Genomic DNA, 57,671 nt, shown 5'->3' on the forward strand with positions numbered 1-57,671 from the left:
GCCCGACTGCGATGGCAAGGGCGTGGGCGTGCCGGACGTGGACGTCTACATCTGGCACACGGACGGCCAGGGGTTCTACAGCGGCTTCGGGGCCAGGGGCTCTGCCAACGAGCAGAAACCCGACTCGCCGTACGCGGGCAGGCCGAATCAGAACAACCTCGACACCACGGAACGCTTCTGTCGCGGCGTGCAGACGACGGACGCAAACGGTGTCGTCTCGTTCCGAAGCATCTTCCCCGGCTGGTACAACGGCCGCGATGTCCACATCCACTTCGTCTGCTTCAAGAAGGGCTCGATGTCGAGGGGCCGCGTCAATTACCAGGGTGGAGATCACATTTTCACGACGCAGTTCTACTTCGATCCCGCCTTCACCGACTCCGTTCATACCCAGTACGAGCCGTACAAGGCGCGCACCACGGGCAATCTGGCGACGGCGTACGCAGGCGCCATCAAGGCCGACGAGGCGGGCAACAGCGGCCTTCGCGCCAAGGCGTGGATGGAAGGGGACATCGTGGTCGCCCAGATGCAGATCGCCGTGACTCCGACGTAGAGCGCGGCACGGCTGTTCTCGACGAGAACAGGACCGATGACCCCGCGCCTGGGCGCCCTCGCCCGATGTGGCGCGTGCGCTGCAAGCCTTCCATAAAATCTCTCCAGACGAGCAACGTGTCTTCGTGGGACCGAGAGAGAGCCCCTCGTCGGGGAACAACGGCGGGAGGCGCCCCCGCGCCCTCTGAATCGGCCACGCGAGCGGCAAGCGCCGACATCCCCCTCGCCTCCGCACCACCCGCGGAGGCGCCGGCCCGATTCCCACCAGCGCTCCCAAGCAGGTCACCGACTTACCCAAGGAGACTAACTTATGCGTCACAAAAAGAATGCCGTGACTCGTGATCGGCCTGGCGAGGTCGTCGACCGGTGGCAGGTCCTCATGAAGCTCGGGGCGCTCGCCGGCACCTCGCCCGTGATCGTGTCGTGGGGCGACGAGGGGTCCAACGACGCGGGCTTCGGCCGCGGAGGCGCCGGCCGCGGAGGCGCCGGCACGGGCCGCGCGAGCACGAGCAGCACGAGCACGAGCAGCGCGGGCACCGGAGGCGCGAGCACGAGCAGCGCGGGCACCGGAGGCGGCGGCGCGGGCAGCGGCGGCGTGGGCGCGGGGGGCGCCGACGCGATCGATCCTTCGATCTTCGCGAACGGCGCGAGATGCGACCTGACCGCCACCGACATCGAGGCGCCGTTCTTCATCGACGACAGCGAGATCCCGAACGACATCAACCTGTTCCGCAGCGATCTCCGCGACGGTCACCGCGGCTGCGAGTTCCGGCTCTATCTCCGCCTGCTCGACGGCCGGAATGACAGCGAGCCGATCCCCGACGCCGAGGTGTACATCTGGCACTGCGACGCGGACGGCCGTTACAGCGGCCCCAACAGCCAGGATCCTTCCACGCCGTACACGGGAGCCTTCGAGCGCGCGCCGGAGCACCTGGACCGCTTCTGCCGCGGCGTCCAGCTCACCGACCGCAACGGGATCGTGGGCTTCACGTCGATCTGGCCCGGGTGGGATGGGGCGCGCCCCATCCACGTTCACCTGGTCGCTCGCATCAACGGCCAGACGACCCGGCTGATCACCACGCAGCTCTACTTCGACGCCGAGCTCAGCCGGCAGGTGGCTCAGGCCGAGCCGGCGTACGCGGGGCGGTCGACGAACATCCCGGCGTCCAGCCTCGACCCGCCGGGAGACAGCCCGGTCATGCCGAGGATGCGGTACACCCCCGGCCTGGTCACCGGCATTCTCAACATCGTCGTCGACCGCGCCTGAGCGCACGGGGCTCCCGGCGGTGCCCGGGGCGGTGCGCCGCCGCCCCCAAGGCCGACTCGGGCTCTCCCTGGGTCTCCCCCGGAAGGCGCTGGTGGTGGCCGGATTTGAACATGAAGGCGGGAAGGCGGGAAGAAAAGAGCAATGATCTTCCTGCCTTCCCGCCTTCATGGGAATCACTCCGCGGCAAATTGGGCCACCACCGAGGCGCCCGGGCCCTGTGTGCCGAGCGTCTCGTGACATCCTGGAAATAAGGCAACCCTCCTGTCCTCCGCACGCGCGGGGCGGACAATCGCTCTCCCGGCTGGCAGACTGCGGTAGAGAGGTGCCATGAGCGACACGGATCGGCTGGAGCCAGCGAGCATGGCGCGCGCGTTCCGCGAGGCGCGGCGCCGCGGGATGGAGGTGGAGCCTGCGGTCCTGTTCCACGACCTCGGGCGCATGCGGGCGCGGATCGGGCGGATCGGCGCGGCGTTCCCGCCGGGCGCCCTCCACGCGGTGGCGATCAAGGCGAACCCGCTCGTGGAGGTCCTGCGCGCGGCGGTCGACTGCGGCGCGGGGCTCGAGGCGGCCTCGCTCGAGGAGGTGAGGCTCTCGCTGGCCGCCGGCTGCCCGCCCGGGCGCATCGTCTACGACTCCCCCGCCAAGACGCGCGCCGAGATCGCGGAGGCCCTCCGCCTGGGCGTGCGGCTCAACGCCGACAACCTCGACGAGCTGGAGCGCATCGACGCGCTCGTCCGGCCCGAGGCGGCGGCCGGCCGCATCGGGCTGCGCATCAACCCGCAGGTCGGGGCGTCCAGCATCGCCATCACCAGCGTGGCGGACCGGCGCTCGAGGTTCGGGGTCCCCCTGGAGCAGGCCGACGCCGTGCGCGCCGCCTTCGCGCGGTACCCGTGGCTCGCCGGGCTGCACGTGCACGTCGGCTCGCAGGGGTGCGCGCAGGCGCAGCTGATCGACGGGATCCGCCGCGTCGAGGCGCTGCGCCAGGAGATCCGGCGCGCGCGGGGGTCGGGCGCCGCCTCCGTCATGGATATCGGCGGCGGGCTGCCGGTCGCCTACCGGAGCACGGACCGCCCGCCGGCGCTGGAGGACTACGCGGCCGCGCTGCGCCGCGAGGTGCCGACGCTCTTCGAGGGCGGGACCACGCTGATCACCGAGTTCGGGCGCTGGGTCCAGGCAGGCTGCGGCTTCGCCGTCTCGCGCGTGGAGTACGTGAAGACGGACTCGGCCGGGCGCACCGCGATCCTGCACCTCGGGGCCGATTTCTTGCTGCGCCGCGCCTATCACCCGGACGACTGGCACCACGACTTCGTGGCGCTCGACCCCGACGCCGCGGCGAAGGAGGGGCCGCTTTCGGCGTGCACCCTCGGCGGCCCGCTGTGCTTCGGCGGCGACGTGCTGGCCCGCGACCTCCCGCTGCCGGACCTGTCGCCCGGGGATCTCGTGCTCATCGGCGACACGGGCGCGTACACGCTGAGCATGTGGTCTCGCCACTGCAGCCGCGGCATTCCGGCGGTGCTCGGCGTCGACGGCGACGAGATCCGGGTCCTGCGCGAGCGCGAGCGGCCGGAGGACGTCGTCGCGTTCTGGAGCCGCGGCCGCGGCCAGCCATGAGCACGCTGCGGTGCGTTCACACGGCTGTTTCCACGCGAACCCAGCATGTGAGAGCCTGGTGCGGCGAGCGCGGCGGAGTGGAGGAGCGGAGATGAGAGCGAGCGGTGCTTCCGGAGTCCTGGGGAGATGCGCGCGGGCGTGGCGGGTCACGCTGCTTGGCGCCCTGCTGTGCGTGCCCCCGCTCGCCGGCGCGGGGTGCGGCGACGACGAGCCGAACGGCCCCGGCGATGCGTCCGGCAGCACCGGCAGCACCGGCAGCGCCACGGGTACCGGCTCGGGCGGCGGTGGTTCAGGGACCGGGGGCGCCACCGGCACCGGCGGGCAGGGCGGCGGCACCGGCGGACAGGGCGGCGCTGGCGGCGGCACCGGCGGACAGGGCGGCGGCACCGGCGGACAGGGCGGCGGCACCGGCGGACAGGGCGGCGGCACCGGCGGGCAGGGCGGCGGCACCGGCGGACAGGGCGGCGGCACCGGCGGCGCAGGCGGCACCAGCGACGGCGACACCGTGAGCGTGCAGATCCTCGCCTTCAACGACTTCCACGGCAACCTGGAGCACCCCCCGGGCAGCAGCGGCAGGATCACCTTGCCCGATACAACGCAGGTGAACGCGGGCGGCGCCGCCTACTTCGCCTCGCGCATCGCCGCGCTCCGCGCCACCAACCCGAACACCGTGGTGGTCTCGGCCGGCGATCTCATCGGCGCGAGCCCGCTCGTGTCGGCGCTGTTCCACGACGAGCCCACCATCGAGGCCATGAACCTCCTCGGACTCGACATCAACGGCGTCGGCAACCACGAGTTCGACAAAGGCACCGCGGAGCTCCTCCGGATGCAGTACGGCGGGTGCAGCCCGGTCGACGGCTGCACCGACGGCACGTTCTTCGCCGGCGCGAGCTTCAAGTTCCTCGCCGCCAACGTCGTCGTGGACACGACGACGGGCAGGACGCTCTTCCCGCGCTACGACGTCCGCGAGTTCGACGGCGTGAAGATCGCCTTCATCGGCATGACGCTCGAGGGCACCCCGTCGATCGTGACGCCGGTCGGCGTCGCGGGGCTCTCGTTCATGGACGAGGTCGACACGGTGAACGACATCGTCCCTGAGCTCCAGGCGCAGGGCATCGAGGCGATCGTGGTGGTGCTCCACGAGGGAGGGCTCCCGACAGGCCACTTCAACGAGTGCCCCGACATCTCCGGCCCCATCATCGAGATCGCCACGAACGTCGACCCCGCCGTGGATGTGCTCGTCACCGGGCACACGCACCAGGCGTACAACTGCCTCCTCGGCGACAAGATCGTGACGAGCGCGGCGTCGTTCGGGCGGCTGGTGACGGACATCGATCTGGAGATCAGCAGGACCACGGGCGAGGTGACCGCCAAGACGGCGAACAACGTCGTCGTGACGCACGACACGCCCGACGCGGCCGTGGCGGACCTGGTGACGCGCTACAAGGATCTCTCGGCGCCGCTCGCCAACGTGCAGGTCGGCACGATCACGGCGACGCTCGACCGCGCGGTCCCGGCCGCGGGCGCGGGGCTGTTCGCGATGGGCGCGGTCATCGCCGACGCCCAGCTGGCTGCCACGCGCGAGGCGAGCAAAGGCGGGGCCGAGGTCGCGCTGATGAACCCGGGCGGCGTCCGCGCCGACGTGACCTACGCCGCCTCGCCGACCGAGCCCACGGACGGGGTGGTCACGTTCGGTGAAATCTTCACCGTGCAGCCCTTCGGCAACAGCCTGGTCGTGATGACCCTCACGGGCGAGCAGATCGACCAGCTGCTGGAACAGCAGTTCCGGGTGGACTCGGCCGGCACGCCGCGGAACCTGATCCTGCAGGTGTCGGACGGCTTCACGTACACGTACAGCCAGAGCGCGCCCATCGGCGCGAAGGTCGACATCGCCTCGATCCGGATCGGCGGCGTCCCGATCGAGGCGGCGCGGACCTACCGCGTGACGGTGAACAGCTTCCTGGCCACCGGCGGCGACGGATTCACCGTGCTCAACGACGGCGCCGATCGCCTCGGCGGCGCCCTCGATCTGGACGCCCTGCGAGACTACTTCGCGGCGCGCTCGCCCGTCGCGCCGCCCGCGCTCGACCGGATCACGATCGTGCCCTGAGCGGGAGCCTCGCCGCCGAAGAACGGGTCGTTCGCCAGCGGCGAGACACGGGAAGAAAAGAGAGGATCGAGCCACAGACGAGCAAGAGGGCACAGAGGAAGAGAGGATTAGACATTTCCTCTCTCCTCTGTGCCCTCTGCGCCTCTGTGGTTGTTCTTCTCGTCTAGCGGCTCACCGCTTCACCGCGCCGGGGCGCGGAGGCCACGCCATCCGCTGCTCGCCCGCGAGCCCGGGCGAACGGTGGATGGCAGGGGGCGCCGCGAACGACGCGTCCGCCTGACCGCCGTCGCCCGCGGCCCGCCTCGGCCACCAGTCCATGCTGAGGTGGATGTGATGATGGTGATACGGCCACCCCTCGCCGTACGCCATCCGGTCCGAGAAGCTCGCGAGCTCGCCGTTCGTGATCTTCCTCGGATCGCTGTTCGGGAGGGCGTTCAGCTTCTCGGCGGTCTTCGAGAGGAACGGCGCGATGATCTTGTCCACCCCGACGACGCGCGTGCGCGCCGAGCGGAACAGCCTGGCCATGAAGAACGCCTGCCGCTCGAGATCGACGATGTGCTTCCGCTTCGCCGCCGACGAGCAGTACCCGTCCTCGTGCTTCGACCCGTCCCCGCAGATGATCTCGCCGTCGTTCGACCCGTCCGTCTGGAAATACGCGATGTCGATGTTGCCCCCCTGATCGTGCGTCGACTCGGGGTGGCGCGGGTCGTCGACGTCGTATCCGGGCGTGACGCCGTTCATCTGGCAGACGTCGATCAGCGAGAGCGGCGCCGTGCCAGGGAACGCCCGCAGCGTCTCGGCCAGCGCGTCGCGGACGAGCATGATGAGCTCGCGCCGCGCGAAGCGGTAGTTGCTGAAGGTCTCCCAGACGTAACCGCCGCCGACGACCGAGTCGTCGGGATCCGGGAACGGGAACGGCAAGAGCCCGCCGCCGCCGTCGCCGAAGCCGGCGCACTCGTCGAACGAGAAGCCGGCGCCCACGCAGCTCGGGCCGTCGACATAAGGATACGAGGTCACGTCGAGATCATAGGCGTTCTGCCCGCCGTCGTAGCCGACGACGCGGACGAGGTACTCGGCGCCGCCTCGCTCGGAGTAGAACCCGTAGAACTCGGTGTTCGTCTCCTGATCGCGGTACGAGTACGGGTACTGCTCGCCGTAGCGCGAGCCGAGCAGGCGGCCCGCGCCGTCATACGCCACGAGATCGATGTCCCCCGCGGCGTGGCGGAACCGGATGCCCACGCGGACGATGGTCCGCGCCGGCACCACGATCCTGAACCAGTCCTCGTCCCCCTCGCACAGGGTGAGCGCCTTCGTGACGCCCACGGGCGCGCTCACCGCCGCTCCCGCGTCGTCGTTGGGCTCCAGCGCGTCGCCCTCCGACTCGCAGGCGAAGGCGTCCTTGCGGCACGCGCCGTCGTCGCAGTGGGTGCCTTCCGGGCACCAGCCGGACGGGACGTCCGGCGAGCACGCGACCTCGTCCGACACACAGAGCTCTCCGAGGCAGGTCGCGCCGTCCGGGCAGGTCGCGGCGGCGTCGCAGCCGGCGAAGCACGCCGACCCGTGCGCCTCGTCGAGGACGTGGCACACGTAACCAGGCCGGCAGTCGAGATCGCTGCCGCAGGTGTTCATGCACACCGGCGCGCCGCCCTCGGCCGCAGGGAAGCAGCCCGCCTCCGGCCCGCACTGGTCGTCGCTCTCGCAGTCGAACGCGAGGCAGTATCCCTCGACCCAGCCGTTCGGCTCCGCCGGGTCCGCGTCGCGGTAGCAGGTCGCGCCGGGCAGCGAGCACGCCTCGTCCGCGTCGCAGGCCGCGCCCACGCGCCCGGGGCCCACCGTGTCCTCCGCGCACGCCGCGCCGCAGGCCGCGTTGCACCCGTCGCCGCGCCGAGGCGAGCAGAGGCCGTGACGGTTCTCCACGCCCTCGCAGGTCTCGGGATCGTAGACGGGATAACACACCCCCGTGTCCGCCAGGATGTCGGTGTTGAAGCAGCGCGAGCCGGGCGCGCAGCCCTCCTCGCCGTTCGGCGCCGCGCACCGCCCCTCCGCGCGCTGCATGCAGATGCCCAGCATGCAGACGGCCGCGTCGCCGTCGCAATCCGCATCACAGCCGCAGCGCGCGCCGGCGGGGTTCCGCTTCGGCTCCATCCCGCCGCGCAGGTCGCCGTCGCCGTCGCCGTCGCCGTCGCCCGGCGGCGCCAGCCTCCATGGGCCCATGTCACACGCTTCCAGAGAACCCATGAGCGCCGGCACAACCACGAAGAGCCATTGCCAACGTAGATTCATGTCACCTCGCCTGTCGATGAACGCAAGATCGCTCGCGGCGAGCGTTCTAGTCCCAGGCGAGGCGCAACTGGCTATCGAAAAGAGCAGAGGAGTCACGCAGGCCACCCTGCGCGAGGATATTTCCAGCTTCAGAGCGGCGTTGTTCCGCCCGTCGGTGGGGGCGCCTACTCGGCTATTCGTACTTCTGGCTGACGCGGAACGAGCCGAGCGAGCGCACGCCCGCCGCGTGCTGCTCGAGCTGCGCGAGGGCGTCCCTGAACGCGGGCTCCTCCGTGCTGCCCTCGCACTCGACGAGGAAGAGGTACTCCTCGGGGCTGTCCGGCAGCGCGCGCGAGACGATGCGCGTGAGGTTGATATGGTGTCTCCCGAGCGCGGACAGCGCCGCCACCAGCGCGCCGGGGCGGTGGTCGAGCCCGAAGAGGAGCAGCGTCCGCCCGCCCGAGGGCGGCGGCTCGGCGGCCCTGCCGACGATGAAGAAGCGCGTGATGTTCTCGCCCTTCACGCCGAGCTTCGGCACGAGGATCTCGAGCCCGTAGATCGCCGCCGCGCCCTTGTTGCCGATCGCCCAGGCCTCGCCGTCCTGCGCCGCGCGCTCGACCGCCTCGGCGGTGCTCTCCGCCTCGAGGATCTGCGCGTCGGGGTAGTTCGCGCGCAGCCAGTCGCCGCAGTGCTTGAGCGGGACGAAGTGCGAATAGATGCGCTTCGGCGCCGCGCCCGGCCTGCCGAGGAGCGACAGCGTGACGTGCAGCGAGAGCTCCTCGCACACGACGAGCGCCGCGCCTGTGCCCTCGCGGCGGATCAGCTGATCTACGGTGTCGTAGATCGGGCCGCCCACCGCGTTCTCGATCGGCACGATGCCGTACGCCGCCGCGCCGCCGGCCACGGCGTCGAACACCTCCGAGATGGTGCGCCGGGGCGTGAGGTCCGCGCTCGCGCCGAAGCGCCGCGACGCCACCTCGTGGCTGAACGTCCCCGGCCGCCCGAAGTAGGCGACCCGCGGGCGCGGCGCCGGGGCCTCCCCCGCGTCGCCTGCCGCAGCCGCCTCGCCGCGGCGCGCCGCCCCCTCCGCGTCAGCCGACATGGGGGATGGGCGCCTCGCCAGAGCCCGCGCGCGCGATCGCGACATGCCCCCGGCGGGGCGCGACCGCCCGCCACGGGGCCGGCATCCTTCGGTGGAGCGTGTGCATCGAGCCCGCCTGTTACCGGCGCGATGCCGTGGCGTCCAGCGAGGAAAGCGGGCCTCGGCCGGCTCCGAAGGCGCACGCCCGGCCGCGTCCGCCCTGGGCCCACCGGGAGCGCGCGGCGCCGGCCCGCTGAACGAGCGCGGCGGCCGGCGCGACGGGCGCGACGCACGGTTCCCGCCGCCGGAGCCGGACGATGAACGATCGTTACATCCAGGGAACCATCGTCGAGCGACGCTTTTCCGAACGATTCTGCCTGTATCTGCGCAATATGCAGGAGAGCGATCCCTCGACACAGCGCCCACCTGCACCCACATCACCCCACCCCAAAGCACCCGAAAGAGCGAAAATCTGCCTGGGATCGCTTCGGTCGCGTTTTGCAAGTTTGGTTTCTTGTGATAACGATCGTTACGCAATGCCGGGCACAGGGCATGGGAGCGACGGTGGAATGCCGCCGAACGACAGGGAAGGGGCTTACTGGCGGCTCTTCAACAAGAAAACGATCGTGCTCGTACGGCGCTGGCTGCGTCTCCTGGGGGTGCCGCGCCGAGATCGCCGGGACGTCGCCCAGAACGTGATGCTCGCGGCGCACGAGAGCTTCGCGAACTACGACCCCGCGCGCGGCCCGCCCGACCGCTGGCTCAACCGGATCGCGGTCCACACCGCGTCCCACTACGCGGAGCGCGCGCGGCGCCGCGTGGAGGAGCCGTTGCCGGACGACTTCGACGCGGAGCTCGAGGAGCCGTCAGCCGAGGAGCAGATCATCTCGGAGTGCGATCGTCTGTTTGCGCTCTCGATCCTCCGGGAGCTCGACGCCGAGCTCGGCGCGGTCCTCGTGGCCCACGACATCGAGGGTGTCCCGATGGCGGATTTCGCGAGCCAGTCGGGAATCCCCCTCTCGACGGCGTACAAGCGGCGCACGCGCGCGCTCGCGGCGTTTCAGCTCCTGGCCGCGCAGCGGCTCGCGGCGATGGACGGGATAGACCTTCAGAGCAGCGGCCTGCTGGTGCCCCGCTCGCCGCCGATGCTCGTCCTCATCTCGTCCGCGCGGCCGTGACCGCGCAGGGGCTCATCGCCCGGGCTTCCGGCTCGACGACGGGGGGGAGGAGCCGCGCGAGCCGCGCTCCTCGGGCCGCGGCCGGGAGCGCGGACGGCCGCGCTCCGGATCATCGTTGATGAGGGCGAGGATGGCCTGCTTCTTCGGCGAGTCGTCCGGCTCGATCAGCAGAAAAAGGAGCGCCTCCTGGAGCGCCTCGGGCGCGCGGTCGAAGCGATCGGCGACGACGGCGGAGACCGGGCTCCGCCCGTCGCCGGGCAGGAGGAGACGAGCATCGCAGTTGAGCCCCTGTGCGATGAGCGCCAGCGCGCCGAGCCCGAGATCGCGCTCTCCGCGCTCCACCTGCCGCAGGTACGTCGCAGAGAGGCGCGCCTTCTCGGCGAATTCGGCGTAGCTGAGGCCGTGCAGCAGCCGGAGCACGCGAATGGCCCGACCGACCTCTTTGGGAAGCGCATCGCCCATGGCCGGCGCAGCCTATCAACTCCCGCCGCGGCCAGAAAAGGACGATCGCATCTTTCTCTCACCCTCCGCCTCTCGCCCTTCGCGTCTCGCCCTCCGCGACCGCGCGTCGATGCCCCGTTACTTACTATAACTGATTCAGCTCCTCCACGAGCGCCCGGGAGTGCGCGTTCTCGCTCTTTTCGAACACCATGTTGACGTCGACGAGCGCGCGGCGCGCGTGAGCTTGGCGCCGGGCTCGCGCTCGGCTCGAGCGCATTCGCGCCGGGCCGCCGCGGGTCCGCGCCGGGCCGCCGCGCGGGTCCGCGCCGGGCCGCCGCGCGGGTCCGGCGCCAAGCTCACGTGCGCCGCGCCGGATCTCCGCTCGGCCAGCGCCCGTTGCGACCGCGGGGCGCTTCTGTCATTCCTGGCGAGCCGTGGTCCCCGAGGTGCGCTATCCCGAGCGCCCGTCTCGGCCCCTCGGGGGACGGCGAGGGCATCGATGATCCGTCTGGAGCTTTCAGGAGAGCACACCCGGCTGCACTCGACGCTGTGCGGCCAGTGCCCGCAAGGCCCCGCGGGGTGCTGCGTCAGCCCGCCCGAGCTCGACTGGACGGACATCGGGCGCATCGTCTCCCTCTCCGGCCGCGGCTGGCTGCTCGAGCAGATCGCCGCCGGCAACCTGCTCCCCGCGAGCCGCGGGCTCGCGCTCCGGCGCGTGCGCAAGCGGGAGGGCCCCGCGGCCCCGCGGCGCTCAAAGTGCGTCTATCACGGCGCGCGCGGCTGCACGATCCCCGCCGATCGGCGGGCGGCGACCTGCAACTACTTCCTCTGCGAGGACGCCTTCGCCGAGCGCGTCGACGGCCAGGCCGACCCGGCCTCGGCCGCGAGCCGCCGGGCGCACGCGCTCCTCCGCGAGGTGTACGGCCGCTGGGATCGCGAGCTCGCCGAGGCGATCGCCTCCCGGCCGGAAGGGCCGTCGTGGGACGCGGCGTTCCTCGACTGGCTGGGCGCGGAGTTCGAGCGGCTCTCGAGCGCGTCCCGCGGCGAGCTCGCCGCGCTCGCCGCGCCGGGGTAGCGCGCGGCGGGCGCGGCGATGGCGGTCGCCTGGCGGCGCCGCGCCGCGCGGGGCCGCGCGCGGCGCGCCGGTCACAGCATCGCGACCGGATCCACGTCGATGATCACCCGCGCGTTCCGGTCGATCCCGTCGCGCATCAGCCCGGTGAGCGCCGCGAGCGTCCCCCGGAGCGGCCCGCGCTCGCGCGCCCGGAGGAGCACCCGGAACCGGTACCGCCCGCGCAGCCGCGCGATCGGCGCCGCCGACGGCCCGAGCACCTCGACGCGCCGCGCGAGCCCGTCCGGACACGTGCGCGCGTGGGCCGCGAGCTTCGCCGCGGCGCCGCGGCCCACGCCCTCGTCGACCGCGTCGATCCGGATCAGCGCGAGGCGCGTGGCCGGCGGGTAGCCCACCTCCTCGCGGTCGCGGATCTCCCGCTCGAGGAAGCCCGGCACGTCGTGCGCCGCGGCGAACGCGATCGCCGGGTGCTCGGGGTTGCGCGTCTGGATGAGCACCCGGCCCGGGCGGTCGCGCCGCCCCGCGCGCCCGGCCACCTGCACGAGCAGCTGGAAGCCGCGCTCGGCCGCCCGGAAATCCGGCAGCCCCAGCGCGGCGTCGGCGTTCACCACGCCGACCAGGGTCACGTTGGGCAGATCGTGGCCCTTCGTGACCATCTGCGTGCCGACCAGGATGTCGATCTTGCCCTCGCGCATCCTCGCGAGGATCGCCTGCGAGCGGTCCTTGCCCGCCACGTCGCGGTCGAGGCGGGCCACGCGCGCCTCCGGGAACGAGGCGGCGATCGTGGCCTCGAGCCGCTCGGTGCCGAGGCCCTCGAGCAGCAGGGTCCGCGAGCCGCACGACGCGCAGCGCTCCGGCAGCGGCCCCGCGTAGTCGCAGTAATGGCAGCGCAGGAGCCCGCCCTGCGGCCGCTCGTCGAGCGGCGCCGCCGGCCCCGGCGCGGGCGCGCCCGGCGCAGGCGCGCCCATGGGCGCCTGCGGGCGCGCGTCGCGGCGCCGCCCGCGGTGGTAGGTCAGCGCGACCGAGCACGCCGAGCACGTCGTCAGGTTCCCGCACGAGCCGCAGACGACGCTCGGCGCGAAGCCGCGGCGGTTCAGGAACAGGATCGCCTGCTCCTTCGCCGCGAGCGTCCGCTCGAGCGCGCGGTGCAGCGGCAGCGAGATCAGCGGGTCGCCCGAGGGGCCGGCGCCGAAGCGGCGGAGATCGACCAGGGTGACCTCCGGGAGGCTGGCCTCGCGGTGCGCGCGGTCCGGCAGGCGCAGCTCGGCGAGCTTGCCGCGGCGCACCAGCGCGACCGACTCGATGGAGGGCGTCGCGGAGCCGAGCACGCACACCGCCCCGGCGCGGTGGGCGCGGAGCAGCGCCATGTCGCGCGCGTGGTAGCGCACGCCCTCCTCCTGCTTGAACGAGCCGTCGTGCTCCTCGTCGACGAGGATGAGCCCGAGATCCGGCACGGGCGCGAACAGGGCGGAGCGCGCCCCGATGGCGACGCGCACCTTGCCGCCGTGGAGGCTCGCCCACATCGCGTGGCGGTCGGCGTCGCTCAGCCCGCTGTGCAGCACGGCGAGCTCGTCGCCGAAGCGGGCGCGGAAGCGGGCGACGAGCTGCGGGGTGAGGGCGATCTCCGGCACCATCACGAGCGCGCCGCGGCCGCGGTCGAGGCAGCTCTTGATGGCGCGCAGGTACACCTCGGTCTTGCCGGAGCCGGTCACGCCGAAGAGGAGGAACGCGCTCGGCCCGGCGGGCCGCGCCTCGCGCGGGGCGGCCCCGCGCGCCTCCGCGTCTCCGGGCGCGGACGGCGCCGCGCTTCCGGGCGCGGACGGCGCCGCGCTTCCGGGCGCGGACGGCGCCGCGCTTCCGGGCGCGGACGGCGCCGCGCTTCCGGGCGCGGACAGCGCCGCGAGCGCCGCGTCGATCCGCGCCGCGGCCTCGGCCTGCGCCGGGTTCAGCTCGGGGGGCACGTCGCGCTCCTCGGGGAGGCGGAAGAACGGGTCGCGCGGCGGCTCGCGCTCGTCGAGGGCGACGAGGCCCCGCTCGGCGAGCTTCTTCAGGGCGCTGCGCGCGTTGCCGTAGCGCTCCTCGAGCCGCGCGACCGGCTGCTCGCCGTTCGCCCGGAGCAGCGCGAGCACCGCGGCCGCCTGCCCGCGGAGCGTGCCCGGCTCCTCGACCACGTCGGTCGCGCTGGCGTACGCCACCTTGCGGCCGCCCACCTGCTTGGCCCGGCCGAGATCGAGCATGCCGTCGAGCTCGCCCTGCGCCTTGAGCGCCCGCACCTGCTCGCGCTCGATCGCCGGCAGCGCGAGGCGGAGCACCTCCCCGATCGGCGCGAAGTAGTACGCGGCGAGCTCCTGCAGGAACGAGAGCAGCTCCGCCGGCAGCGCCGGGCGCGCGTCGACGAGGGCCGCGAGCGGCTTGATCTTGGACGGGTCGATGGCCGCGCTGCGCTCGCTGACGGCGAGCACGACGCCGAGCAGCTTGCGCCGGTGGAACTCGCAGAGCACGCGCGCCCCCGGCCGCACCTCGCCGGCGAGCGCGGCCGGCACCTCGTAGGTGAAGGCCTGCGAGAGCGGGACGGGCACCGCGACGTCGGCGAGGAGGGGCATCGCTCCGGGAGGCCGCGCTCGGCGCGGCACGGGCGAGATACCAGAGAACGCCGCTCAGGACGAGGAATGCACGAGACGGGCGCGCACGGTGCGCCCGTCCAGTCCCGCGGTCCCGAAAAGCGGGCAAAAAAAAGCGCCGCCGGGGCCTCGGGGGGGGGAAGGCCGCGCCGGCAGCGCTGGCCGGACAGAGAGCACCGTCCGTGCCATCTCTGCTGTTCGCGATCCGAACGTATTTCGTTCCAGATGAGGCGTTCCTGGATTTCGAATCTGAAATTTCAGCAATTCACCATTGCAGAAGCGAATTCCGCCGGCGTGTCCGCGCGTCGCACCGGCACGCACCGCGTGAGGGGGTGGGAACGCCCGAGCCGCTCCCGTGGGGTCCGCCGATTGCTCGGGAGCCGGGTCAGGGGCTCACCGCTGGACGGCCGGCGGGCGGGCGCCATGCGCTGGAAATGTGCGCGATGAGGCGCCTGCGAGGAGGGAACATGATCGGAACCGCGGTCTTGGGGGGAATCGAGGGGCAGGACTGGATCGACCGGATCGCCGACCCGCTTCAGCAGGGCATCCGGTCCGTGCTGAGGCGAGCGCCCGTGGTCGCGAAGGTGCTCCACGGCAAGTTCCTCGGGCACCCGCTGCATCCGGTGCTGGTGACCATCCCCATCGGCGCGTGGTCCTGCGGGCTCGTGCTCGACTTCGCGGGCATCGGCCGCCGCGGGCGGCGGCTCCACCGGGGAGCGGACGCGAGCACGGCCATCGGCCTCGGCGGGGCGCTCGTGGCCGCCCTGGCGGGGCTCGCCGACTGGAGCACCACGCTCGGCTCGGCGAAGCGGATCGGGTTCGTCCACGGCGCCATGAACCTGGCGATCGCGGGCGTGTACGGCGCCTCGCTCGCCTCGCGCGCGATCGGGCTGCGGCCGCTCGGGATCGCGCTGTCGACCGCGGGGTTCGGCCTCGCGGGCGCGAGCGGCTGGCTGGGAGGCGAGCTGATCTACCGCTACGGCGTCGGCGTCAGCCACGACGCGTGCGAGCGGAAGCCGGAGGCGCAGGTGCCCGTGCCCGAGGCGCCGATCGCCGACGTCGGTTGACGGAGCGGCGACGGGCGCCGGCGGTGCGCCGAGCGGGGATCCGGGAGAGATTCAACGCAAACGCGCAAAGGCGCAAAGGCGCAAAAAAGAGCAGATTTCATGCATTTTTGCGTCTTTGCGCCTTGGCGTTGAGCTCTCTCTCCTCTCGCGCCTCTCGCAAGTCAGATTCCTGGCAGGATGTCTAACCCACGGAGCTATCGCGCCGCGAGGTAGCAGGCCGCGATGCAGAGCGCGGCGAGGGCGAACAGCAGCGCGCCGTGCAGGAGCAGCGGCGCGAGCCCCTGCCGCTCCGGGGGAGCGAGCGGGCGCCGCGGCTTGACCCAGGGCGACGGCGGCTCGACCGCGGCCCGCGCGGCGAGCGCCGCGCCCTGCGCGCCCGCCGCCCTGGCGAGCTGCGCGGCGGCTTCGCTCGCCGCGGGCGCTACCGCCTCCTTCGCCGCCGCCTCGTGCCTCGCCGCGGGCGCCGCCGCCTCCCGCGCGAGCGCCGCGCCGGCGTCCATCGCGCGCGGCGTGGCGGCCGCCGTCGCGACCGGCTCGAGCACCGCGGGCGGACCGAGCTCCAGCGCGCGCACCGCGCGCTCGCGCGCCCGGCGGGCCGCGACCATCTCCATGCCGAAGTTGTCGCGCAGCCACGCCCCGAAGCGCAGCGGGCTCGCCGTCAGCTCGGCCGCCGCCGCGTAAGCGGCGATGTCCCGCAGCATCGCCGCCGCGCTCGGGTAGCGATCCTCGGGCGACTCGGCGAGCGCCCGCGCCACGATCGCGTGGAGCGCCGCCTCGTCGGGGAGCCCGCGCTCCGCGAGCGGCGGGATCTCCGCGCGCCGCGCGAGCTCGAGCAGCTCGACGCGCGCCTCGTCCTTGGAGAGGGCCGCCCCGGGGCCCGCGCTGTACATCCGCCGGCCGGCGAGCAGCTCCCACAGCAGGATGCCCGCCGCGAAGAGGTCGGAGCGCGCGTCGAGCGCCTCGCCGCGGGCCTGCTCCGGGCTCATGTAGCCGGCCTTGCCCTGCAGCGCCTCGTCCAGAGTCCCGCCGCAGCGCTCGTGCGCGCGGGCGATGCCGAAGTCGCAGAGCTTGATCTCGCCCTCGAAGCTCAGGAGCACGTTCGACGGCGAGACGTCGCGGTGCACGACGCCCTTCCGGTGCGCGTAGGCGAGCGCCTGCAGCGCCTCGGCGACGATCAGGAGCGAGAACGCCACCGGGAGCTTCACCTTCTGGCGCGCGCAGCGGCGGAGCAGCTCGCGCAGGTCGAACCCCTCGACGTACTCCATCGCGATGTACAGCGCGCCGTCCTCGCGGCCGAGGTCCTCGACCTGCACGATGGACGCGTGGCGCAGCCCCGCGGCGAGCCTGGCCTCGCTCGCGAGCATCTCCACGAAGCGCGGATCGTGCGCGAACTTCGGGGCAACCTCCTTGATGGCGACGAGGCGCGCGGCGCCGAGATCGGTGCGCACCCGCGCCAGGTAGAGATCGGCCATCCCTCCCTGGCCGATGTGGTCGAACAGGGTGTAGCGGCCGATCCGGCACGGCAACGGCCGCCCGCTGCGGGGCGCCGCCCGGCGCAGCGGGCGCTCCTCGCGGCCGGCGCCGCCGGCGAGCGGGGGCAGGCCGGAAGGCGGGTACGGGAGCGTGCCTCCGCGACGCACATCGAGGCGATCGATCTGCACGGCCCCTCCTCGCAGACATCGCGCGGACGGGCCAACTAAGCGGGCGCCCCCGGACACCGGGGACGGCCGCGCAGGCCCGGAGGGAGCCCACGCAAGGAACCAACCATTGGAATCTCATAGGTTTTTTGCCCAGCTCCCCCGGAGCTCCCCTGCCCTGATTGCGCTCGCCCGTGCCCCGGCGCAGCCTGCCTCGCCGATCGCGTGCAGCGCGCGCGGCGGCGGGCTACATCCGGCGCATGACGTTCAGCGCAGGCTGGGGACAGCCCTTTGCCGGATCGTTCATCCGCATCGTCGACGACCGGGGGCGCCGGCACGAGTGGCGCACGCCCCCGCGGCGCATCGTCTCGCTCGTGCCGAGCGACACCTACTCGCTCGTCCGGCTCGGCGCCCAGGGCCGCCTCGTCGGCCGCACCCGCTACTGCGTCGCGCCCGCGGGGGACGTCGAGGGCATCGAGCTCGTCGGCGGCACCAAGGACGCCGACGTCGATCGCATCGTCGCGCTCGAGCCCGAGGTCGTCGTCGCGAACCAGGAGGAGAACAACCAGCGCGACATCGAGCGCCTCGACGCGGCGGGCCAGCGCGTGCTCGTCTCGTTCCCGAGGCGGGTCGCCGACGGCGTGGCGCACCTCGCCCGGCTGGCGCGCCTGCTCGGGCACGGCGCGAAGGCCGCGCCGGCGGCGCCGGAGGGCGTCGCCCCGGACGCACTGCAGCCGCCGCCCGCCGCGCGCGAGCAGGTCGCGGCCGCCTACCGCGCCCACGCCGCGGCCGAGGCGCTGCGCCGCGATCGCCCGCCGCTCCGCGCCTTCGTCCCGATCTGGATGGACCCGCTGATGACCGTGCACGGCGACACCTTCATCTCCGACATGCTCGACCTCGCCGGCGCCCAGAACGTCTTCGCGGATCGGCCCCGGCGCTACCCGCTCGCGGCCGACCTGGGCAAGGCGCCGCCGCTCCCGCCCGAGCGCGTCCAGGGCCGCGACGTCCGCTACCCCCGCGTCACCCTCGACGAGGTCGTCGCCCGCGCCCCGGAGATCGTGCTGCTGCCCGACGAGCCGCACGCCTTCACCGACGCCGACGCAGAAATATTTCGTTCCCTCGACATCCCCGCCGCTCGCCGCGGCCGCGTGATCCGATGCGATGGCAAGGACCTCATGTGGTATGGCGCGCGGGCGCTCGAGGGGCTCAATCGGCTGCGAGAGATCATCGACGCCGCCCGTCCATGATGCACGGAGCGATCGTCCGTTCAGGGGCGCGCGAGCGCCTGCGGCCGAGTAACGTCGCGGTCGTGCGACCCCGCGGTCGTGCGACGCCGCGGCCGGGCAGCGCCGCGGCCGAGCAAGCCCCTCCTCGCCACGCCGCAGTTGGGGTAGGACCGTATGATGACGTGGACACGGGAGACATTGCGGGCAGAGATCATCCAGCTCCTGGAGGGACACACGGCCGGCGAGGTGAAGATCGAGGAGTCGAGCCATCTCGTCGCCGATCTCAGCCTCGACTCGCTCGGGGTGATGGAGATCGTCGCGGATATGGAGGATAAGTTCGACCTCTCGATCCCCGACGACATGTTGCGCGAGGTCGACACGGTCGCCGACGTCGTCAAGGCCATCGAGCTCCGGCTCAAGAACGAAGGAAGGCTCTCGGGATGACGGCTGTTTGGAAAGCGCGGACGGTCGCACAGGCGATCGAGGACGCAGCGGCGAGCACGAAGACGGGCTATCGCTTCATCGAGGAGTCGAGCGAGAACGAGCCGTTCTTCACGCACGGCGGCATCGAGCGGGCGAGCGCGCGCATCGGCGGCGCGCTCCAGGCGCTCGGGCTGGAGAAGGGCGATCGCGTCGCGTTGATCCTGCCGGACAACGCCGACTTCATCTTCGCCTTCCTGGGCGCGATCCGCGCGGGCGTCGTCCCGGTGCCCATCTACCCGCCGACGGGCCTCGGCAAGCTGACCGGCTACCTCGAGAACACGCTGCACATCGTCGCGAAGAGCGGGGCCAAGGTCCTGCTCACGAGCGGCGAGATCAAGCGCATGCTCGGCACGATCCAGGCGCAGGCGCCGGAGCTCCAGCAGATCGTGGCGGTGGAGGGCATCCGGGGCTCGCGCGAGGAGCTCAAGCCGGTGAAGGTCGAGCTCGACGACGTGTGCTTCCTGCAGTTCACGAGCGGCTCGACGTCGCGGCCGAAGGGCGTGGTGCTCACGCACGCGAACCTGGCCGCGAACGTGCGGGCGATCGTGGAGCTCGGCCTGGCGGTGCGCGAGTCGGTGGACACCGGCGTGTCGTGGCTGCCGCTCTACCACGACATGGGGCTCATCGGCTTCGTGATCGCGCCGCTCTACCACGTGAACACGGTGACGTTCCTGCCCCCGCTCCTGTTCCTGAAGCGGCCGGTGCGCTGGCTGGAGACGATCACGCGCCACCGGGGCAACGTGTCGTTCGGGCCGAACTTCGCCTACGCGCTCTGCGTGAAGCGGATACGGGAGCAGGAGATGGCGGGGCTCGACCTGTCGACGTGGCGGGTCGCCGGCTGCGGCGCCGAGCCGATCCGCGCGGACAACCTGCGCGCCTTCGCCGAGAAGTTCGCGCCGGTCGGGTTCGACGAGAAGGCGTTCGTCTGCTCGTACGGCATGGCCGAGAGCACGCTGGCGGTGTCGTTCAGCGCGCTCGGGACCGGGCTGCAGACCGACGCGGTGGACGGCGAGACGCTCTGGAAGGAGGGCAAGGCGGTGCCCGTGCCGGCCGAGAGCGACGGGGCGTCGTCGCTCGTGCAGTGCGGGTCGGCGTTCGAGGGGCACGAGATCGCGGTGTTCGCGTCGGACGACGCGGAGAGCGCGCGCCCGCTCGGCGACCGCGAGGTCGGGGAGCTGCGGCTGCGGGGGCCGAGCGTGATGCCCGGGTACTTCAACGAGCCGGACCTGACGAAGGAGGCGTTCGCGGGCGGCTGGCTGCGGACGGGCGATCTCGGGTACCTCGCGGAGGGCAAGGTCTATATCTGCGGGCGCTCGAAGGAGGTCATCATCGTCAACGGGCGCAACTACTACCCGCAGGATCTCGAGTGGGAGGCGAGCCGCGTCGCCGGGGTCCGGAAGGGGAACGTGATCGCGTTCGGGACGATGAAGCCGCACAACGACCGCGAGCGGGTGGTCATCGTGTTCGAGACGACGGCGTCGGACGAGCAGGAGAAGCAATCGCTGAGGGGCGAGGTGCGCCGCGTGGTGCAGCAGGCCATGGGGCTCACGGTCGACGACGTGGTGGCGGTCGGGGCAGGCGTGCTGCCGAAGACGTCGAGCGGGAAGCTCCAGCGGAGCAAGACGCGGGAGCTCTACGAGAACGGGGAGCTCCTGATCCGGAGCTCGTCGCGCGACGGGGACCGGCTGGACGCGGCCAAGGAGTTCGCCAAGAGCCAGATCAACTACTTCCGGCACGCGATTTTCCGCGGGCGCGGGGGGTGATCCGGGGGGCAGCGGGGATCTGAACCGCAGGGGCCGCCGGAGGGGGCAGGGAGCGCGTGCGGCGCGCGTGGGGCCCCGCCGGACTCGCACGCGCCCTGAACCTTACCCTGCGGGTAAGGCTCAGGGCGCGTGCTCAGACATCGGCCCGTCCCCACGCGCGCCGCACGCGCTCCCTGCCCCCTCCGGCGGCTCGAGGGCGCCAGGGAGGCGCTGCGCGGCGGCTTGCTGGAGAGTGGTGGTTTGCTAGATAGCGACGGCTGTTCGTGCGGCGGCTCTCGGTGAAGCGGGCGGGCGCGAAGGCGTAGCCGCTGGTGCGGGGGGCCGTTATCGTCGGCGGCCGGAGGGCGATCCATGCCTGCTTGGCTCAATCAGCTGCTGCCGATCCTTCTGCTGCTCGCGGCCATCGCGGTCGTCATGCGGCGGCTGCCGAAGATCGACCTCGGACACTCGGAGGAGTTCAAGCGCCGGCGGCTCTTCAACTGGTTTCCGCTCGGGCTCACCTACGCCTTCCTCTACATGGGGCGGTACAACTTCTCCGCCAACGCGTCCGCGCTCGACGCGATGCAGCTCGTCAGCAAGCAGGAGTTCGGGAACATCGACGGCTGGGGCTCGACCGTCTACGGGGTCGCCTTCCTGCTGAACGGGCCGCTCACCGACCGGTGGGGCGGGCGCGCCACCATCCTCCTCGCCGCAGGCGGCTCCGCGCTCATGAACCTGCTCATGGGGGGCGCCGTCCGCCTCGCCCAGGATGGACAGCTCGGCCACGACGCGGCCGTCACCGCCATGACCGCGCTCTTCGCCGGCAACATGTACTTCCAGAGCTTCGGCGCCGTATCCATCGTCAAGGTGAACGCGCCCTGGTTCCACGTCCGCGAGCGCGGGATGCTCGGCGGTGTCTTCGGTATCCTCATCTCGCTGGGGCTCTATTTCGCCTACGACTGGAGTCGATTCATCGCCAGACACCTGCCGATGCCGTGGGTCTTCTACGTCCCCGCCCTGCTGCTGCTCGGCTTCCTCGTGCTCGACTTCTTCGTCATCCGCGACACGCCTGGCCAGGCGGGCTTCCAGGACTTCGATACGGCCGACGCTTCCTCGGGCGACACCGGCGAGCGCCTCGGCGCGATCGAGGTCGCGCGGCGCATGTTCTCGCAAAGGGTCATCTGGATCATCGTCGCCATCGAGTTCTGCAGCGGCTTCCTCCGCAACGCCGTCATGAAGTGGTACCTCATCTTCGCCGACAAGACCGGCCTCAAGGGCTTCGTGTCGACGCACTGGGGCGTGCTCCTCTGCATCGCCGGCATCCTGGGCGGCGTCTTCGCCGGCTTCATCTCGGACCACGTGTTCGAGTCGCGCCGCGGCCCCGTGGCCTCCGTGCTGTACGCAGGGCTCGTGATCGGCGCGGTGATCGTCATCTTCACGCTGAGCCTGCCCATCGCGGGGTGGACCGTCGTGTTCATGTCCCTGTGCGTGATCGGCGTCCACGGCATGCTCTCCGGGACCGCGAGCATGGACTTCGGCGGAAGGAAGAACGCCGGCGTCGCGACAGGCATCATCGACGGCTTCGTCTACCTGGGCACGGCGGCGCAGTCGTTCCTCTACGCCAGCATCCTGCCCTCGGGCGACGCGGCGAAGGACCCGGGGAACTGGATGCCATGGCCGGTCGCCATGCTCCCGGTCGCCCTCGTCGGCTTCGCGCTGGCGACGCGCGTGTGGAACGCGAGGCCCCAGAGGCAGGCGGCGGCGCACTGACGCGCGGCTCTCGCTCCGGCGCACGGAGGCGCGCCCTCATCCGACCCCACCGGTGCGATCGAGGGCGGCCCTGCCGCTACAGGATGATCGGCTCGCAGTTCGTGTACTTGAGCGTCGAGATCATGAACGTCGATCCGCCGCTGCGGCGCTCCGCGAAGAAGATGTCGAGCGGGTAGTCCTTCCCGAGATCGAGGCCGAGATCCTCGGCCATCGCGTCGAGATCGAGGGTGTCGAACATGGCGCCGTGGACCCCGCCCAGATCCATCACCAGCTGATTGTTGATGAACACCCAGATGTCGTCGTCACCGCCGAAGATGAAGTCGTCCCCGCCCCTGTACCTGAAATTCATGTGGAGCTCGAACGTGAAGCCGTAATTGTGGTCCCTGTCCTGGTTGCCCCAGCCTTTGCCGTCGATGGGGAAGAACTCCCTGCTGGAGAAGAGACGAAACTCGCCATCGCTCACGTCGAGGGGGACGACGAACCGGATCGAACGGTTGACCCTCGGGACGTCCCGGAACCATTGCTCGAAGTACTCGGGCCCGGTCGTGTACTCCGTGGCCCCCGCGTGGGCGTACACCGGCTTCTGGTCAGGGCCGAGCACGGGCTCGACGAGCCCCGGCAAACCCGTGCCCTCGAAGTGCTCGAAGTCCGGGTGCCCGCCGGGCGTGTCGTAGGCCTTGAAGTCGCGCACCACCCCTTCGAGCCGCGGCGCGCAGCCGGCTTGCCCGCCGCTCGAGGAGGACGCGCCCGGGAAGGAGCCGCCGGCGGCCGGCGAGAAGTCGCCGCCCAGGCCGGTCCCGGAGGAGCCGCCCCCCGTCCCGGAGAGGTCGATGGTTTTCCCGATGATCTCGGGGGTCGCGGTGCACGCGGCGAGCGCGAACGCCGAGAGAAGGAAGGCTAGCGATAGAGGAAGACCTGACACGGCACGGCTCATCTTCAGCGGCGCCTATAGCATATCGGGTCGACTCGCGCCCGCGCGCGTCAGCGGTTCTCGGCTGCGACTGAGACACCGTCCCCCGTCTCTCCTCCCCGTCTCTCCTCCCCGTCCTCCGTCTCCGTGCGCGTCCTTCGTGCGCGTGCGCGTGCGCGATTCGCCGGAATCAGCGCGCACGCGCACGGAAGAGCAAAGACGATAGACGGAGACGGAGACGGAGACGGAGACGGAAGACGGGGACGAGAGACGGAGAACGGTGTCTCAGCTAAAAACCGCTCCAGCCCGCCGAGGCGCGACGTCCTCGGCTCCGTTCAGCCCGCCTCGTCCTCCGGCCCATCGAAAACGCCCCGGTACACCTCGTCGAGCGGGAGCCTGCACCCGATCGACGCGAGCTCCGCGACGCCGCTCTCCCGCACGTCGTGGAGCGTCCAGGTGCCATCGTCGTTGCGACGCAGGACCTCCACCCGCCGCCGCTGGTACGAGACGAGCACGTACTCGCGAAGCGACGGGATCATCTGGTAGTGGGCGAATTTCTCACCGCGGTCGTATGCCTCGCTGTTCGGCGAGAGCACCTCGACGACCATGACCGGGTTCAGGAGGCTGTTCTCGTCCTCCGGATCGCGCTCCAGCCGACCGCACACCACGCTGACGTCCGGGTACGTCGAGAGCCCTGTCGCCTGGACGCGCACGCGAACATCGGAGTTGTAGACACGGCAGCGTCGATCGACGAGCTGGCCGCGGAGCACGCTGGCCACGTTGACCGCCATGAGCCCGTGCTCCGGCGTGCCCCCGGCCATCGCGAAGATCTCGCCGTTCACATGCTCGTGCTTCGCCTCGCTCGCCTGCTCGTGGGCGAGGTACTCGGCGAACGTGAACGTCCGCTTCCGCGCGGGCTCGGCCATGATCAACCTCTTCCCTCATAGCGTACTGCGATGCCGCGCGCCGGGCGAGCCGCAGGAGCCGCCATCACCACCGGTCCTCGATCGCCTCCACCCGCACCTCGCACGCGTCGTCCCCCCGCAGCGGCGACTTCGTCTCCTGCACCCGGAACCGCGTCCCGATCTTGAACAACCCCCCGTACGTCTCCGCGTCGATCGGCCGCTCCGTCCCGAAATCCACGCGGTGCAGCAGCTGCATGATCGCGAGCGCCGTCCCCTGCTGGAACAGGAGCCGCGGCCGCGCCGTGGACCCGTGCTTCATCGCGTAATACGCGCTCTCGTGCGTGATCGGCGCCCGCAGCACCAGCACCCGGCCCGGCTGGAACTCGGGCGCGGAGAGCGCCCCCCACCCGAGCGCGCGGGCGAGCCCGAGCAGCTGCTCCAGGCGCCCGTGCTGATCCCGGCCCACCGGACCGCACATCGCCTCGAACGACGCCGACGCGAGCATCCCCCCGAGCAGATGGAACGCGCCCGTCTGCGCCGCCTCCCGCACCAGCGCCTCGAACACCGGGACCAGCTCCGGAGACCGCCGCTCGATGAGGTGCACCGTGTCGAACGTCTTCTGATCGATGTACCCCACCGGCAAGAGCGCCAGGTTCACGCCGTACGCCGAGATGAGCCCGCGCTCGTCCGACCGCTGCGCCCCGAGCTCCTCCAGCATCGCGTCCCCCGTGCGCTGCGCCCGCGCCTCGGGGCCGCTCTCGGGCTCCCAGCTCACCCGCGCCGACTCGACCACCTTGCGCGTCAGCGCCTCGCCGAAGCGCGGCCGCTCCGAGCGCCGCGCCAGCAGGAAGGTGCAGGCCGCATCGCCCCGCGCGACGCACGTCACCTCGTCGGCGTCGAGCCGACCCCAGTCCGACGGGAACGCGAGGCTCGCCGCCGCCGAGCAGTAGCCGGACGCGAACGCGTCCACGGCCAGCCGGTTCTGGATCCGACCGCCGTACTTCGCGTGGAAGCTCGTGCCGTGGAAGAGCGCCTCCGCCTGCACCGCGCCGCCCTCGGCGCTCAGCTCGAAGCGCAGGCGCCCCTGCCCCATCGCCGCGAACAGCTCGGCCGCGAGCTCGAGCTTCTCCTCCGGCGAGGCGCCGTGGCGCGCCGCGTACAGCGGGCCGAGCAGCGCGTGCGCCGCCTCGAACGCCGCCTGCCGGCGCACGCCGCGGCTCTCGCCGCCGAGCGCGTCGAAGATCGTCTGCTCCAGGAAGAGCGCGAAGTGGTGCGAGTGCGCGATCACCAGCTGGTCCGCCACGTGGAGCAGGCAGTGCGGCGCGATCGGCCCGAGCAGATCGCCGAGCGGCCCGTCGATGCGGCCCCGCAGGCCGCGCCGGAGCGCCGTCACAGGAGCCTCCGCAGCGCGGCGCGCTCCAGGCCCAGGATGTCCGCCACCGCCGTCTCGATGAGCACCGTCGCCTCCGCCCCCAGCTCGCCAGGATGATCGAGCGCGAGCGGCGTCAGCCCGGCGCGCAGGGCGAGCCGCAGCCGCGCGACGTGCGGCTCCGGCGCGCGAGCCTCGAGCAGCGCGAGGAGCCGCTCGATCCGCGCGGCCTCGGCCGACGGCGGGTCCGCCGGCGGCGGCGTCCCCCCGGTCCGGCGCGCCGGGATGCTCGACGAGCCCCGCGGCGGCGCGGAGCGCGCGACGCCCCGCACGAGATCGTCCACCGTGTCCGCGCTGAGCGCCTCCTCGAACAGCCCCGGCGGGTCGCTCAGCATCTCCTCGGGCGGCTCCTCGAGCGGCAGCTCGGGCGCGAGCGCCGCGGCCAGCCGCTGCGCCACGAGCCGCGCCATGCCGAGCGGCATCGTGGCGTCGAACAGGCTCGCGACCACGCACGCGCGGACGCGGCGCAAGAGGACGGTCCGGCCGCTCAGCTCCAGGGTGACCACCGGGTCCGGCAGCTCCTCCCCGCGGCCGTGCGAGCCCGGCGGCTTGCTCGACGACCGCGCGCCGCGGCCGCGGCTCGAGCGGGCCGACGCCTCGCGCTCCGGGACGAGCCGCTGCGCGGCGAGCTGGCTCCCGAGGTACGCGTCGCGGAGCCCCGCGGCGACGTCGCCCGGCGAGAGGGCCGCGCCCTCGCGGACGAACAGGGCGTGGACGCGCGCGTCGCTGAGGTGGAACACGACGATCGCGTCGAGGCCGTCGACGCCGTAGCCGATGCTGTCGAGCGCGATCGGCGCGAGCGGATCGTCGTCGTCCAGCGCGCCCGCGACGGCAGCGATCTCACGGTCGAGCGAGGCCTCGCCGTACTCCTCGCTCACCCGACGACCCCGACCGCGGCGTCGAGCGCGTGCCGGCACGCGATGCGGACGGCGTGCGCCTCGCGCGGCATGAGCGGGACCGCGCGCATCAGGCCGACGATGTACGCGGCCGAGCGCGCCTGGAACCCGATGAGCTGGAAGAACGGCCCGTCGCCGACGCACAGCTCGAACCGCTGCGACGGCGCGCCCGGCAGCGCCGCCACGAGCGAGCCGATCGCCGACGCGATGAGGCCCGAGGCGGCGAGGCGCGCCTCGGTGTCGCGGATCGCGCCGGCGAACGGGAGGCCGGCCGCGTCCGCGAGGAAGACGTCGGTGGCGCCGGTCGCCTCGGCGATCCACTCGACCACCTTCTCGCAGCGCGCGAGCGGCCCGCCCGCCGCGGCGAGGTCCGGGAAGCGCGGCGCCGCGCGCCCCGCCGCGAGCGCCTCGACGGCGAGGTCGAGCCGATCCGCGAGCGGCTCGCGCGCCGCCACGAACGACGCCGACGAGGCGGGCGACGGCAGGTCGAGCGCCTGCCGCGCGTCGCCGTCGTCGGCCGACGGGGGCAGCGCGCTGCGCAGGCCGAGCGCGCCGCCGGCGCCCACGCTCGACATCGGCGAGAGGTCGCTCGACGGCGCGAGCTCCTCGAACGACGGCGACAGCGGCGCCGCGGACACCGGCTCCACGTCCGCCCGCGCGGTCGGCGGCGGCCGCGAGTCGAACGACACGAGCGGCGCGCCCGCGGGGGCGATCGACGGCGCCTGCCGCTTCCGCGGCTTCGGCTGCTTGACGAGCGCCGCCGCGGTGAGGACGGCGCCGTCGAGGTCAAAGGAGGAGCGAGATCGGGCCATCGTCATCGTCCGGCGAGGTGGGCTCCAGGCGAACCAGCACGTCGTTCGCGAGCTGGTCGAAGACGCGCGCGAGCGGCGGAGGCCGCTTCTGCATGAGCAGGAGCGGCGCCCCGCGCAGGGACGCCTCGAGGAACGCCTCGTCGCGCGGGATGACGGTATCGAGGATGATCCCGTCGGGGAACCGGGTCCAGAGCGCCTCGGCGACGTCGAGCGACGCGGGCGCCTGCCGATCGAACATCGACAGCACCATGCCGAGCAGCGAGAGCCGCGGGTTCTTCTCGGCGCGGACGCGATCGATCACCGCGAGCAGCTGGCCGACCGACCGGAGCGCGAGCGGCTCGGCCTGGAGCGGCAGGAGCGCGTGCGTCGCGACCTCGAGCGCGCGCGTCGTGACCTTGCCGAGCCCCGCGGGGCAGTCCACGACCACGAGGTCGAAGTCCGGCGCGATCCTCGCGAGCACGCTCGGGAGCACGGGCCCGCGGGCGAGCGCGTCCTCGAAGCCCGGGACCGTCGTGGGGTCGACCCGGCCGACCGTGAGCACCTGGAGCTGCGGATCGCGCGTCCGGAGCAGCACCGACTCGAGGCGCTCGGCGCCCGTGAGCAGCTCCGCCACGCCAGGCCGCGCGCGGTCGGCGAGCCCCAGCGACAGCCCGAGGCTCCCCTGGGCGTCGAGCTCGAGGATCAGCGCGCGGTGACCCGCGCGCGCAAGGGCGAGCCCCAGGTTGAGGGATATCGTGGTCTTCCCCACGCCGCCCTTCTGGCTCGCGACCGCAATGACGTACATGGACTCCCCGACGGCGCGCAGTGCCGGCGCCCAGGGGGCATCCTAACAGGACGGACGCCGCCAGGGGCTAGAGCAGCGAGATCCGCTTCATCAGCGTGCCGCAAAGATCGCTCTGCGGGTTGCGCTCGCGCTCGATCGCGAGGCCGGCGCGGAAGATCTTGTCGGCGCTCTCGAGGTTGCCGAGCACCACGTGGCAGAGCCCGAGGAGCTCGTGATCGCCGGGATCGCCGTGGATCGAGACGAGCTCGGTCAACGCGGGCACCGCGGCGCGGTGGGCCTCGATCATCGCCTCGGTCGGCGTCGACGGGACGCCCTTGGCGAGGATCATGAGCCGCAGGACCTGCCGCTGGTCCTCGGGTCGGTGCTTGAGAAACTCCGGCTTCTGGAAGAGATCGCGGTAACCCCGGTAGGCAGCGTCGAGATTGCCCCCACGCGCGTGGGTGACGATGGACTTGACCGCCTGAACGAGCGCCTCATTCGCCATGACGAGACGATACACGGGCCGGCGCCCCGCGGGGAGGCCGCCGCTGCACCGCCGGCGCGCCGCGCGCGTCCGCCGCGCGTCCGTCGCGCGTCCGTCGCCACCGCTCGCACACGCGCGCCCATGCGCGATTCGTCCGCCGTTTCGCCGCCGTCGTGTCGCCGTCGTTCGCGGCCTCTTCCGTGCGCATCCGTCGCCGTCGCTCGCGCCCGCTCCGAAGTGCCGGGCGCGGCGGGGCGTCGCTTGCGGCGCCGCTGTGCGCCGTGGTAGTCGCCTGGGGCTCAAGTGCCCATGCGCGCGTCCCGCTGGCTCTTCGCCTGCTGCCTGTCGACCCACGCGCTCGCCGCGCTGGCCGCGCCGGCGGCGCTCGCGCAGCCCGAGCCGCCGCCCGACGCGGCCGTGGCGCCGCAGATCCTCGAGCACGTGGACCCGGTGTACCCGCCCGAGCGGCTCGCCGAGGGCGTCGACACGACGGTCACGCTGTTCGTCACGGTCGAGAAGGACGGCACCGTCAGCGACGCGGCCGTGGCCGAGTCCGGCGGCGCCGGCTTCGACGAGGCGGCCATGAGCGCCGTGCGGCGGTGGCGCTTCTCGCCGGCCATGCGCGGCGGCGCGCCGGTGCGGGCGCGGATCCGGGTGCCGTTCCACTTCGCGCCCGGCCCCCACGAGGCGCCGCCCGAGCCGGCGCCCGCGACGCTCGACGCTCCGGCGGCGCCCCCGCCGCCCGCGCCGCCGGCGCCGAAGCCGGTGGAGTTCGCCGGGGGCGTCGCGGGCCCGCACGCCGTGGCCGAGCCCGGCAAGCCGATCGAGATCCACGTGCAGGGCCGCCCGAACCCGCCGCGGCGCGCGACGAGCGACTTCCGGATCGGCCGCGCGGCGCTCACCGCCGCGCCGCACGCGAGCGCCGCCGACCTGCTCCGCACGGCGCCCGGCGTCCACGTCGCGCACCCCGAGGGCGAGGCGGTCGCGCAGCGCATCTTCCTCCGCGGCTTCGACGCCGATCACGGCCAGGACATCGAGCTCCGGGTCGGGCCGATCCCGCTGAACCAGCGCTCGCACGTCCACGGGCAGGGGTACGCGGACCTCAACGTGGTCATCCCGGAGGTGGTGCGGTCGCTGCGCGTCGTCGAGGGCGTCTACGACCCGCAGCAGGGCGACTTCGCGGTCGCGGGCAGCGCGTACTTCGACCTCGGCGTCGAGGAGCGCGGGCTCCTGCTCAAGGGCACGCTCGGCTCGTTCGGCGCGCGGCGGCTGCTCGCGATCTGGGCGCCGGAGGCGCAGTCGGAGGACACGTTCGGGGCCGCGGCGGTGCGCGCCACGGACGGCTTCGGCGACGGCACGCGCGGGGCGCTCTCGGGCGCCGCCGTGGGCCAGTACCGGATGGTCCTGCCGGACGAGTTCTCGCTGCTGCTCCACGTGGCGGCCCACGGCAGCCGCGCGAACCTCGCGGGCGTGCTCCGGCGGGACGACATCGCGGCGGGGCGCGTCGGCTTCTACGACACGTACCGCGACCCGTCGGCTCGCTCGCAGTCGGCCGCGTCGACGCGGCTCCAGGTCGGGCTCCTCGCCGAGCGGGCGGACGACGACGGCTCGCAGAAGAGCGCCTGGCTCTGGGCGATGACGTCCGGGTACCGGAGCCGGATGAACTTCACCGGCTACACGCAGCGCTCGCGCGTGCGGCCCGCGTGGGCCGGCCGCGGCGATCTCATCGAGCAGTCGAACGAGGACGCCGCGCTCGGCGGGGGCCTCGCCTACCGCACGCCGCGGATCCCGCTCGCCTCGTGGCTCACCGGCCAGATCGCCGTCGGGGCCGAGGCGCAGACCGACGGCATCGACCAGGCGCAGAACCTCCTCCAGCCGCCGCAGAACGAGACGTGGGACCGGCGCGTCGACGCGTCGATCCGGCTGACCGGGATCGGCGTCCATGCCGACGCGCTGCTCGAGCTGTCGCGGTGGGCGCGCCTGCGCGGCGGCGCGCGCGCGGACGTGCTCGTCTTCGACGTGGACGACCGCCTCGGCAACTTCATCCCGGCGTTCCAGAAGGAGACGCACATCGAGGGGTTCCGGCGCACGGCGGCGGGCGTCGCGCTCGGCCCGCGGGCCACGCTGGAGGTCGACCCGCTGCCCGAGCTGCGGCTCTCCGCCGCGTACGGCCACGGCTACCGCTCCCCGCAGGCGCGGCAGCTCGAGGAGGGCGAGAACGCGCCGTTCGCGACCGTGAGGAGCTACGAGGTCGGCGCGACCCTGCGCCCCGTCAGCGGCCTGAGCGCGACCGCGGCCGCCTACGAGACGCGCCTCTCCTACGATCTCGCGTTCGACGCGGCGGAGGGCGGCCTCGCGCGCATCGGCCCGACGACCCGCCGCGGGCTCGTCGTCTACCTGCAGGCGGCGCCGAGCCCGGCGCTGACCGCGGGCGTGAGCGCGACCTTCGCCCACGCCACGCTGGACGCGCCGCCGCCGCCGACGCCCGAGAACCCGACGCCGCCGTACGTCGAGGGGCAGCAGCTGCCGTTCGTGCCGCCCGTGGTGGTGCGCGCCGACCTCTCGGTGAAGCGGCCGCTCGTCACGATCGCCGGCCGGCCGATCGTGGGGCGGCTCGGCTACGGCGCGACGTACCTCTCGCCGCGGCCGCTGCCGTACGCGCAGGCCGCCGCGCCGCTCCTCGTGATGGACGCGTCGCTCTCGCTCCGCCGTAGCCTGCGCGCGGGCGGCGACCCGGCGCAGGAGGGCCCCTGGATCGAGGTCGGCCTGGAGGCGCAGAACCTCCTCGACGCCGAGCACGCGGACACGGAGTACTCGTTCGTGTCGAACTGGCAGACCACGCCGTTGCCGTCGGCGCTGCCGGCGCGCCACATCAGCGCGGGGCCGCCGCTCACCCTCCTCGGCAACGTGACGCTCTCGCTATGAACGCCCGCAACGACCGCCTGGCCGCCCGCTGCATGCTCGCCCTCGCGCTCTCCGCGGCGCCGGCGCTCGGCTGCGCGGGCACCGGCCAGCCGGAGGTCTCGTACCTCGCGGTCGCCGAGCCCGCGCCGCCCGGCGAGATCGCCGCGGGCGCCTGGACGGTGGTGCTCGACGAGGCGTCGGTCGCCTTCGGACCGGTGCAGTTCTGCGCGGCCGAGTCGGGCTCGGCGACGCTCTGCGGCACCGCCATCGCCGAGCTGCTCTCGATCGTGCGCGTCGACCTGCTCGATCCCGGGCCGCAGCGGCTCGGTCGGGTCCGCGGCTTCGAGGGGGAGATCCGGAGCGCGTCGTTCGACTACGGGATCCACTGGTTCTTGACCGAGGCCGCGCCGGTGCGGTCGCCCGAGGCGCCCGGCGGCCACTCGGCGCACCTGCGCGGGCGCGCGACGCGGGGCGCTGACGTGCTCGAGTTCGTGGCCGACGTCGACGCGGTGCCGCAGTTCCAGGGGCAGCGCGCGGTCCCGAGCGTCGCGGCCGCGGCGACGGTCGGCGCCGAGGCGGTGCGCCTCGCGGTCCGCTTCGACGTGGGCGCGTGGGTCGCCCGGGTCGACTTCGACGCGCTGGCCGAGGAGGCTGCCGGTAACGGCGCCGGCGGCGAGGGCGCCGGCGGCGAGGGCGCCGGCGGCGAGGGCGCCGGCGGCGAGGGCGCCGGCGGCGAGGGCCCTGGCGACGGCGGAACGCTCCGGGCGGTGATCGCGCCGGGATCGCGCGCGCACAACGCGCTGGTGATCGCCATGACGGCGCAGAGCCCGCCCGAGCTCGTCTGGTCGAGGTCGCCGTGAGGGGTCGCCGCGGCGCCGGCGCGAGGGCGCGCGCGCCGCGGCCGCGGCGGCCGCTCCCACGGCGGGCGCGCCCTCGCGCGGGCTCCAGCGCGCGCGGCCTGGTGCTGCTCGCGCTCCTCGCGCAGCTCTGCAGCCTGACGCACGCGCTCTTCGTCCGGCACGCCCGCTGCGAGCACGGCGAGCTGGTCCACGTGGGCGCGCTGGTCCACACCGGCCACGCCGTGGGTGCCGCCCGCGCCGCGCCGCGCGCCGAGGCCGCAGCGCCGCAGCAGGCAGAAGGGCCGGCGCCCGGCCCCGGCGATGAGGCCGCCGAGCAAGGCGCGCTCCGCCACCTCGACGACGATCACTGCGACGCGTTCGCGCTGCGCGGCCAGCTCGGCGCGCCGGTTCACCGGGTGGCGGAGGCCACCCTGCTCGAGGTGCTCTGCCTCGACGCGCTCCGGCCCTCGCCGGAGGTCCGCCCGATCCCCTTGCTGATCCTGGCGCCGAAGAGCTCTCCGCCCGCGGCCTGATCGGCGAGGCGACAGGGTGATGCGAGCGCGGCGCGCGAGAGCGCGGGATTGCGCTCGCCGGGCGCGCTCGTGCGCGCTCGTCCGGATTTCCAACGATTCGAGGAGCATTGATCATGCAGAGAACGGGACAGGCAAGCATCGTGGCCGCGGCGGCCGCGCTCACGCTGATCGCGGGTTGCGGCGACGACGGCGCGGGGTCCGGGACCGGCACCGTACAGATCTTCGTGGAGCCGGAGGACACCATCCCCGAGGGCCTCGAGCCCGGCACGGGGGAGGAGAACATCGCGGACGGCTGGAAGGTCACCTACGATCGATTCCTCGTGACCATCGGCAACGTGCGCGCGGCGCGCTCGGACGCGCAGGAGACGCTGAGCGATCCCTCGGTGTTCGTGCTCGACCTCAAGAACGCTCCGGCCACGCGGTACGTGATCGCGGAGTTCGAGGGCGTGAGCGCCGTGCGCTGGGACCGCTTCGGGTTCGACCTCCCGAACGCGCGGGCGGGCGCGAAGACGCTCGCGCCGACCACCGAGGCCGACGTCGCTTTCATGGTCGAGAACGGCTACTCGGTGTTCTTCGAGGGCTCCATCGAGAAGGAGGACGGCGAGTCGTGCCCGCCTTCCGGGGAGTGCGTCCCCGCGAAGGAGGTGCGCTTCAGCTGGGGTCTCTCGGCCGGCACGTCGTTCGACGACTGCGCGACCGAGGACGAGCTGCCCGGGTTCAGCGTTCCTACGGGCGGGACGATCGCGGTGAAGCCGACCATCCACGGAGATCACTGGTTCTTCGACAATATCACCGCGGGCGTGGAGCTCACGAAGCGCTACGCGCAGTACATCGCCGACTGCGACATCGACGGCGACGGCGAGACGACGATCGAGGAGCTCAAGAAGGTGAAGGTCGCCGACGTCTTCGGCCAGGAGTACAACCTCGCCGGCGCCCTCGGGGAGATCGAGACCGCGTACGATTACGTGGTCGCGCAAGCGCGCACGCTCGGCGACTTCCAGGGTGATGGCGAGTGCCCGAGGCGCGCGCTGCTCCCGTGATCGGCTGACGGTGCCCCGGCCGCGCCGGTCACGGCCGGCGCGGCGCGCCTGGGCCTCGTGTCAGCGGGTCATCGAAGGAACGTCCGTACGCATCGGTAAGTGGAAGTGACGCCGCCGCCGTGGCTCACGAAAATCGAGTCTCGTGAGAGGAGACTCGACGCCTCAATAACTCAGCTTGAGCCCGGCGCAGGAGAGCAGCGCGGGGCGGCCGGTGCGCCCCACCTCCGTGCCCGCGACCGCCAGGACGGCTCCGTCGCGAGCAGGACGACGTCGAGCTGCGCCAGCGCGGTGAGCTCGGGCGTGATGCGGACCCCGAGGCCGCCTCCCAGGGCGACCCCCGCCGTGACGAAGTCCTCGTGCCTCCCCTCCGCCGGGAGGCTCGCCTGGCCGTCGATCGAGGCGTGATAAGCCCCCACCCCGAGCGCGATCACGGGATAGAGCCGCGCCGCTTCCGCGTCGAAGGCGTAGGCGAGCCCCAACGTCGCCAGCGTCTGCCGCAGCGTCACGCTGCCCTCCGGCGCGTCGAGGCGATGTTCGAGGATCCCTGGAACGAAGGTCGCTCGCAGCGAGAGGCGCGCCGCCAAGGCATGCTCGACCCGGAGATACATCGAGGAGACGCCCCCGAGCTCGCCGATGAGGTGCGCGGAGCCTGCTTCGAGGCTGTCCCGGCGTCGCTCGGCCCCGCGGGGCGCCGCGTTGGCCTCGTGAGGAGCGCGCCGCTCGGGCAAGGCAGAGCCGCCCCCGGCCGGCTCGTTCGCCGACCCGGCGGCCTCCCGCGCCGTCCGGGCATCCGCCTGCGCCGCCCCGGCGGTCTCCTTCGCCATCCCGGCGGTCTCGGTCCCCTTCGCCGGCCCGGCGGCCTCCTTCGCCGGCTCGGCGACCGCTCGCTCGGCCGGCGGCGACGCCTGCGCGATCCACCGCGCGATCTCGGGCGGCAGCTCCCGCCTGCGCGCGCCGATCACCTCGACCAGGCTCGCGCGAAGCAGCTCGGCCGAACGCACGGCGAGATCGCTCACGGCGTTGGTCACTTCCGGGTCGCCGAGCTCCACGCGCCGGACGACGGTCTTCTTCATCACGTGGTCGGCGACCCAGATGTCGGCCGCCGCGCCGCGATCGGACTCGAGGATCGCGATGGCCGCGAGCGTCCCGTCCGCCGCCTCGACCTGCGCGCGCCCGTCGGTGCCCGACGTGCCCTCGGCGGAGCGGACCGAGAAGCCCACCGCCCGCAGCTCACCGGTCAGGCGGACGGTGGCCTCCTCGACGACCTTTCCGGCGCGCGGCGGGCGCACCACGACCAGATGGAAGCCCTCCTCGGCGCTCGCCTCGCAGGGCATGAGGAGCGCCGCGCACAGGGCGAACGCGAGCCCCCACCCCCTCATGGAGGGCCGAGGATCTCCGCCGCGGCGCCCGCGAACGCCCCGTGCGGGTGCCGCGCGAGGTATTCCTCGGCGACCGGCCGGGCCGCGTCTTTGCCACGAGAGGTGCGCGTCACGAGCATCTTCCGCCCGAGCGCCTCGGCCGCGAGCGGTCCACCGGGCGACTCGGACAGGTACCGCTCATACCAGGAGATCGCCTCCGCGGGCGAGCTCGCCTCGACCATGCGGCCGAGGAGGAACGCGGCCGAGCGCGCCTCGGGCGAGCCGGCGAAGCGCGAGCGCTCGGCGAGCAGCGCGCGCCGGGCCAGGTCGTTCCGCCCCGTGTAGCGCGCAGCGTCGGCCAGCGCGGCGATCTCGGGCAGCGGGCTGGCGTCGATGGTCGCGTCGAGGCCCCGGGCCTCCGCGTCCGCGATGGCCCCGGCGAAATCGCCCCGGGCCACGCGCTCGCGGTAGCTCTGCGGGACCGTCGCGGCCGCCGCCGGCGCATCGCCCCTCGCCGGCGCATCGCCCCTCGCCGGCGCAGCGGGCTCCGGCGCCTCGGCCACGGCGGGCGCATCGACCCTGGCCGCTGCGTCGGGCTCGGCTGGAGCGTCGGCCGGAGCGCCGTCCTCGGGCGCAGACGCATCGATGTCGGCCCTCGGACCTACGATCGTGAGCTCGCGGCGGCCGGTGTCGGCGACCAGGCGCTGGCCGCCGTGGAGCGTGACGCCGCCCCACACGAGCGGACCGCGGACCGCGACCGAGCCGCTCTCCATCGTCAGCTGCGCGCCGCCGGGCGGAGCCAGACGAGCCCGAGGATCGCGAGCAGCGGCGCGAGCGCGGCGGGGATGAGCCAGCCCCGCCGCGGCGCGAGCGGCAGCACGGGCCGCTCGACCTCCTCGATGCGCCGCGCGCGCCCGCGCGCGAGCGCGGCGTCCGTCCGCGCGACCGCCCCTGCCTCCCGCGCCAGCGCCGTGAGCCGCTGAAGGGCGACCTCCGGCGGAACCTCGGGCTTCGGCTCAGCCATCGCTCGCCTCCTCCGCGGGCGCGACGTAGGCGGCGAGGAGCGGATCTCGCTCGGCCATCGCGTGGACGCGCGCGGTCACCTTGGCCAGGTGGCGCTTGGCCGTGGCCAGCGACATCCCGCTCGCCTGCGTGGTCTCGGCGAGCTCCAGCCCCTCGATGTGGCGCAGCACGAAGAGCAGCCGCGCCCGGTCGTCCAGCGTGTCGAGCATCGCGTAGAGCCGCGCGACCGCCTCGCGCGCGCCCTCGTCGACGCCCGCGACGGGCTCGTCGGGCAGCACGCCGCTGTCGGTGAGCGAGAGCCATCGCCGGAACCGCCGGCGCCGCAGCGCCGATCGCGCCACGCGCACGGCGATGCCGAGGAGGAACGGGCGCAAGGCCGCGGGATCGCGCAGGTTCTTCACCTCGCGGAAGAACTGCAGGAACGTCTCCTGGGCGTGGTCCTCGACGTCCCCGCCCGGGCCGAGCACGCGGCGGAGCAGGCCGTGCACCAGCGCCCCGTAGCGGTCCCACACGGCGCCGGCGGCGCCCGGCTGCCCCTCGGCGGCCGCGCGGGCGAGGCCGGCGTCATCCAGGTCGGCCAGGGGGCTCGCGCGGACGAGCGTGAGCCGGGGGGCGAGGGCTGGGCTGGACAGGAGCACGGGAGCTGAAATAGGTGGTCGCAGGGCGGCCCGGGTGGCTCACAAAAGCGACGAGGGGCGATCGCCCGCCGCTGCCGCGCGGGGGGGCTCCGGTGGCTGTTCCTCGATCGGGCTTTCGCCGGCCGCCATGGCACACTCAGGGCACGATGCAGGCAGCGACCAAGATCCAGATCACGATCCCGGTGGATCGTCGCGTCGAGCTGAAGCTCCCGGAGGACCTGCCCGTGGGTCCGGCCGAGGTGATCGTCCTCGTCTCGCTGCCGAACGCACCGGCGGACCCGCTGGCTGGCGAGGAAGGCCTGCTCGACGCCGAGGCCGAGATGGCGCTCGATCAGGATGGCCGTTTCCGCACGGACGGCGGGCTCGTCGTCTTCGAGGCGAAGCTCGCTCCCGAGCTCCAAGGCGAGCTGGACCCTCAGAAGCGATAAGCGCCTTCAACGGCCACGCCGGCAAAGGCATCGCGCCGAGCATGCGGCACACCGAGATCGATCGCGCACCGTACCGCACGCGGCGACGGTATCTCCGGCGAGCGCTCCGCGTCAATCTGCGCTGCGGCTCGCGGCCTGCGAGCGCGCGGGACGCCGCTCTCGACCGCGAGGGGTCGTGTCCTCCGTGGCGGCCGTGTGCTGCGCTGTACTGGTCGATCTGTCCGATGTGGAGTGAAGGCCAGTCGGATCGTGGCGGAGCTGCCTCCGGACTACAGTGGAAGCGCTCCCGACCGCAGCCCGGACCTCTCCAGATTGCAGCCCGGACCCCTCCAGATTGCAGTCCGGACCCCTCCAGATTGCAGTCCGGACCCCTCCAGATTGCAGTCCGGACCCCTCCAGATTGCAGCCCGGACCCCTCCAGATTGCAGTCCGGACCCCTCCAGATTGCAGTGGAGACGTGATCTAGCAGCCATCATGGCGCCCGGAATGCGGTCGACGGCGCCGGGGCGAAGAGAGGGGTTCGCCGGCGCGTTCGTGCGCCGGTGGCATGGTGGTCTCGACCGGCAGCGCGGCTAGAAGTCGCCCGCGTCGCCGTCCTCCTCCTCGCCTTCCGGCGCGGCCTCCTCCGGCGCGGCGTCCTTCTTCTTTCGCTTGAGCGACGTGAGCCCGAGCGTGACCTGCGCGCGCGTGCCGAACACGCCGCGGAACGTCGTGGCCCAATCGTTGTACCAGAGCCGGAGCGACTCGAGCGCGGCGAGCTGAGCCTCCTTGGCCTTCGCGATCTCCTCCCGGCGCAGGGCGGGCGTGGCCCTGTCCGGCGTCCTGTGCTCCTCCGCGGCGGCGATCAGCCGGCGCATCGCCTCGATCTTCTTCGGCGTGAGGCCGCGCTCGCCGAGCGTCTCGTACAGCTTCCGCGCGCCGGGCTCGGCGCTCGACGCGAGCTCGTCGACGCGGTTCAGGAACGTCTTCACCGAGTCCACCACGGCGGGGCTGAGCGGCTGCTGCGCGAGGTCCTTGAAGAACGCGGCGGCGAACCGATCCGCGCTGTCGCGCGGCAGCACCCGCGGGATGAGCGCCCGCATCCGCGGGAACCAGAGGTTCTCGAACGCGTCGATCTCCTGGAGAAGGCGCATCCGCTCCGCGGAGACGCCGGCCGCGACGTCGCGTTGATCGCTCTCCGCCAGCCAGTGCTCGAAGCGGCGGTTCTTGCCGGAAGCCGTGGTGTACAGCTCCCATCCGAGATCGTGCTCCTTCTGCGTGTACCCGTGGCGCCGCGCCCGATCGAGGTATCTCGGGATGTTGAAGAGCAAGGTGTGGACACGTCCGAGGAACGCCGTGGTCACGGCGTCGAGCTCCGTCGGCGTGGCTTCGTCGAGCGCCTCGTCGAGCGGCGCGGCCTCGGTGCGCTCAGCTTTGGATGCCTTTGGGGACTTTGATGTCTTGGGGTTGCCCATGAGATCCTCCAGCGAGGCAAGCTATACGGACGGACAAACCCATGTCACCCGCGGCGTGCGTCGGGAACGTGCCGTACACGGGGCTGCGGCGCCGGGGGTGAACCGGCCGCTCGCGCGGCGACTCTGCACCTGACGGAAAGATAAACATAAGGCGCGGCGGAGCCGACAGGGAAAGAGCGCTTCGCCTCGGGCCCGGATGGAGGTAGCGAAGAGGACGCGCCCCACGAACGGGGCGAGCCTCCCCTGAGCCCCCGATTGAGACCATGCGAAGCTCGCTCTACACGCTGATCCCCGTGCTCGCGCTGCTGATGGAGAGCTCGGCGATGGCCGCGCCGCCGCCCGCCGAGCCACAGGAGCCGGCCGCACAGCGGCAGATGCGCGCGCAGGCCGGGCGCCTCGTCGGCGGAGGTCACCTCGCGGAGGCGCGGGACGTTCACCTGTCCTTGTGGCGGGTGGGCCGGCGCCCGCTGGACGCGTTCAACGTCGGGACGCTATCGCAGCGGATCCGGGACTACCCGACGGCGGCCGAGTACCTGACGCTCTGGCTGGGCCTGGTCGGGTCGCCGGAAGCGCCGAGAGGCCCGGCGCCGTGGACCGAGCAGGACCGGCAGAAGCACGCCCAGGCGCGCGTGGATCTCCAGGCGGCGCGCGAGCACGTGGGCGCGCTGGAGATCAACGTGAGCGATCCGGGCGCCGAGGTCCTCGTCGACGGCCGGCGGGTCGGCCTGTCGCCGCTCAGGGCCCCGGTGTTCGTGTGGCCCGGACAGCATCGGGTGAGCGCGCGGCTCGGCGGCGCTCGGAAGGAGGAGCTCGTCACCGCGACGGCGGGCGGCGAGCACACGGTGCGGCTGGTGTTGCCGGCATCGCCCGCCGAGGCGCAGATCGACGGGGCCCGCGGCCCTCGCAGCGCCGCCGGGGCGCCCTCTTTGGCCCCACCATCGCCGGGGCCGGGCCCCGCGCGTCGATGGCTGACCGTGGGCGGGCTGGCCGCCACCTCGGCCGCGCTGGTCGTCTTCGGGGGGATCGCGGCCGGCGTGGCCGGCGGCGCGGCCGAGGAACGCGACGCGGCCCTCGCGCGGGTGCAGGCCGACAGCGTGAGCGGCTGCCCCGGCGGCGCCGCCTGCGGCCAGTTCACGGACGCCGACGGGCGCGCGAAGACCTGGACGGCGCTCTCGGCCGGCGCGTTCGTGGGGGCCGGCCTGAGCGCCGCGGGCGCGGCGGCCGCCTACCTGCTCCTGCCTGCCGGTCCGGTTCGCGTCACGACCGGGGGCGCCGGCGTGCAGCTCGCCACGTCCTGGTAGTAGCGCCGGAGCCGCGAACTTTTGGAGAGCGGACGTCGGAATGAGAATCTAGGGGCGCTGCCAACAATGCGCACTGCGACGCCGTATCGGTCGGAGCTGAGCGGTTCCGGGAGATCGCTTCTCCGGTTGTCTGGTAATCTGCCGGCCCATGTCGAGGAGGCTCGGTGCGGGAGGGGTGCTCGTCGTGAGCGCGGCCCTGTGGATCGCGTGCGCCGGTGAGACGTCCGTGAGCGTGGACGACCTCGAGGGGCGCCGCTGCGACGCGCGGGACGACTGCGCGACGCACCTCGGCCTCGATTGCATCCGTGGAGCCTGCCTGTGCCCGACCCCGGGGGACAGGGTGTGCTGCCTCCAGGATGAGGAGCCGTGCGGGCGGGAGTGCCGCCCCGCGAGCGAGTGCGCCGTCGCGCAGGACGCCGGGGCCACGCCTGGGGCCCCGACGACGTGCGACACGCCTGAGGACTGCCCCAAACCCAGCAACCGGCAGTGTGGCATCGCAACGTGCGACGACGGTGTCTGCGGCCTTGATATCGTCCCCGAGGCTCGAAGCCAGCGCGAAGGCGACTGCGCCGTTCGCAAGTGCAGTGAGACAGGCAGGGGATACGACGTACCAGATCCCGACGATGTGTTCAACGACGGTAACGAGTGCACGATCGATCATTGCGATCCGATCTTCATGACGAGGATACACGCGCCTGTCGCCAGAGGTCCGTCGCCAGAGAGCTCTGGTTTCTGCGACGGGAATGGGCAGTGGACCGAGTGCTTGCATGACGACGACTGCGGACACCCGGAATTTGTATGTTCCGACGCGGGCTCGTGCGTCCTGCGCCACTGTGAAGACGGCTTGTTCGATTCGTTGCTCGGCGAAACTGCTCTTGACTGCGGCGGCCCCTGCGATCCGTGCCCGTCGGGGCAGCCATGCGACACCGGCACGGACTGTGAGGAGCGTGTATGCAACACTGGCCATTGCGCTCGCGCGGTGTGCGATGATGGCCAGCAAAACGGCGCCGAGACCGGCATCGACTGTGGAGGCCCCTCGTGTGATCCGTGCCCAGCCGGGCAAGGGTGCGCATCACACGTCGACTGCACGAGCGGAGTTTGCCGTCGCGGCAAGTGCGCCGCCCCATCGTGCGATGATGGCGTGGAGAACGGCAGCGAAAGCTCGATCGACTGCGGCGGCCCCTGCCACTGCGAAACCGACACAGGACAAGACCCGTAGTGAGCGAGGTTCCGCCGTGAGAAAAATCTACGCCGCGATCCTGGCCGTTGCCGCTGTCGGCAGCGCGTTCACGTGCTCTTCGGGCCCCCCCTACTCCCCGACGCCGCCGGAGGAGTGCCGCGAGCAAGGAGAGGCGTGCAGCACCACCGAGGAGTGCTGCGTCGCATACCCTTACGATTTCTGCAAGAAGACAGCGTGCGAGAGCGGCGCCTGTGGGTTCGTCATCGCCAACAAGCTCACAGGCGATCTGCGCGGCGACTGCATCAGACACACCTGCCTCGCCGACGGATCGAACGGCGAGACGCCAGCCCCGGCGGACCTGCCCGACGACGGCAATCCCTGCACCGTGGACTCGTGCCGCAGTGATGTACCGTTCTTCCCTGGCACACCGAGAGGCCCTGCCCCCGACGGGATCGGGTTCTGCGACGGTTTTCACAAGATCGAGTGCATCACGACAGCCGACTGCGAGGACACGACGCTGTTGTGCTCGCCCGGAGGCAAGTGTGTCCCGCCGTGGTGCGTCAACGGCGCCGTGGACATGGATCGCGGGGAGGCCGCTATCGACTGTGGTGGCGATTGCGATCTGTGCCCCGTCGGAAGCCGGTGCAGCTCTGGGACGGATTGCGCTGAAGGCGTCTGTGGCCCTGGAAAGACATGTTCCGAGGCGCGCTGCGACGACGGCGTCAAGAACGGGAAGGAGACCGACGTCGACTGCGGCGTGGTCGCCTGCGAAGCGCTGTGTGGCGATGGGGCCGGCTGTCAATCCGGCGCCGACTGCTGGAGCTCCGTCTGCCTGGCCGGCGTGTGCCAGGCGCCGAGGTGCGGCGACGGCATCTGGAACGGGCCCGAGAAAGGCTGGGACTGCGGGGGGCCCGGCTGCCATCCTTGCGAGTAGCCGGGGCGCAGGCCGGCGCGACATATCGTCGGTATGACCGCCATCATGGCCGCGCTACGTCAACGAGCGATCCGACGACAAGAGCGCCGCTCACCGCTCCCCCCGGCTGCGCGGCGGTGCGCGCTCGCCACGCGCCGCCGCCTGCCCCTCCTGGGCACCGGGGCGGGCGGAGCCAGCGTGCAGCGCGGACAGACGAAGGCGTTTTCGATGCAGCGCAAGGCCTGTTGCCGCATGGACGCCAACCGAGCGCAGACCCCCTGACGAATGCCTGGAGCTCAGCATCGGGAACGGGTGACGACTCAGGATCGGCGCTTGACCCGGGCCGCGGCGCCATGGCCTCCTCGATGCGACGGAGGCTGCAATGGCGCGCGTTCTGCGGCATGTGCTACGGGCCCTCACCCCGCTCTTGATGTTTCTCGCTTGCGTGCTCGCGCAGGGGGGGTGCGAGTGCATCTCCGGCGACCCGCCCCTGGATCCGCGTCAGGGCGTCGTCGCCTGCCGGACCCAGAGCGCACACGGCCCTGTCGCGGCTCGCCCCGCGCCGGAAGTCGAGACCGTCGCCGCCGGCATCATCCCGGGGGCGTTCTCCATCACGAGCACCGGGGAGGCCGTGTACACCATGGCGCTGGCCTCCCCGCCCTCGCGCGCGGGCATGGGACCTCGGATCGAGCTCGTCTATCGCAGCGACGGCGGCGACGGCGTGCTCGGCGCCGGCTTCTCGATCGCCGGGCTGTCCGCGATCGCGCGATGTCCGAAGAGCCTCGCGCAGGACGGGGAGATCCGCGGCGTGCGGTACGACGGCGACGACGCGCTCTGCCTCGACGGCCAGCGCCTCGTCCCCGTGGGAGAGGGGACTGGAACCATCGAGTATCGGACATTCCCGGAGTCCTTCGTCAAGGTGGTCGGTCACTACGGTCCGGAAGGCGATGCGCCCGCCGAGGCGCTCTTCTTCGAGGCAACCCTGCCCACCGGCCGCGTCGTCGAGTACGGGCGCACCGAGGGCAGCAAGCCGCTCGCGCGGGGCGGCGTCCCGCGCGCGTGGCTCGCGAACAAGGCCCGCGACGGCCGCGGCAACGCCATGACGTACGCGTATTGCCTCGCCGAGGCGGAGGACGGCCATGCCGCCGAGTACGCGGTGGACGAGATCCGCTACACGGCATTCGAGGGAACGCCGTCGCGCGAGCCTTCCCGGGCGGTGCGCTTCGTGTATGGGACCATGGATCCGGCCGCCATTCGCACCGGCTACTCGGGCGGCATGGCGCTCCAGCGTTCGCTTCGCCTTGAAGAGATCCAGATGCTCGGTCCGGGCGACGCGCTGGTCCGGAGCTACGGGTTCCGCTATGAGCTCAGCCCGACGACGAGCCGTACGCTCCTGACCGAGGTCGAGGAGTGCGCGAGCGACAAGGTCTGCAGGCCTCCCACACGCTTTCAGTACAGCCACGCGAAGCCCGGATTCAAGCGGGTGACGACGGAGATCGACGAGCCGGTCTCCGAGAGGGCGAGCCCGATGGTGTTCGACCTCGATGCCGACGGGCGCGACGACCTCGTGATCCCGGACATGGTCGCGGGGCTCAGCACATCGAGGAATCCGATCACCGCGTGGCGGGTGGCGAGAAACGTCGGGCCGCGCGCCTCGCCGTCCTATCTCGTACCGCCGGAGCTCGCCTTCCTCGAAGAGTGGCCCACGGTCGCCGATCCGGTGGGGCCCTCCGATCCGACCCTTCTTCAGCCCGAGCTCGGGACGGTCCTGGACTACGACGACGATGGGCGGGCGGACGTGCTGCTCCATGACGTTTACGGCACGGAGATCACGTGGCATGTGCTCCTGTCCCGACCGGACTGGACCTTCGCGCTCCATGACACGGGCATCCGCAGGCCGTTCCCGCTCGGGGTCACGCCCGCGCCGCCGAGCTTGAGCAGCCCCGGCGCGTCGATGCACCTCGCCGATCTGGACGGCGATGGCGTGCCGGATCTGATCCAGTGCGAGGACCACGCCCGCGAGGCACAGGCACCGCTCCCGCTCGCTGCCGTGTGGGCCGTCCACCCCTGGCGACCTGCGCGCGGCGCGATGCCCGCGGGCTTCGATCCCGCGGGCGAATCGATCGAGCTGCTCACCGGCTATCCCTGCGATACGGAACTCCATACGCTCGACATCGACGCCGACGGCAAGGTCGATCTCGTCGTGCCGTCCCTGCGACGTTTCGGTGACGGGACGGTCCTCCTCGGATCGAGCTACGACGCGATCATGCGCCGGAGCCAGGGGCGCTGGGAGGTGATCGACACCGAGCTCCCCGTCGTGTGGCCCGGGGGCCGCGTCTTATTTCTCGACGCGAACGGCGACGGCCTTCCCGATGCCGTCGAATCCGGCCCGGGTGATCACCAGCTGTATACCTACTTCAACACGGGGCCGATCTTCGTGGCCTCGCCGTTCCGGACCGTCGATGCGTTCAGCTTCGGGGATTTGTTCGGTCTTCCCGATCAGGACGCGTTCCTCCGGTTCGCCGTGCCGCTCGACATCAACGGCGATGGGCGGCAGGATCTCCTCACGCCGGTTCCACCAGGCATGCTGCTGGGCGGCTCCGATGTGCTCCCGTCATGGGCCGTCCTGCTCGCGACCGGCGACCGTGCTGGGCCGCCCTTCAGGCTGGTCGACCCGGGGCTGCCGTTCGAGGCCAGCCTCGGCGACGCGGTCACCCTGGCCGATCCGCGCGGGGCGCGCACCGGCGACGTCGACGGCGACGGCGCGCAGGACGTGATCCTGTCGCTCGGCGGCGTGTTCAACGTGTTCCGGAACCTCTCGGCCGACCAGGATCTCCTGGTCGCGGTCTCCGATGGGATGAACGCGCACGACCCGACCGATCCTGGCTTCGTGCCCAATGTGAGCATCTCGTACGGGCATCTGACTGACGCGCCGGTGGCGACGGGCGACAGGGCGGAGGATCCGGCGCGGGGGAGTCCGCTGTACCTCGCGCGTTCCGGCGCGGCGGACGACTGCGGCTATCCGCGCCGTTGCGTGGTCGGGCCTCGGCGGGTGGTCAGCGCGTACGCCCTCAACAACGGGGCGGACCGACCGCGGCGCTTCGAGGTCAGCTACCGCGACGGACGCTACCACCGGCTGGGCCGGGGATTTCTCGGGTTCGGGGAGCGGATCGTCACCGACCTGGATACGGGCGCCGCGACGCTCGAAGCGTACGATCACGTCACCTTCGACGACGAGCTCCAGGTCTTTCCTTTCGCGGGGAGCGTCCAGCGGACATGGCGCTGGGCGCCGGGGCTGGCGAGCCAGCCCAGACCGGAGCAGATCGAGCTCTCGTTCGTCGACGTGAAGCGGACGCTCGTACCGACGAACGAAGGCGCGACGTACTTCACGCTGCCGACCGAGCGCCGCGTGAGGCGAGCGCAAGGGATCTATCGACCCCCGAACGGCGCAGCGCCCTCCCACGAGGCGTACGTGCGGGAATTCGAGGCCGGAGGCGACGGCGCGACGCTGCTGCGCGACTCGGTGTCGACCGTGACGGACTTCGACACCTTCGGCAATGTGCGCGCCGAAGAGGTCTCGACGAGCGGCGTCGACCTGACGTTCAAGGTCACGCGGACGTTCAAGAACGACACGGAGCGCTGGGTCCTCGGCCAGCTCCAGACGCAGAAGCAGTGCAGCGCGGCGGCGGGGATATCGCAGTGCCGGAACGTCACGCGGACCACGACGATCTACGGCGAGGTGGAGACCGAGTCCACCGAGAGCGACGACGGCCTGCCGGACACGAACCTGACGATCGCCTACGAGCGCGACGACTTCGGGAACATCACCGGCGTCACGGCGGAGGACGCCTTCGGGCACAAGCGGACCTCCAGCACGGATTTCGACGAGGAGGGCATGTTCCCCGAGAAGTACGTGAACGCGGCCGGGCACACCACGCTCGTGGAGCTCGACGACGCGCTCGGCGTGCTCCTCAAGCAGGTCGATCCGAATCAGCTCGTGACGACGTGGGCGTACGACGGCTTCGGGCGCCTCGGCGTCGAGAGGCGCCCGGATGGCACGACGACGACGGTCGTGCTCTCCCGCACCAAGGACGGCGGCCCAGAGCAGGACGCCTGGCGGGTGAGGCAGCGGCACACGACGACGGGCGGGGCCGACGATACGGTCCAGTTCGATGGCCTCGGCCGCCCGATCCGGTGGTGGTGGTACGGACCCGAGCCGGAGCCGGCGCAGGGCTCGGGCGATGCGAAGCGCATCCTGCAAGAGATTGGCTACGACGCGCTGGGAGAGCACATCGCGCGGCGCTCGGTGCCGGTCCGCGAAGATGCCGCCGAAAGCGAGAGGCTGTACGATCGCTTCGAGTACGACGCGGTAGGCCGCGAGGTGCGGCATACCGCGCCGTGGAATGCGGTCACGACGACCGAGTACGACGGCTGGCGCGTGCGCGTCGTCGACCCGCTCGATCACGTGACGGTGACCGAGCAGGATCCGCTGGGGCGAACCGAGTCGATCACCGACGCAGCCGGCGGGATCACCCGCTACAGTTACGGCCCGTTCGGCATGCTCCACACGGTCACCGATCCAGGCGATGCGGTGACGCGCACGACGCGCGATGCGTTCGGCCGCGTCCGGCAGCTCGACGACCCCGATCGGGGCACGACGGTCTCGATCCATGACGGCTTCGGCGAGCTGGTTTCGGCGACCGATGCGCTCGGGCGAGAGACCTCGTGGGCGTACGACGCGCTCGGGCGACCCCGCTCCCGCGTCGACCAGGAGGGCGCCGAGCGCCTGACGACCACGTGGACCTGGGACACCGCGGCGCACGGGATCGGAAAGCTCCACGCGCTCGCGAGCCCCGACGGGGAGAAGACGTATGGGTACACCGAGCGCGGCCAGCTCGACGCGCTCTCGCTCCGCATCGACGGCGAGCGCGCTCCCCTGGAGGCGAGGCTGCGCTACGACGAGCTCGGTCGCGTCGAAGCGGTCACGTATCCGTCGCCGGCCGGCGCGGCGCCGTTCGTCGTGGACCACGACCACGACGCGCACGGCCACGTGATCGCCGTGCGCGACCGCGGAACGGGCTCCGCCTACTGGCGCTTGACGGACGTGGACGACGCGGGGCGCTTCCAGGAGGAGGTGTTCGGCAACGGCGTCATCACGGAGCGGAGCTATTTCGCCGACAAGCAGCGCCTGAGGCACGTGGCGACGCGGAGCGGCGCGGGTGAGGTGCAGGACCTCGACTATGGGTTCGACGATCTCCTGAATCTCACGCGCCGCACCGATGCGCTCCAGCCCGAGAACACGACGGAGCGCTTCCGCTTCGATCCGCTCCAGCGGCTGACCTGCGCGTACTTCGGCGACGTCGAGAGCGCGTCGGCGCCCTGCGCGCTCCGCTACGACTACCACCCGAACGGCAACCTCACCTTCAAGTCGGACATCGGAACGCTCTCGTACGATGACCCGCTGCACCCGCACGCGGTCACCGGCGCGGGCACCGACAGCTTCTCTTACGACGCCGTTGGCAATCAGATCGCGCGGCCCGGCGGCACGACGATGCGCTATACGCCGTTCGACCTGCCGGAGCGCATCACGCAGGGCGCGAGCACCATCACGTTCGGCTACGACGGCGACCAGCAGCGGATCCGCAAGACCACGCCGGAGCAGGAGACGCTCTACTTCGGCGATCTGTACGAGCGGGTCACCAAGGCGCCATCGGGCACCGTGGAGCATCGGTACCACGTCCACTCGCCGGAGCGCGTGGTGGCGATCGTGACCCGCGGAGGCTCGGGCGGCGACACGCGGTACGTGCATGTCGATCACCTCGGCTCAATCGATGCGCTCACCGACGAGGACGGCGACGTGATCGAGCGGCGGAGCTACGACCCGTTCGGACAGCGCAGGAACCCCGTGTGGGGAGAGACCGCGCCGGCGTCGTTCGCCAGCGAGACGACGCACGGGTTCACCGGGCACGAGAGCGACGATGAGCTCGGGCTCGTGAACATGAAGGGCCGGCTCTACGATGCCAGGATCGGGCGGTTCTTGACCACGGACCCGATCGTTTCGATCCCGTCCTTCGGGCAGAGCTGGAATCCGTACAGCTACGTGCTGAACAACCCGCTCGCGTACGTCGACCCGGGCGGCTTTCAAGAAGCGCTCCCGGAGGCCGGGGCTCGCTCACCGCTATCGGCCGGCGCGGAGTTCCGTTGGGAAGTGCTCGACCTGCCGCCGATCGGACTCAAGCTGATCGGCCGCCCGGTTCCGAAGGTCGAGGCGCGCTCCGACGCCGACACCAACACCGTGGCTGCCGGGACGGGCGGCGCCATGCCGCCGATCGACGTCAGCACGACCGGGAGCGCTTCCGGGCATGTGCCGCAGCCAGTGACCACGGCGCCGATCGACTGGTCGCAGAACCCCTACGTGCAGGTGGAGGGAGGGTTCGTCGCCGGGTTGCTGCTGGGGGCGGTTCCTTTCGCCGGCGTGGGTCATGAGTTGCTGGACGCCGCAGGCGTGCTGGCCCATGGGACGCCGGAAGCCAGGATGGGCCTGGCTATTGGGCAGATCGTGGGTGGGCTCGCCCTCACGATCGGAGGCTCGGCGGGGGAGGTCTTCGGGGGCATCACGAGCTCCACCGGGATCGGCGCGGTGTTCGGTGTACCTGCGATCGCGGTGTCGACCGGGCTCGTGGTCGGCGGGGTCGGCAACATCGCGGCGGGGATCCAGGGGCTGTCGCAAGCGCTGATGTCGAGCGGACCTGCCAGCACTGGTCCGCAGGGCACGGCGCCCGTTTCACAGAGCACGCCGAATTCTGGAGAAACAGCGGCGACAGCGGCAGGACGAGCAGCACACAAGGAATGGCAACCCCCTCCAGGATTTCAGAAAGAATTCCGATTGCCGAGTGGTCGCCGCCCAGATGCGATCAATCCGAAAACTCGTGAGGTAATCGAACTCAAGCCAAACAATCCGCGCGCGATCCGCGAAGGGCAAAAACAAGTTGAGGACTACGTGAAGGAGCTGGAAGATATCACTGGACAGACATGGACAGGACGCGTGGAGACTTATCCATGAAGACAGAAAATCCAATCAAGCTTGCCACCGACGCCGCACTAATGGACGCGCATTTTTCGCGAAAGCATGGAACCTGGTACCGCAACACAGAGGAGACAGTGCTGGTAGTCGATGTACAGCCCTCGAACTTCGGGCAGCAGTACTACATCAACCTTGGCATCTTCGTAAAGTGGATTTCTCAGAAGCCGACACGTTTGCCGCCCAAGGAAAACGAATGCCATGTTCGATTGAGGCTCGAATCGCTGGTGCCCGAAGCAGAGGGGCAAGTCAGGCAAGTTCTTCTTAATCTAGAAAACAAATCCATTGGATCCATCGAGCGACAACAGAGAATTCGTGAGCTTATCACGGACACCGCGATTCCGTTCCTGTCTCAATGCAGTACCCGCACGGGAATCCGCGAGGCCAATCGCAACGGAAGACTGGATTTAGCCATAGTTCATAAAAATGTTCGGGAATTGTTATTTTAGAGAAGCGCGGCGCACACTACCAGATTCTGCCACCCTCCGGTCAACTTTGGTGGAAGCTCCACAGATCTGTCAAACAAGATCGCAGTCACACAGACTGAACACGCGCCGCCTACAACGTTCTGGAACCGTATGCGAATCCATGTGGAAGTGGTGATCAGCAAATGATCGACATCGATCTGCTCACCGCGCAACTCATTCGAAATTCGCCTGCGCCGGCCGAAGACATTCGCGATTTTGTGACACGAGCCAAGGTTGGATTCCCACCGGGATACATCGAATTCATGCAGCGATCCGATGGCACTGAGGGGCCAATCGGAAGAAACGGTCGGCATCTCGTTCTGTGGCCTGTGGCGAGCATTATCGGCTTGAACGAACAGCACCATATCGACGAATTTGCGCCACACTTGCTTGCGTTCGGATCGGATGGCGGCGGAGAGGCATTCGCGTTCGATCGTCGGACTGAGCCGGCGAGGATTGTTCGTGTTCCATTTGTCGGCCTAGACGATGAGATTAATTATGGAACTCGGTTTGATGAATTCTTGGCTCGGTTAAGTGAGGAGTAGCTCACCTCCCGACGCTCGATCAGAGCTGGAGTCCGCGAGGATCCGTGCTCAGCGTCAGGAGGATGCCGGTCATCCCGTATAGACGGCGCTATGTGACTCTTCAAGTTGACACGCCCCGTGTGGGGAGAGACCGCGCCGGCGTCGTTCGCCAGCGAGACGACGCAGGGGTTCACCGGGCACGAGAGCGACGAGCTCGGGCTCGTGAACATGAAGGGCAGGATCTACGATCCCAGGATCGGGCGGTTCTTGACCACGGCCCCCATCGTTTCGATGCCATCCTTCCGGCAGAGCTGGAATCCATACAGCTATGTGCTGAACACCCCGCTCGCGTACGTCGATCCGGGCGGCTTTCAAGAAGCGCTTGCGGAGGCCGGGGCTCGCTCTCGCTCACCGCTGCCGGCGCGCAGGCGCTCGCCTACCGCGCGTCGTGCTCGCGCCAGAAGGCGAACGCCTCGTCCAGGTAGACCTCCTTGGCGCCGTGCCCGACCGGGTGCTCGGCGACGCGCACGGGCCAGCCCGCCCCGCGCAGGACGTCGGCGAGGGCGCGGGCCGAGCGGCCCACCGAATCGTGAGCGCCGAAGCCGATGTAGAACGGCCTTGGCGCGAGCGTCGCGAGCTCGGCCGTCGCCTGGCCGCCGCCGCCGGACATCGCGCCGAAGCCGTCGGCGTCGATGCCGCCGCGCAGCGCGAGCGCCGCGGCGAAGAACGCGCCCGACGACGAGCCGGCGACGTACACCCGCGAGAACGCGACGCCGGCGATCTCCTCGAGCTTGCGCCGCTTCTCCGCGAACGTCGCCACGAACGCGGCGGCGTGCTCCTCGTACGCCCGCCCGCCCGTCGGCCAGCCCCACCAGCGCGCGTACCCCTTCGGCGCGAGGCCGACCTTGCCGCGCGGCATCAGGGCCGCGACGCCCGCGCGCCGGGCGGCGCGCGACACGACCGTCTCGAAGTTGGTCTTCTGCTGGCTCTCGTTCCCCGGCGGGACGATCCCGTGGAGGTAGATGAGCAGCGCGCGCGTCGGCGCGTCGGGCAGCGCGTAGCAGGTCTCCTCGTCGAGCGCGTCGACGCCGTCGATGCACCAGTCCGTCTCGACCCGCGGCGGTCGCGCTCGAGGCCACGGCGCCTGCTCGGGCGGCGCGCTCGCCGGCGCCGCGGCCGTCGGGATCGCCGGCGCCGCGGCGGTCACGCTCGGCGGCGGCGCCGGGCCTCGCTCCGCGGAAGCGAGCGCGACGCCGTCCGGCGGCAGCGCGCGCCCGCTCCTCGGCGCGTCCGCCGCGCCGTTGCACGCGCAGGGGACGACCGCGAGCGCGATGGCGAGCCGCGCGATCCACCGCGCGCCGGCGCCGGCAGATGTCCCCATGACGCGCAGGCCGACGCCGGCCAGCGCGCCGCTCGCGGAGCGCCGGCCCATCACCCCCCGCGCGCGTCGCTCACCGCGATCAGCGCCCCGAGCGCCGCCGCGCACACCGTCTCGGTGCGCAGCGTCAGCGCGCCGAGGCGCACGCGCTCGAACCCGAGCGCCGCGCACACGCCGAGCTCCTCCGGCGTGAACCCGCCCTCCGGACCGACCGCGAACGCCGCCTCCACCCCCGGCGAGAGCGCGCCGAGCCGCGCGCCGAGCGGCGTCTCCGCGTAGGGATCGAGCACCATCCCCAGCGCGCCGCCCTCGCCGGGCCGCGCCGCCCCCGCCGCCGCGAGCGCCGCCGCGAGGCTCATCGGCGCGTCGACGCGCGGCGCGTCCCCGCGGCCGCACTGGCGCGCCGCCTCGACCGCGATCCGGCGCCACCTTTGGCTCTTGTCCTCGCCCGGGCGCGCCACGCTGCGCGCCGAGATCGCCGGGATGATCCGCGTCGCGCCGAGCTCGGTCGCGTCGCGCACCACCGCGTCCATCTTGTCGCCCTTGCCGACCGCCTGGATCCACGTCACCCGCCGGCCCGGCCGCAGCGCCGCCGGCCGGGGCGCGTCGATGCGCGCCTCCGCGCTCCTCCGGCCGACCGACTCGAGCGTGGCGTCCGCCTCGACCCCGAGCTCCGGATCGAACACGACGAACCGATCCCCCTCGCGCAGGCGGTGCACCCGCACGACGTAGCTCGCCGCCTCCGGCGGCAGCGCGATCACGCCCGCCGCGATCGACCCGAGCGGCACCCGGAGCAGCCCCTGGCCGCTCATCCCGCCGCGGGCGCCGCGCCGCCCGGCGCGCGGAACAGGAGCGCCACCCAGCCCTCGCCGCCCGCGTCGCCCCGCCCCGACGCGCGCTCGCCCCGCCCCGACGCGGGATCCGGCCGGGTCGCGACGTGCGCGAGCGGGCGCGGCAGCGACGTGTACCGCGCCACGAGATCGTCCCGCTCGCTCTCGAGGATGCCCGACAGGATCAGCCAGCCGCCCGGCGCGAGCACGCGCGCGAGCTCGGGCGCCAACGGCCGGAGCACCCGCGCCTCGATGTTCGCGACCACCCACGGGAACTGCCGCGTCACCTGCTCGACCACGCCGGCGCTCGCGTCGACGCGTCCCTCGAGGCCGTTGCGCGCCGCGTTCTCGAGGACCACCTCGATCACGTCGTCGTCGTTGTCGATCGCGACCGCCCGCTCCGCCCCGAGCAGCAGCGCGACGAGCGCGAGGATCCCGCTGCCCGTGCCCACATCGAGGATCTCCCGGCCGCGGAGCTCGGCCGCGTGCTCGTCGAGCAGCTCCGCCACGAGCGCGGTCGTCGCGTGCAGGCCCGTGCCGAACGCCCTCCCCGGCTCGAGCAGCAGCACCCGCTCGCCCTCGCGCTCCGGCGCGCGTTGAGCCCACGGCGGCACCACCGTGATCGTGGGCGTCAGCGCGAACGGCGCGAAGTGCTCCTTCCACGCGTCGCGCCAGGCGTCGCCCACCACCTCCTCCAGCCGCGCGGCGAGCGGCGGCGAGAGCTCCCCGAGCGCCGCGATCGCCGCCTCCGCCTCGCCGTGATCCTCGAAGCTCGCGACGAGCGTCACCTGGCCCGAGCGCGCGCCGCGCACGAGCGTCTGCTCGTCGCGCTGCTCCACGCCCGAGGCGCCCAGCTCGAAGAGCGCGGCGGCGATCTCGTCGGCCTCCGGCTCGGGGACATCGACTGCAACGAACGGGTATCGAGGCTCCACCTGGCTTGCTCCGTGACGGGCCGCCCGCCTGAAGAGCGGCGGCGGCGCGCCGGGAGCCTAACGAAAATCGCCCACCTCTGCCCCGCCGATCGCACGAAACTTCTGGAGCACGCGGAGCATTTCCGCGCCGCGCGCGCCGCACCCCACGCATCCAGCCCGCGCATCCAGAGCGGCGGTCTCCCGCACAGGAGACGGGCCCAGATCGGCGTCTTCGGCGCGGAAGCGCACTCCCGTGCGCTGAGCACCGAAGACGCCGAGGTGGGCCCGTATCCGCAGCGGGAGACCGTCGCTCTACCGCCCGACGTAGCGGCGGCGCGCCGGGACCGAGACGAGCACCTCGCCGCGCAACGCGGGCGGCGGCACGCGCTCGCCGTCGTGGAGCACCATCGCGGTGAGGCGCCCCCCGTAGACGGCGCCGGTGTCGATCCCGGTCGCCCACGCGTGCATCTGCGGCTCGCTGCGCGCGTTGTGGCCGAACACCACGTGCGGCGGGCCCTGGTAGGTCTGGCCCCACAGCGTCTTGCCCCCGCGGCGCTCGACCGGCTCGCCGTAGCGGCCGAGGCAGCGCACGTACATCAACGTGTGCGGATCCTGCCGCTCGATCGGCAGCCCGGGGATCAGCCCCGCGTGGACGACGCGCAGCCCGTGCTCCGGCAGATCCAGCCAGTACGGCAGCGTCTCGAGCCACGCCCAGTCGCGCTTGCGCAGCTGCTGCGCGGTCTCCTTCGAGAGCTCCCCCAGCGGCTCGCCGCGCGGATCGCTGCGCCCGGCGCGCCAGCGGAGCAGCCGATCCTCGTGGTTGCCCCGCACCGAGATCGCGCCGAGCTCCCGGAGCAGATCGAGCGTTCCGCACGGATCCGGGCCGCGCACGATCAGATCGCCGACCATGACCACCCGATCGCCCGACGCGAAGCCGACGTGCTCGATCAGCCGCGCCAGCTCATCCCGGCAGCCGTGGACGTCACCGATGATGATCGTGCGCGGCATCGCACACCCAACGTAGCAGGGACGCCCGGCTCAGGGGGCCTCCAGGCCCCGGCCCCCCGAGCTCGGCGGCCCCCGCCCCGCGGCAGCGCCCGCCGCCGCCGGGGGTCACGAGCGACATTTTTCCTGGAATTTCAGGAAGTTACGACGGCATCGCCGGCCTCCGCCGCCGCGGCCGAGCGGGCGGGCAGGCCTCTGGCCGGCGCCCGCCGCGGGCGCGGCGGGCCGGTCAGGAGCGTTACGGGGAGTCGATCTTCGCGCGCTTCGGGATGACGACGATCCCGCCCTCGCTGACGAACCACTTCTTGCGGTCCTCCTCGAGGTTGAAGCCGATCTCGGCGCCGGCGGGGATCTCGACGTCCTTGTCGATGATGCAGCGGCGCAGCTTCACGTGGCGCCCGATCTTGACGTCCTCGAACAGCACGCACTCCTCGATGTGGCTGAAGGAGTTCACGCGGACCCGGTTCGAGAGCACGCTCCGGTGGATCCGGCCGCCGGAGATGATGCACCCGAGCGAGACGAGGCTGTCCGTCGCGATGCCGACGCGCGCGTTCGCCTCGTCGCGGAAGACGAACTTGGCGGGCGGGTCGTGGCTGATGCCCGTCCGGATCGGCCAGCGCGGGTTGTAGAAGTTGAACGCCGGCTGGATGCTCACGAGATCCATCTGGGCCGCCCAGTAGGCGTCGATCGTCCCGATGTCGCGCCAGTACCCCGCGCCCTCGTCCTCGCCAGGGACGCGGTTCTCGTGGAAATCGTAGACATAGACGCGGCTGCCGCTCTTCACCATCCGCGGGATGATGTCGCGGCCGAAGTCGTGCGCGCTGTCCTCGGTCGCGGCGTCCTGCTCGAGGACGTCGAGCAGCGCCGGGGTCTTGAAGATGTAGTTGCCCATCGACGCGAGGCACATGCCCGGCCTGCCGGGCATGCTCGGCGGATCCTGCACCTTCTCGTGGAAGGCGATGATCCGCCCCGCCTCGTCGCACTCGATGACGCCGAAGGCGCGGGCCTCTTCCTTGGACACCGGGATGGCGGCCACGGTCACGTCGGCGCCGCGCGCGAGGTGATCGTGCAGCATCTGGCGCACGTCCATCTTGTAGACGTGGTCGCCGCCGAAGATGCAGAGGTGCTCGGGCGACTCGTCGGTGATGACGTGCTGGGTCTGGTAGACGGCGTCGGCCGATCCCTTGAACCAGCTCTTGCCCGTGCGCTGCTGCGCCGGGACGGTCTCGATGAAGCTGTCGAGCATCGGCGACAGGCGCCAAGCTCGGGCGATGTGCTCGTCTAGCGACGCGCTCTTGTACTGCGTGAGGATCTTGATTCGGTGCAGGCCGGAGTTGACGAAGTTCGAGAGGACGATGTCGATGATCCGGTAGCGGCCGCCGAACGGCACGGCCGGCTTCGCCCGGTCGTGCGTCAGGGGGCCGAGCCGGCGGCCTTCGCCGCCAGCGAGGATCATCACCAAAACCTTCGACGCTTCGAAAGCGGCGCGCAGGGTCGTCTCGCGCATGGGACGGAGAGGGTACTCGATCGATGTTGCCAGCGCGAAGAGCGGAAACGCGCCCTCCGCGGTTTCACGGACACCCGGGGGCCGGGAGAACGCCGCGAAGCCCCGCGTAACCAGCGCCCCGACGTGCGTAACGAGCGAGCCAGCGGGTTCCCCCCGCGCGGGCAGCCCGCGCGCCTCCGCGAGCAGCCCGCGCGCCTCCGCGGGCAGCCCCGCGCGCCTCGAAGGCCCCGCGCGCGTCGTAGGCCCCGCGCGCTCCCGCTCCGGCCCGCGAGCGGCCGCTCCGGCGGTGGAGCGTCGACCTCCGCCGCGGCGCGCCGCCGCGTCGCCGCCCGATGAAGAGAGGGGGACGTTTCCGTTTCTCTTTACGATCCGCTCGCGGCCGTGTTAGCCGTTTCCGCCGCCGCGCGCGCACGCGAGAGGCGCCTGATCCGCACGCGGCGCACCGCCGTCCGGAGGCTACTCCAGCGCTGGATCTTTCCTGCCGGATGCCCCCGTCACGTTGACCTTGGAGATGCCATGAACGCCCGATTCGGTCGAACCCTCGCCGCCGCTATCCTCCTCGTCGCGGGCACTTCAGGGTGCGGAACGGACGAGCAGCCCTACCAAGCCAAGCCCGCGTTCAGCGGCCAGAAGCCGAGCCTGCCCGCGGTGCCGACGCTCCCCGCGAAGAACAAGAAGCAGGGCGACGCCTACACGGTGTGGGGCGTCACGCACGACCTCCGGAGCCGCGTCCACTTCGAGGACGTGAACGGCAAGAAGCTCTCGATCGTCGGCTACATCGTCAAGACGAACCTCGCGGAGGCCCCGCCCTGCGCCGTCCACAAGACGGGCAAGGCCGACCCGGCGGACTGTAAGGCCCCGGTCCCGAGCTTCGCGATCGCCGACGAGAAGGGCGAGACGAAGGACGTGATCGAGGTGATGGGCTGGGCCTCGAACTTCGCGCAGATCTACAGCCTGATCGAGGCGATCGACCGGGCGCCGCGCGGCAAGGAGAACGAGGCGAAGCTCACCGACGAGTTCTGGGGCCAGGATCTGCCGAACCCGGTCCCGGCCGTCGGCGCGAAGGTGAAGGTCACCGGCACCTACGGCGTGACGTTCACGAAGTCGACCGGCGGCGCCGCGGCCAACCCGAAGTACGGCATCATGTCGGCCGAGCAGATCGAGTACCTCGAGCCGCCGACCGAGAAGGGCACCCTCCCCGGCATGAAGCGCAGGCCCTGACGGCCGCGCCGCGCGGCGGCGGCTCGCGCGAGGGCCTCTGGACCGGCAAGGGCGCCACGAGGGGATAGAGAGAAGAGCGATCTCCTCTGTCTCTCCTCGATTGGCGCCCTCTACGTTTCGGCGCCTTTCTCCCTCGTCGAACCCGGAGCGACCGGCCGGCGCGGCGGCCCGCCTCAGGTGAGGATCGACCGGATCCCGCTGCCCGGCTCGGTCGCCGCGGACTCGAAGATGGCGCCGATGAGGAGCCGCCGCATCGAATCGTCGTGCGCCTCCCGGGGATCGATGCGCACCAGCGAGGCCGGCGCCTGGCGGATGACCGCATCGAACGACGCCGGCTCGAACCGGTACAGATCCTCCGTCACGATGACCGCATAGGGCTGCGAGGCCGCGATCGTCGGCCGGAGCGAGCGCAGATCGCACTCGCGCACCGCGACCCCGAGCCGCGCCCCCACCTCCCGGCACACCGCGACGAACTCGGCAGGACAGCCGGCCACGATCACGAGCGGAATGGGCGGAGCGCTCGGGACCACGGCCTTGCGCGGCTTCGTACCGTCCTCCATAGGCGCCTCAACGTAGGCCATGTCTTGACTATGCCGGCAAGGGAATTGTTTCATCGGGCACCACGGCGCGCGGCGCGTGGTCGACGGCGCGCGGCGCCTCGACGCTCAGCGCGCGCCGACGCCTTGCTGCACGTGCCACCCCCGGCCCTCCTCCGCGCCGATGAAGCGGATCCGCCCGGACCGCTCCATGTCGTCGACCAGCTCCTCCGCCTCGAGCTGCGAGATGTCGATCCGGTCGCAGAGCACGTCGCGGAACTGCG

General features: G+C 72.0%; 46 protein-coding genes and 1 pseudogene (2 of these 47 only partly in view). 23 read left to right on the top strand and 24 right to left on the bottom strand.

Annotated features, from left to right (window positions below):
- The 4 genes from WME98_RS12170 to WME98_RS12185 form a co-directional block, all read left to right on the top strand.
- Positions 1–550, top strand: the 3' portion of a protein-coding gene (locus WME98_RS12170; protein ID WP_437951481.1) for a hypothetical protein. Its footprint begins 545 nt before the window's first position; 550 of the gene's 1,095 nt are visible here — the last part of the coding sequence; its start codon lies off the left edge, out of view; its stop codon occupies positions 548–550.
- A 330-nt stretch (positions 551–880) separates the two neighbouring features.
- Positions 881–1,816, top strand: a complete 936-nt coding sequence (locus WME98_RS12175; protein WP_437951482.1) for a protocatechuate 3,4-dioxygenase — start codon at positions 881–883, stop codon at positions 1,814–1,816.
- 327 nt (positions 1,817–2,143) lie between these two features.
- Entirely contained in the window at positions 2,144–3,427 is a 1,284-nt protein-coding gene (locus WME98_RS12180) for a diaminopimelate decarboxylase (protein WP_437951483.1), read from the top strand.
- Between the two features lie 91 nt (positions 3,428–3,518).
- Positions 3,519–5,537 (top strand): bifunctional metallophosphatase/5'-nucleotidase, encoded by a 2,019-nt coding sequence (locus WME98_RS12185; protein ID WP_437951484.1) that lies wholly within the window; start codon positions 3,519–3,521, stop codon positions 5,535–5,537.
- A gap of 171 nt (positions 5,538–5,708) precedes the next feature.
- On the opposite strand, the gene WME98_RS12190 is transcribed toward WME98_RS12185, so the two are convergent.
- The gene (locus WME98_RS12190) at positions 5,709–7,751 is read right to left on the bottom strand and encodes a hypothetical protein (RefSeq protein WP_437951485.1); all 2,043 of its coding nucleotides are present in this window, start codon (positions 7,749–7,751) and stop codon (positions 5,709–5,711) included.
- 241 nt (positions 7,752–7,992) lie between these two features.
- Positions 7,993–8,901: a prephenate dehydratase gene (locus tag WME98_RS12195; protein ID WP_437951486.1), complete on the bottom strand. Its 909-nt coding sequence runs from the start codon at positions 8,899–8,901 to the stop codon at positions 7,993–7,995.
- Positions 8,902–9,197: 296 nt separating this feature from the next.
- On the opposite strand from WME98_RS12195, the gene WME98_RS12200 reads away from it, so the two are divergent.
- Positions 9,198–10,058, top strand: coding sequence for an RNA polymerase sigma factor (locus WME98_RS12200; protein WP_437951487.1), 861 nt, complete (start codon positions 9,198–9,200; stop codon positions 10,056–10,058).
- 12 nt (positions 10,059–10,070) lie between these two features.
- On the opposite strand, the gene WME98_RS12205 is transcribed toward WME98_RS12200, so the two are convergent.
- Positions 10,071–10,520 (bottom strand): helix-turn-helix domain-containing protein, encoded by a 450-nt coding sequence (locus WME98_RS12205; protein ID WP_061622109.1) that lies wholly within the window; start codon positions 10,518–10,520, stop codon positions 10,071–10,073.
- A 478-nt stretch (positions 10,521–10,998) separates the two neighbouring features.
- On the opposite strand from WME98_RS12205, the gene WME98_RS12210 reads away from it, so the two are divergent.
- Complete coding sequence (locus WME98_RS12210) at positions 10,999–11,574, top strand: hypothetical protein (RefSeq protein WP_061627597.1); 576 nt, start codon at positions 10,999–11,001, stop codon at positions 11,572–11,574.
- 71 nt (positions 11,575–11,645) lie between these two features.
- Here WME98_RS12210 and priA read toward each other — a convergent pair whose 3' ends face one another.
- The gene (gene priA / locus WME98_RS12215; RefSeq protein WP_437951488.1) at positions 11,646–14,174 is read right to left on the bottom strand and encodes a replication restart helicase PriA; all 2,529 of its coding nucleotides are present in this window, start codon (positions 14,172–14,174) and stop codon (positions 11,646–11,648) included.
- A gap of 485 nt (positions 14,175–14,659) precedes the next feature.
- Between priA and WME98_RS12220 the strand changes: the two genes are divergently transcribed.
- Positions 14,660–15,259, top strand: coding sequence for a DUF2231 domain-containing protein (locus WME98_RS12220; RefSeq protein ID WP_437951489.1), 600 nt, complete (start codon positions 14,660–14,662; stop codon positions 15,257–15,259).
- Between the two features lie 194 nt (positions 15,260–15,453).
- Here WME98_RS12220 and WME98_RS12225 read toward each other — a convergent pair whose 3' ends face one another.
- Positions 15,454–16,920: a serine/threonine-protein kinase gene (locus WME98_RS12225; RefSeq protein WP_437951490.1), complete on the bottom strand. Its 1,467-nt coding sequence runs from the start codon at positions 16,918–16,920 to the stop codon at positions 15,454–15,456.
- Between the two features lie 236 nt (positions 16,921–17,156).
- Between WME98_RS12225 and WME98_RS12230 the strand changes: the two genes are divergently transcribed.
- The 4 genes from WME98_RS12230 to WME98_RS12245 all read left to right on the top strand — a co-directional run bounded on the left by WME98_RS12230 (position 17,157) and on the right by WME98_RS12245 (position 22,117).
- Positions 17,157–18,143 carry a helical backbone metal receptor gene (locus WME98_RS12230; RefSeq protein WP_437951491.1) on the top strand — a complete coding sequence of 329 codons (987 nt, stop codon included), beginning with the start codon at positions 17,157–17,159 and terminating at the stop codon, positions 18,141–18,143.
- Between the two features lie 153 nt (positions 18,144–18,296).
- Positions 18,297–18,566, top strand: coding sequence for an acyl carrier protein (locus WME98_RS12235; RefSeq protein ID WP_129579187.1), 270 nt, complete (start codon positions 18,297–18,299; stop codon positions 18,564–18,566).
- A complete protein-coding gene (locus WME98_RS12240) occupies positions 18,563–20,368 on the top strand; it encodes a fatty acyl-AMP ligase (protein WP_437951492.1) in 1,806 nt (601 codons plus the stop codon). The genes WME98_RS12235 and WME98_RS12240 overlap by 4 nt, the downstream gene beginning before the upstream one ends.
- A 351-nt stretch (positions 20,369–20,719) precedes the next feature.
- Positions 20,720–22,117 (top strand): MFS transporter, encoded by a 1,398-nt coding sequence (locus WME98_RS12245; protein WP_437951493.1) that lies wholly within the window; start codon positions 20,720–20,722, stop codon positions 22,115–22,117.
- A 76-nt stretch (positions 22,118–22,193) separates the two neighbouring features.
- Here the strand turns inward: WME98_RS12245 and WME98_RS12250 are convergent, their stop codons facing one another.
- From WME98_RS12250 to WME98_RS12280, 7 genes are all read right to left on the bottom strand, one after another.
- Positions 22,194–23,039, bottom strand: coding sequence for a fibro-slime domain-containing protein (locus WME98_RS12250; RefSeq protein ID WP_437951494.1), 846 nt, complete (start codon positions 23,037–23,039; stop codon positions 22,194–22,196).
- Between the two features lie 323 nt (positions 23,040–23,362).
- On the bottom strand, positions 23,363–23,953 hold the full coding sequence (locus WME98_RS12255) for a Uma2 family endonuclease (RefSeq protein WP_437951495.1): 591 nt from the start codon (positions 23,951–23,953) through the stop codon (positions 23,363–23,365).
- A 64-nt stretch (positions 23,954–24,017) separates the two neighbouring features.
- Positions 24,018–25,325 carry a hypothetical protein gene (locus WME98_RS12260; RefSeq protein ID WP_437951496.1) on the bottom strand — a complete coding sequence of 436 codons (1,308 nt, stop codon included), beginning with the start codon at positions 25,323–25,325 and terminating at the stop codon, positions 24,018–24,020.
- Positions 25,322–26,239 (bottom strand): hypothetical protein, encoded by a 918-nt coding sequence (locus tag WME98_RS12265; protein WP_437951497.1) that lies wholly within the window; start codon positions 26,237–26,239, stop codon positions 25,322–25,324. The genes WME98_RS12260 and WME98_RS12265 overlap by 4 nt, the downstream gene beginning before the upstream one ends.
- The gene (locus tag WME98_RS12270; protein ID WP_437951498.1) at positions 26,236–27,069 is read right to left on the bottom strand and encodes a hypothetical protein; all 834 of its coding nucleotides are present in this window, start codon (positions 27,067–27,069) and stop codon (positions 26,236–26,238) included. The genes WME98_RS12265 and WME98_RS12270 overlap by 4 nt, the downstream gene beginning before the upstream one ends.
- Entirely contained in the window at positions 27,044–27,853 is an 810-nt protein-coding gene (locus WME98_RS12275) for a ParA family protein (RefSeq protein WP_020740128.1), read from the bottom strand. The genes WME98_RS12270 and WME98_RS12275 overlap by 26 nt, the downstream gene beginning before the upstream one ends.
- A gap of 67 nt (positions 27,854–27,920) precedes the next feature.
- A complete protein-coding gene (locus WME98_RS12280) occupies positions 27,921–28,337 on the bottom strand; it encodes a hypothetical protein (protein ID WP_129579198.1) in 417 nt (138 codons plus the stop codon).
- A gap of 288 nt (positions 28,338–28,625) precedes the next feature.
- On the opposite strand from WME98_RS12280, the gene WME98_RS12285 reads away from it, so the two are divergent.
- From WME98_RS12285 to WME98_RS12300, 4 genes are all read left to right on the top strand, one after another.
- Positions 28,626–31,241 (top strand): TonB family protein, encoded by a 2,616-nt coding sequence (locus WME98_RS12285; RefSeq protein ID WP_437951499.1) that lies wholly within the window; start codon positions 28,626–28,628, stop codon positions 31,239–31,241.
- Positions 31,238–32,080, top strand: a complete 843-nt coding sequence (locus WME98_RS12290; protein WP_437951500.1) for a hypothetical protein — start codon at positions 31,238–31,240, stop codon at positions 32,078–32,080. The genes WME98_RS12285 and WME98_RS12290 overlap by 4 nt, the downstream gene beginning before the upstream one ends.
- Positions 32,081–32,181: 101 nt before the next feature.
- The gene (locus WME98_RS12295; protein WP_437951501.1) at positions 32,182–32,592 is read left to right on the top strand and encodes a hypothetical protein; all 411 of its coding nucleotides are present in this window, start codon (positions 32,182–32,184) and stop codon (positions 32,590–32,592) included.
- Between the two features lie 113 nt (positions 32,593–32,705).
- Positions 32,706–33,632 carry a hypothetical protein gene (locus tag WME98_RS12300; RefSeq protein WP_437951502.1) on the top strand — a complete coding sequence of 309 codons (927 nt, stop codon included), beginning with the start codon at positions 32,706–32,708 and terminating at the stop codon, positions 33,630–33,632.
- A gap of 170 nt (positions 33,633–33,802) precedes the next feature.
- Here the strand turns inward: WME98_RS12300 and WME98_RS12305 are convergent, their stop codons facing one another.
- Genes WME98_RS12305 through WME98_RS12320 form a run of 4 tightly spaced genes read right to left on the bottom strand, consistent with a single transcriptional unit; the run spans position 33,803 to position 36,651 of the window.
- A complete protein-coding gene (locus tag WME98_RS12305) occupies positions 33,803–35,011 on the bottom strand; it encodes a hypothetical protein (protein WP_437951503.1) in 1,209 nt (402 codons plus the stop codon).
- On the bottom strand, positions 35,008–35,763 hold the full coding sequence (locus WME98_RS12310) for a tetratricopeptide repeat protein (RefSeq protein ID WP_437951504.1): 756 nt from the start codon (positions 35,761–35,763) through the stop codon (positions 35,008–35,010). The genes WME98_RS12305 and WME98_RS12310 overlap by 4 nt, the downstream gene beginning before the upstream one ends.
- Positions 35,764–35,765: 2 nt before the next feature.
- Entirely contained in the window at positions 35,766–36,014 is a 249-nt protein-coding gene (locus WME98_RS12315; RefSeq protein WP_437951505.1) for a hypothetical protein, read from the bottom strand.
- Complete coding sequence (locus WME98_RS12320; protein ID WP_437951506.1) at positions 36,007–36,651, bottom strand: RNA polymerase sigma factor; 645 nt, start codon at positions 36,649–36,651, stop codon at positions 36,007–36,009. The genes WME98_RS12315 and WME98_RS12320 overlap by 8 nt, the downstream gene beginning before the upstream one ends.
- A gap of 146 nt (positions 36,652–36,797) precedes the next feature.
- Between WME98_RS12320 and WME98_RS12325 the strand changes: the two genes are divergently transcribed.
- Positions 36,798–37,079 carry a hypothetical protein gene (locus WME98_RS12325; protein ID WP_437951507.1) on the top strand — a complete coding sequence of 94 codons (282 nt, stop codon included), beginning with the start codon at positions 36,798–36,800 and terminating at the stop codon, positions 37,077–37,079.
- A 572-nt stretch (positions 37,080–37,651) separates the two neighbouring features.
- On the opposite strand, the gene WME98_RS12330 is transcribed toward WME98_RS12325, so the two are convergent.
- Entirely contained in the window at positions 37,652–38,533 is an 882-nt protein-coding gene (locus tag WME98_RS12330) for a hypothetical protein (RefSeq protein ID WP_437951508.1), read from the bottom strand.
- 263 nt (positions 38,534–38,796) lie between these two features.
- Between WME98_RS12330 and WME98_RS12335 the strand changes: the two genes are divergently transcribed.
- The 6 genes and pseudogenes from WME98_RS12335 to WME98_RS12360 form a co-directional block, all read left to right on the top strand.
- The gene (locus tag WME98_RS12335) at positions 38,797–39,834 is read left to right on the top strand and encodes a hypothetical protein (protein ID WP_437951509.1); all 1,038 of its coding nucleotides are present in this window, start codon (positions 38,797–38,799) and stop codon (positions 39,832–39,834) included.
- A gap of 1,235 nt (positions 39,835–41,069) precedes the next feature.
- Entirely contained in the window at positions 41,070–41,948 is an 879-nt protein-coding gene (locus WME98_RS12340; protein ID WP_437951510.1) for a hypothetical protein, read from the top strand.
- A gap of 361 nt (positions 41,949–42,309) precedes the next feature.
- Positions 42,310–48,990, top strand: a complete 6,681-nt coding sequence (locus WME98_RS12345) for an RHS repeat-associated core domain-containing protein (RefSeq protein WP_437951511.1) — start codon at positions 42,310–42,312, stop codon at positions 48,988–48,990.
- Entirely contained in the window at positions 48,987–49,457 is a 471-nt protein-coding gene (locus WME98_RS12350) for a DUF4304 domain-containing protein (protein ID WP_437951512.1), read from the top strand. Before WME98_RS12345 ends, WME98_RS12350 begins: the two co-directional genes overlap by 4 nt.
- Before the next feature lie 161 nt (positions 49,458–49,618).
- Positions 49,619–50,020 (top strand): SMI1/KNR4 family protein, encoded by a 402-nt coding sequence (locus tag WME98_RS12355; RefSeq protein WP_437951513.1) that lies wholly within the window; start codon positions 49,619–49,621, stop codon positions 50,018–50,020.
- 117 nt (positions 50,021–50,137) lie between these two features.
- A pseudogene (locus WME98_RS12360) lies at positions 50,138–50,308 on the top strand (RHS repeat-associated core domain-containing protein); the annotation flags it as partial.
- A gap of 127 nt (positions 50,309–50,435) precedes the next feature.
- Here the strand turns inward: WME98_RS12360 and WME98_RS12365 are convergent.
- The 5 genes from WME98_RS12365 to glgC form a co-directional block, all read right to left on the bottom strand.
- On the bottom strand, positions 50,436–51,431 hold the full coding sequence (locus WME98_RS12365) for a hypothetical protein (protein WP_437951514.1): 996 nt from the start codon (positions 51,429–51,431) through the stop codon (positions 50,436–50,438).
- A complete protein-coding gene (locus WME98_RS12370) occupies positions 51,431–52,189 on the bottom strand; it encodes an RsmE family RNA methyltransferase (RefSeq protein WP_437951515.1) in 759 nt (252 codons plus the stop codon). Before WME98_RS12370 ends, WME98_RS12365 begins: the two co-directional genes overlap by 1 nt.
- Positions 52,186–53,139 carry a 50S ribosomal protein L11 methyltransferase gene (locus WME98_RS12375; protein ID WP_437951516.1) on the bottom strand — a complete coding sequence of 318 codons (954 nt, stop codon included), beginning with the start codon at positions 53,137–53,139 and terminating at the stop codon, positions 52,186–52,188. Before WME98_RS12375 ends, WME98_RS12370 begins: the two co-directional genes overlap by 4 nt.
- A gap of 291 nt (positions 53,140–53,430) precedes the next feature.
- Entirely contained in the window at positions 53,431–54,126 is a 696-nt protein-coding gene (locus WME98_RS12380; protein WP_437333509.1) for a metallophosphoesterase, read from the bottom strand.
- 235 nt (positions 54,127–54,361) lie between these two features.
- Positions 54,362–55,630, bottom strand: coding sequence for a glucose-1-phosphate adenylyltransferase (gene glgC, locus WME98_RS12385; protein WP_061621780.1), 1,269 nt, complete (start codon positions 55,628–55,630; stop codon positions 54,362–54,364).
- Between the two features lie 516 nt (positions 55,631–56,146).
- Here glgC and WME98_RS12390 point away from each other — a divergent pair.
- A complete protein-coding gene (locus WME98_RS12390) occupies positions 56,147–56,851 on the top strand; it encodes a hypothetical protein (RefSeq protein ID WP_061629808.1) in 705 nt (234 codons plus the stop codon).
- A gap of 173 nt (positions 56,852–57,024) precedes the next feature.
- On the opposite strand, the gene WME98_RS12395 is transcribed toward WME98_RS12390, so the two are convergent.
- Both WME98_RS12395 and WME98_RS12400 read right to left on the bottom strand, forming a co-directional pair.
- A complete protein-coding gene (locus tag WME98_RS12395) occupies positions 57,025–57,411 on the bottom strand; it encodes a hypothetical protein (protein ID WP_437951517.1) in 387 nt (128 codons plus the stop codon).
- Positions 57,412–57,516: 105 nt separating this feature from the next.
- On the bottom strand, positions 57,517–57,671 hold the 3' portion of the coding sequence (locus tag WME98_RS12400) for a hypothetical protein (protein WP_061629806.1). 214 nt of this gene lie beyond the right edge of the window; 155 of the gene's 369 nt are visible here — the last part of the coding sequence; the start codon falls outside the window, past its right edge; it ends in the stop codon at positions 57,517–57,519.

The sequence above is a fragment of the Sorangium sp. So ce296 genome (assembly GCF_051529605.1).
GTDB classification, from domain to species: domain Bacteria; phylum Myxococcota_A; class Polyangia; order Polyangiales; family Polyangiaceae; genus Sorangium; species Sorangium cellulosum_D.

What these genes read in the sequence shown, in the direction of transcription:
- WME98_RS12355 (WP_437951513.1), top strand. Translation starts at nt 49,619, where the DNA reads ATGATCGACATCGATCTGCTCACCGCGCAACTCATTCGAAATTCGCCT.
- WME98_RS12365 (WP_437951514.1), bottom strand. Translation starts at nt 51,431, where the DNA reads ATGGGCCGGCGCTCCGCGAGCGGCGCGCTGGCCGGCGTCGGCCTGCGC.
- WME98_RS12310 (WP_437951504.1), bottom strand. Translation starts at nt 35,763, where the DNA reads ATGGAGAGCGGCTCGGTCGCGGTCCGCGGTCCGCTCGTGTGGGGCGGC.
- WME98_RS12185 (WP_437951484.1), top strand. Translation starts at nt 3,519, where the DNA reads ATGAGAGCGAGCGGTGCTTCCGGAGTCCTGGGGAGATGCGCGCGGGCG.
- WME98_RS12195 (WP_437951486.1), bottom strand. Translation starts at nt 8,901, where the DNA reads ATGTCGGCTGACGCGGAGGGGGCGGCGCGCCGCGGCGAGGCGGCTGCG.
- WME98_RS12255 (WP_437951495.1), bottom strand. Translation starts at nt 23,953, where the DNA reads ATGGCCGAGCCCGCGCGGAAGCGGACGTTCACGTTCGCCGAGTACCTC.
- WME98_RS12350 (WP_437951512.1), top strand. Translation starts at nt 48,987, where the DNA reads ATGAAGACAGAAAATCCAATCAAGCTTGCCACCGACGCCGCACTAATG.
- WME98_RS12395 (WP_437951517.1), bottom strand. Translation starts at nt 57,411, where the DNA reads ATGGAGGACGGTACGAAGCCGCGCAAGGCCGTGGTCCCGAGCGCTCCG.
- WME98_RS12290 (WP_437951500.1), top strand. Translation starts at nt 31,238, where the DNA reads ATGAACGCCCGCAACGACCGCCTGGCCGCCCGCTGCATGCTCGCCCTC.
- WME98_RS12330 (WP_437951508.1), bottom strand. Translation starts at nt 38,533, where the DNA reads ATGGGCAACCCCAAGACATCAAAGTCCCCAAAGGCATCCAAAGCTGAG.
- WME98_RS12220 (WP_437951489.1), top strand. Translation starts at nt 14,660, where the DNA reads ATGATCGGAACCGCGGTCTTGGGGGGAATCGAGGGGCAGGACTGGATC.
- WME98_RS12285 (WP_437951499.1), top strand. Translation starts at nt 28,626, where the DNA reads ATGCGCGCGTCCCGCTGGCTCTTCGCCTGCTGCCTGTCGACCCACGCG.
- WME98_RS12235 (WP_129579187.1), top strand. Translation starts at nt 18,297, where the DNA reads ATGATGACGTGGACACGGGAGACATTGCGGGCAGAGATCATCCAGCTC.
- WME98_RS12345 (WP_437951511.1), top strand. Translation starts at nt 42,310, where the DNA reads ATGGCGCGCGTTCTGCGGCATGTGCTACGGGCCCTCACCCCGCTCTTG.
- WME98_RS12190 (WP_437951485.1), bottom strand. Translation starts at nt 7,751, where the DNA reads ATGGGCCCATGGAGGCTGGCGCCGCCGGGCGACGGCGACGGCGACGGC.
- WME98_RS12315 (WP_437951505.1), bottom strand. Translation starts at nt 36,014, where the DNA reads ATGGCTGAGCCGAAGCCCGAGGTTCCGCCGGAGGTCGCCCTTCAGCGG.
- priA (WP_437951488.1), bottom strand. Translation starts at nt 14,174, where the DNA reads ATGCCCCTCCTCGCCGACGTCGCGGTGCCCGTCCCGCTCTCGCAGGCC.
- WME98_RS12240 (WP_437951492.1), top strand. Translation starts at nt 18,563, where the DNA reads ATGACGGCTGTTTGGAAAGCGCGGACGGTCGCACAGGCGATCGAGGAC.
- WME98_RS12270 (WP_437951498.1), bottom strand. Translation starts at nt 27,069, where the DNA reads ATGGCCCGATCTCGCTCCTCCTTTGACCTCGACGGCGCCGTCCTCACC.
- WME98_RS12200 (WP_437951487.1), top strand. Translation starts at nt 9,198, where the DNA reads ATGAACGATCGTTACATCCAGGGAACCATCGTCGAGCGACGCTTTTCC.
- WME98_RS12230 (WP_437951491.1), top strand. Translation starts at nt 17,157, where the DNA reads ATGACGTTCAGCGCAGGCTGGGGACAGCCCTTTGCCGGATCGTTCATC.
- WME98_RS12280 (WP_129579198.1), bottom strand. Translation starts at nt 28,337, where the DNA reads ATGGCGAATGAGGCGCTCGTTCAGGCGGTCAAGTCCATCGTCACCCAC.
- WME98_RS12210 (WP_061627597.1), top strand. Translation starts at nt 10,999, where the DNA reads ATGATCCGTCTGGAGCTTTCAGGAGAGCACACCCGGCTGCACTCGACG.
- WME98_RS12245 (WP_437951493.1), top strand. Translation starts at nt 20,720, where the DNA reads ATGCCTGCTTGGCTCAATCAGCTGCTGCCGATCCTTCTGCTGCTCGCG.
- WME98_RS12275 (WP_020740128.1), bottom strand. Translation starts at nt 27,853, where the DNA reads ATGTACGTCATTGCGGTCGCGAGCCAGAAGGGCGGCGTGGGGAAGACC.
- glgC (WP_061621780.1), bottom strand. Translation starts at nt 55,630, where the DNA reads ATGCGCGAGACGACCCTGCGCGCCGCTTTCGAAGCGTCGAAGGTTTTG.
- WME98_RS12370 (WP_437951515.1), bottom strand. Translation starts at nt 52,189, where the DNA reads ATGAGCGGCCAGGGGCTGCTCCGGGTGCCGCTCGGGTCGATCGCGGCG.
- WME98_RS12380 (WP_437333509.1), bottom strand. Translation starts at nt 54,126, where the DNA reads ATGCCGCGCACGATCATCATCGGTGACGTCCACGGCTGCCGGGATGAG.
- WME98_RS12300 (WP_437951502.1), top strand. Translation starts at nt 32,706, where the DNA reads ATGCAGAGAACGGGACAGGCAAGCATCGTGGCCGCGGCGGCCGCGCTC.
- WME98_RS12325 (WP_437951507.1), top strand. Translation starts at nt 36,798, where the DNA reads ATGCAGGCAGCGACCAAGATCCAGATCACGATCCCGGTGGATCGTCGC.
- WME98_RS12180 (WP_437951483.1), top strand. Translation starts at nt 2,144, where the DNA reads ATGAGCGACACGGATCGGCTGGAGCCAGCGAGCATGGCGCGCGCGTTC.
- WME98_RS12205 (WP_061622109.1), bottom strand. Translation starts at nt 10,520, where the DNA reads ATGGGCGATGCGCTTCCCAAAGAGGTCGGTCGGGCCATTCGCGTGCTC.
- WME98_RS12305 (WP_437951503.1), bottom strand. Translation starts at nt 35,011, where the DNA reads ATGAGGGGGTGGGGGCTCGCGTTCGCCCTGTGCGCGGCGCTCCTCATG.
- WME98_RS12390 (WP_061629808.1), top strand. Translation starts at nt 56,147, where the DNA reads ATGAACGCCCGATTCGGTCGAACCCTCGCCGCCGCTATCCTCCTCGTC.
- WME98_RS12335 (WP_437951509.1), top strand. Translation starts at nt 38,797, where the DNA reads ATGCGAAGCTCGCTCTACACGCTGATCCCCGTGCTCGCGCTGCTGATG.